The 57,671-nt window shown below is 37.1% G+C and carries 58 protein-coding genes, 1 tRNA gene and 1 other RNA gene (1 of these 60 running past the window's edge); 36 read left to right on the top strand and 24 right to left on the bottom strand.

Annotated elements, in window-relative coordinates; translation table 11 throughout:
* A protein-coding gene (locus ABIL69_04925) for a PH domain-containing protein (protein MEO0123329.1) crosses the window boundary here: on the top strand, window positions 1-201 show its final stretch. Its footprint begins 768 nt before the window's first position; only the last 201 of its 969 coding nucleotides appear in the window; its start codon lies beyond the left edge, outside the window; its stop codon occupies window positions 199-201.
* A 6-nt stretch (window positions 202-207) separates the two neighbouring features.
* Here the strand turns inward: ABIL69_04925 and ABIL69_04920 are convergent, their stop codons facing one another.
* The 5 genes from ABIL69_04920 to fabG are packed head-to-tail and all read right to left on the bottom strand — an operon-like array spanning window position 208 to window position 3,679.
* Window positions 208-864, bottom strand: a complete 657-nt coding sequence (locus ABIL69_04920; GenBank protein ID MEO0123328.1) for a zinc-ribbon domain-containing protein — start codon at window positions 862-864, stop codon at window positions 208-210.
* Entirely contained in the window at window positions 854-1,444 is a 591-nt protein-coding gene (gene coaE, locus ABIL69_04915) for a dephospho-CoA kinase (GenBank protein MEO0123327.1), read from the bottom strand. Before coaE ends, ABIL69_04920 begins: the two co-directional genes overlap by 11 nt.
* A 9-nt stretch (window positions 1,445-1,453) precedes the next feature.
* Window positions 1,454-2,695, bottom strand: coding sequence for a beta-ketoacyl-ACP synthase II (gene fabF / locus ABIL69_04910; GenBank protein MEO0123326.1), 1,242 nt, complete (start codon window positions 2,693-2,695; stop codon window positions 1,454-1,456).
* Entirely contained in the window at window positions 2,692-2,931 is a 240-nt protein-coding gene (acpP, locus tag ABIL69_04905; GenBank protein MEO0123325.1) for an acyl carrier protein, read from the bottom strand. The genes fabF and acpP overlap by 4 nt, the downstream gene beginning before the upstream one ends.
* Window positions 2,932-2,947: 16 nt before the next feature.
* Window positions 2,948-3,679, bottom strand: coding sequence for a 3-oxoacyl-[acyl-carrier-protein] reductase (gene fabG / locus ABIL69_04900; protein MEO0123324.1), 732 nt, complete (start codon window positions 3,677-3,679; stop codon window positions 2,948-2,950).
* A 207-nt stretch (window positions 3,680-3,886) separates the two neighbouring features.
* On the opposite strand from fabG, the gene ABIL69_04895 reads away from it, so the two are divergent.
* From ABIL69_04895 to ABIL69_04870, 6 genes are read left to right on the top strand one after another with little or no spacing between them, the layout of a single operon-like run.
* Window positions 3,887-4,273, top strand: coding sequence for a hypothetical protein (locus ABIL69_04895; protein MEO0123323.1), 387 nt, complete (start codon window positions 3,887-3,889; stop codon window positions 4,271-4,273).
* A gap of 30 nt (window positions 4,274-4,303) precedes the next feature.
* Window positions 4,304-5,713: an acetyl ornithine aminotransferase family protein gene (locus ABIL69_04890; GenBank protein ID MEO0123322.1), complete on the top strand. Its 1,410-nt coding sequence runs from the start codon at window positions 4,304-4,306 to the stop codon at window positions 5,711-5,713.
* Window positions 5,710-7,059: a phosphomannomutase/phosphoglucomutase gene (locus ABIL69_04885; protein ID MEO0123321.1), complete on the top strand. Its 1,350-nt coding sequence runs from the start codon at window positions 5,710-5,712 to the stop codon at window positions 7,057-7,059. The genes ABIL69_04890 and ABIL69_04885 overlap by 4 nt, the downstream gene beginning before the upstream one ends.
* Window positions 7,060-7,068: 9 nt before the next feature.
* Window positions 7,069-8,745, top strand: a complete 1,677-nt coding sequence (locus ABIL69_04880; protein ID MEO0123320.1) for an agmatine deiminase family protein — start codon at window positions 7,069-7,071, stop codon at window positions 8,743-8,745.
* Window positions 8,746-8,758: 13 nt separating this feature from the next.
* Window positions 8,759-9,598 (top strand): pantoate--beta-alanine ligase, encoded by an 840-nt coding sequence (gene panC / locus ABIL69_04875; protein MEO0123319.1) that lies wholly within the window; start codon window positions 8,759-8,761, stop codon window positions 9,596-9,598.
* Between the two features lie 45 nt (window positions 9,599-9,643).
* Complete coding sequence (locus ABIL69_04870; GenBank protein MEO0123318.1) at window positions 9,644-10,123, top strand: hypothetical protein; 480 nt, start codon at window positions 9,644-9,646, stop codon at window positions 10,121-10,123.
* 174 nt (window positions 10,124-10,297) lie between these two features.
* Here ABIL69_04870 and ABIL69_04865 read toward each other — a convergent pair whose 3' ends face one another.
* The 8 genes from ABIL69_04865 to ABIL69_04830 form a co-directional block, all read right to left on the bottom strand.
* Entirely contained in the window at window positions 10,298-11,938 is a 1,641-nt protein-coding gene (locus tag ABIL69_04865) for an NAD+ synthase (GenBank protein MEO0123317.1), read from the bottom strand.
* A 90-nt stretch (window positions 11,939-12,028) separates the two neighbouring features.
* Window positions 12,029-12,808: a hypothetical protein gene (locus tag ABIL69_04860; GenBank protein MEO0123316.1), complete on the bottom strand. Its 780-nt coding sequence runs from the start codon at window positions 12,806-12,808 to the stop codon at window positions 12,029-12,031.
* A 10-nt stretch (window positions 12,809-12,818) separates the two neighbouring features.
* Window positions 12,819-13,103 carry a hypothetical protein gene (locus ABIL69_04855; protein MEO0123315.1) on the bottom strand — a complete coding sequence of 95 codons (285 nt, stop codon included), beginning with the start codon at window positions 13,101-13,103 and terminating at the stop codon, window positions 12,819-12,821.
* Window positions 13,104-13,129: 26 nt separating this feature from the next.
* Window positions 13,130-13,203: transfer RNA gene (locus ABIL69_04850), tRNA-Ile, on the bottom strand.
* Window positions 13,204-13,292: 89 nt separating this feature from the next.
* Window positions 13,293-13,499 (bottom strand): YfhL family 4Fe-4S dicluster ferredoxin, encoded by a 207-nt coding sequence (locus tag ABIL69_04845; protein ID MEO0123314.1) that lies wholly within the window; start codon window positions 13,497-13,499, stop codon window positions 13,293-13,295.
* A gap of 63 nt (window positions 13,500-13,562) precedes the next feature.
* Window positions 13,563-14,270 carry a tetratricopeptide repeat protein gene (locus ABIL69_04840; protein MEO0123313.1) on the bottom strand — a complete coding sequence of 236 codons (708 nt, stop codon included), beginning with the start codon at window positions 14,268-14,270 and terminating at the stop codon, window positions 13,563-13,565.
* A complete protein-coding gene (locus ABIL69_04835; protein MEO0123312.1) occupies window positions 14,267-17,308 on the bottom strand; it encodes a hypothetical protein in 3,042 nt (1,013 codons plus the stop codon). Before ABIL69_04835 ends, ABIL69_04840 begins: the two co-directional genes overlap by 4 nt.
* Complete coding sequence (locus ABIL69_04830) at window positions 17,305-17,940, bottom strand: DUF4159 domain-containing protein (GenBank protein ID MEO0123311.1); 636 nt, start codon at window positions 17,938-17,940, stop codon at window positions 17,305-17,307. Before ABIL69_04830 ends, ABIL69_04835 begins: the two co-directional genes overlap by 4 nt.
* 142 nt (window positions 17,941-18,082) lie before the next feature.
* Here ABIL69_04830 and yidD point away from each other — a divergent pair, with 142 nt between their 5' ends.
* The 14 genes from yidD to ABIL69_04760 all read left to right on the top strand — a co-directional run bounded on the left by yidD (window position 18,083) and on the right by ABIL69_04760 (window position 31,232).
* Window positions 18,083-18,445 (top strand): membrane protein insertion efficiency factor YidD, encoded by a 363-nt coding sequence (gene yidD / locus ABIL69_04825; protein ID MEO0123310.1) that lies wholly within the window; start codon window positions 18,083-18,085, stop codon window positions 18,443-18,445.
* Window positions 18,442-19,146, top strand: coding sequence for a hypothetical protein (locus ABIL69_04820; protein MEO0123309.1), 705 nt, complete (start codon window positions 18,442-18,444; stop codon window positions 19,144-19,146). The genes yidD and ABIL69_04820 overlap by 4 nt, the downstream gene beginning before the upstream one ends.
* Window positions 19,143-19,898: a hypothetical protein gene (locus ABIL69_04815; GenBank protein ID MEO0123308.1), complete on the top strand. Its 756-nt coding sequence runs from the start codon at window positions 19,143-19,145 to the stop codon at window positions 19,896-19,898. The genes ABIL69_04820 and ABIL69_04815 overlap by 4 nt, the downstream gene beginning before the upstream one ends.
* A gap of 170 nt (window positions 19,899-20,068) precedes the next feature.
* Window positions 20,069-21,730 carry a M6 family metalloprotease domain-containing protein gene (locus ABIL69_04810; GenBank protein MEO0123307.1) on the top strand — a complete coding sequence of 554 codons (1,662 nt, stop codon included), beginning with the start codon at window positions 20,069-20,071 and terminating at the stop codon, window positions 21,728-21,730.
* Window positions 21,731-21,736: 6 nt separating this feature from the next.
* Window positions 21,737-23,002 (top strand): ATP-binding protein, encoded by a 1,266-nt coding sequence (locus ABIL69_04805; GenBank protein ID MEO0123306.1) that lies wholly within the window; start codon window positions 21,737-21,739, stop codon window positions 23,000-23,002.
* A gap of 147 nt (window positions 23,003-23,149) precedes the next feature.
* Window positions 23,150-24,577 (top strand): TldD/PmbA family protein, encoded by a 1,428-nt coding sequence (locus ABIL69_04800; GenBank protein ID MEO0123305.1) that lies wholly within the window; start codon window positions 23,150-23,152, stop codon window positions 24,575-24,577.
* Window positions 24,578-24,600: 23 nt separating this feature from the next.
* Entirely contained in the window at window positions 24,601-25,884 is a 1,284-nt protein-coding gene (locus tag ABIL69_04795; protein MEO0123304.1) for a tetratricopeptide repeat protein, read from the top strand.
* Window positions 25,881-26,627, top strand: coding sequence for a hypothetical protein (locus tag ABIL69_04790; GenBank protein MEO0123303.1), 747 nt, complete (start codon window positions 25,881-25,883; stop codon window positions 26,625-26,627). The genes ABIL69_04795 and ABIL69_04790 overlap by 4 nt, the downstream gene beginning before the upstream one ends.
* Window positions 26,620-27,462, top strand: a complete 843-nt coding sequence (locus tag ABIL69_04785) for a dihydroorotate dehydrogenase (protein ID MEO0123302.1) — start codon at window positions 26,620-26,622, stop codon at window positions 27,460-27,462. Before ABIL69_04790 ends, ABIL69_04785 begins: the two co-directional genes overlap by 8 nt.
* On the top strand, window positions 27,455-28,174 hold the full coding sequence (gene pyrF, locus ABIL69_04780; GenBank protein MEO0123301.1) for an orotidine-5'-phosphate decarboxylase: 720 nt from the start codon (window positions 27,455-27,457) through the stop codon (window positions 28,172-28,174). The genes ABIL69_04785 and pyrF overlap by 8 nt, the downstream gene beginning before the upstream one ends.
* Window positions 28,164-28,712 carry an orotate phosphoribosyltransferase gene (pyrE, locus tag ABIL69_04775; protein MEO0123300.1) on the top strand — a complete coding sequence of 183 codons (549 nt, stop codon included), beginning with the start codon at window positions 28,164-28,166 and terminating at the stop codon, window positions 28,710-28,712. Before pyrF ends, pyrE begins: the two co-directional genes overlap by 11 nt.
* Window positions 28,713-28,714: 2 nt before the next feature.
* Complete coding sequence (locus ABIL69_04770; GenBank protein MEO0123299.1) at window positions 28,715-29,785, top strand: MFS transporter; 1,071 nt, start codon at window positions 28,715-28,717, stop codon at window positions 29,783-29,785.
* 57 nt (window positions 29,786-29,842) lie between these two features.
* Window positions 29,843-30,275: RNase P RNA component class A (gene rnpB / locus ABIL69_04765), an RNA gene on the top strand.
* A 39-nt stretch (window positions 30,276-30,314) separates the two neighbouring features.
* The gene (locus ABIL69_04760) at window positions 30,315-31,232 is read left to right on the top strand and encodes a DMT family transporter (protein ID MEO0123298.1); all 918 of its coding nucleotides are present in this window, start codon (window positions 30,315-30,317) and stop codon (window positions 31,230-31,232) included.
* Here ABIL69_04760 and ABIL69_04755 read toward each other — a convergent pair.
* From ABIL69_04755 to ABIL69_04745, 3 genes are all read right to left on the bottom strand, one after another.
* Window positions 31,190-32,350 (bottom strand): MFS transporter, encoded by a 1,161-nt coding sequence (locus ABIL69_04755; protein MEO0123297.1) that lies wholly within the window; start codon window positions 32,348-32,350, stop codon window positions 31,190-31,192. The two genes, ABIL69_04760 and ABIL69_04755, sit on opposite strands and share 43 nt — an antisense overlap.
* Window positions 32,351-32,439: 89 nt before the next feature.
* Window positions 32,440-33,213 carry a sulfide-dependent adenosine diphosphate thiazole synthase gene (locus ABIL69_04750; protein ID MEO0123296.1) on the bottom strand — a complete coding sequence of 258 codons (774 nt, stop codon included), beginning with the start codon at window positions 33,211-33,213 and terminating at the stop codon, window positions 32,440-32,442.
* A gap of 2 nt (window positions 33,214-33,215) precedes the next feature.
* A complete protein-coding gene (locus ABIL69_04745) occupies window positions 33,216-33,731 on the bottom strand; it encodes an outer membrane beta-barrel protein (GenBank protein ID MEO0123295.1) in 516 nt (171 codons plus the stop codon).
* Window positions 33,732-33,933: 202 nt separating this feature from the next.
* On the opposite strand from ABIL69_04745, the gene ABIL69_04740 reads away from it, so the two are divergent.
* From ABIL69_04740 to ABIL69_04710, 7 genes are all read left to right on the top strand, one after another.
* Window positions 33,934-34,515 (top strand): 2-oxoacid:acceptor oxidoreductase family protein, encoded by a 582-nt coding sequence (locus tag ABIL69_04740; GenBank protein MEO0123294.1) that lies wholly within the window; start codon window positions 33,934-33,936, stop codon window positions 34,513-34,515.
* Window positions 34,516-34,580: 65 nt separating this feature from the next.
* Complete coding sequence (locus ABIL69_04735; GenBank protein MEO0123293.1) at window positions 34,581-34,871, top strand: 4Fe-4S binding protein; 291 nt, start codon at window positions 34,581-34,583, stop codon at window positions 34,869-34,871.
* On the top strand, window positions 34,868-36,040 hold the full coding sequence (gene porA / locus ABIL69_04730) for a pyruvate ferredoxin oxidoreductase (GenBank protein ID MEO0123292.1): 1,173 nt from the start codon (window positions 34,868-34,870) through the stop codon (window positions 36,038-36,040). Before ABIL69_04735 ends, porA begins: the two co-directional genes overlap by 4 nt.
* Entirely contained in the window at window positions 36,037-36,960 is a 924-nt protein-coding gene (locus ABIL69_04725; GenBank protein MEO0123291.1) for a thiamine pyrophosphate-dependent enzyme, read from the top strand. The genes porA and ABIL69_04725 overlap by 4 nt, the downstream gene beginning before the upstream one ends.
* An 81-nt stretch (window positions 36,961-37,041) precedes the next feature.
* The gene (locus tag ABIL69_04720) at window positions 37,042-37,656 is read left to right on the top strand and encodes an HAD family hydrolase (protein ID MEO0123290.1); all 615 of its coding nucleotides are present in this window, start codon (window positions 37,042-37,044) and stop codon (window positions 37,654-37,656) included.
* Between the two features lie 159 nt (window positions 37,657-37,815).
* The gene (locus ABIL69_04715; protein ID MEO0123289.1) at window positions 37,816-39,486 is read left to right on the top strand and encodes a metallopeptidase TldD-related protein; all 1,671 of its coding nucleotides are present in this window, start codon (window positions 37,816-37,818) and stop codon (window positions 39,484-39,486) included.
* Between the two features lie 9 nt (window positions 39,487-39,495).
* Window positions 39,496-41,301: a metallopeptidase TldD-related protein gene (locus ABIL69_04710; protein MEO0123288.1), complete on the top strand. Its 1,806-nt coding sequence runs from the start codon at window positions 39,496-39,498 to the stop codon at window positions 41,299-41,301.
* 47 nt (window positions 41,302-41,348) lie between these two features.
* On the opposite strand, the gene ABIL69_04705 is transcribed toward ABIL69_04710, so the two are convergent.
* Together ABIL69_04705 and ABIL69_04700 are read right to left on the bottom strand one after the other, a co-directional pair.
* Entirely contained in the window at window positions 41,349-42,557 is a 1,209-nt protein-coding gene (locus ABIL69_04705) for an aspartate kinase (protein ID MEO0123287.1), read from the bottom strand.
* 37 nt (window positions 42,558-42,594) lie between these two features.
* On the bottom strand, window positions 42,595-44,466 hold the full coding sequence (locus ABIL69_04700; protein MEO0123286.1) for a diguanylate cyclase: 1,872 nt from the start codon (window positions 44,464-44,466) through the stop codon (window positions 42,595-42,597).
* Window positions 44,467-44,879: 413 nt separating this feature from the next.
* On the opposite strand from ABIL69_04700, the gene ABIL69_04695 reads away from it, so the two are divergent.
* Genes ABIL69_04695 through ABIL69_04685 form a run of 3 tightly spaced genes read left to right on the top strand, consistent with a single transcriptional unit; the run spans window position 44,880 to window position 47,913 of the window.
* Window positions 44,880-46,130: an MFS transporter gene (locus ABIL69_04695; protein ID MEO0123285.1), complete on the top strand. Its 1,251-nt coding sequence runs from the start codon at window positions 44,880-44,882 to the stop codon at window positions 46,128-46,130.
* 44 nt (window positions 46,131-46,174) lie between these two features.
* Window positions 46,175-47,584: an aldehyde dehydrogenase family protein gene (locus ABIL69_04690; protein ID MEO0123284.1), complete on the top strand. Its 1,410-nt coding sequence runs from the start codon at window positions 46,175-46,177 to the stop codon at window positions 47,582-47,584.
* 2 nt (window positions 47,585-47,586) lie between these two features.
* Window positions 47,587-47,913, top strand: coding sequence for a hypothetical protein (locus ABIL69_04685; GenBank protein ID MEO0123283.1), 327 nt, complete (start codon window positions 47,587-47,589; stop codon window positions 47,911-47,913).
* A gap of 3 nt (window positions 47,914-47,916) precedes the next feature.
* Here ABIL69_04685 and ABIL69_04680 read toward each other — a convergent pair whose 3' ends face one another.
* Both ABIL69_04680 and lpxD read right to left on the bottom strand, forming a co-directional pair.
* Window positions 47,917-48,684: a UDP-3-O-acyl-N-acetylglucosamine deacetylase gene (locus ABIL69_04680; GenBank protein ID MEO0123282.1), complete on the bottom strand. Its 768-nt coding sequence runs from the start codon at window positions 48,682-48,684 to the stop codon at window positions 47,917-47,919.
* Window positions 48,684-49,613: a UDP-3-O-(3-hydroxymyristoyl)glucosamine N-acyltransferase gene (lpxD, locus tag ABIL69_04675; GenBank protein MEO0123281.1), complete on the bottom strand. Its 930-nt coding sequence runs from the start codon at window positions 49,611-49,613 to the stop codon at window positions 48,684-48,686. The genes ABIL69_04680 and lpxD overlap by 1 nt, the downstream gene beginning before the upstream one ends.
* Window positions 49,614-49,697: 84 nt before the next feature.
* Here lpxD and larC point away from each other — a divergent pair, with 84 nt between their 5' ends.
* Genes larC through ABIL69_04660 form a run of 3 tightly spaced genes read left to right on the top strand, consistent with a single transcriptional unit; the run spans window position 49,698 to window position 51,875 of the window.
* Window positions 49,698-50,846, top strand: a complete 1,149-nt coding sequence (gene larC / locus ABIL69_04670; protein MEO0123280.1) for a nickel pincer cofactor biosynthesis protein LarC — start codon at window positions 49,698-49,700, stop codon at window positions 50,844-50,846.
* Window positions 50,818-51,417: a sigma-70 family RNA polymerase sigma factor gene (locus ABIL69_04665; protein ID MEO0123279.1), complete on the top strand. Its 600-nt coding sequence runs from the start codon at window positions 50,818-50,820 to the stop codon at window positions 51,415-51,417. Before larC ends, ABIL69_04665 begins: the two co-directional genes overlap by 29 nt.
* Window positions 51,414-51,875, top strand: coding sequence for a hypothetical protein (locus ABIL69_04660; GenBank protein ID MEO0123278.1), 462 nt, complete (start codon window positions 51,414-51,416; stop codon window positions 51,873-51,875). Before ABIL69_04665 ends, ABIL69_04660 begins: the two co-directional genes overlap by 4 nt.
* A gap of 1 nt (window position 51,876) precedes the next feature.
* On the opposite strand, the gene ABIL69_04655 is transcribed toward ABIL69_04660, so the two are convergent.
* The 4 genes from ABIL69_04655 to ABIL69_04640 all read right to left on the bottom strand — a co-directional run bounded on the left by ABIL69_04655 (window position 51,877) and on the right by ABIL69_04640 (window position 56,266).
* Window positions 51,877-52,359 carry an adenosine-specific kinase gene (locus ABIL69_04655; protein MEO0123277.1) on the bottom strand — a complete coding sequence of 161 codons (483 nt, stop codon included), beginning with the start codon at window positions 52,357-52,359 and terminating at the stop codon, window positions 51,877-51,879.
* Window positions 52,360-52,387: 28 nt separating this feature from the next.
* A complete protein-coding gene (gene era, locus ABIL69_04650; protein MEO0123276.1) occupies window positions 52,388-53,254 on the bottom strand; it encodes a GTPase Era in 867 nt (288 codons plus the stop codon).
* Between the two features lie 72 nt (window positions 53,255-53,326).
* Window positions 53,327-54,559: a hypothetical protein gene (locus ABIL69_04645; GenBank protein ID MEO0123275.1), complete on the bottom strand. Its 1,233-nt coding sequence runs from the start codon at window positions 54,557-54,559 to the stop codon at window positions 53,327-53,329.
* 63 nt (window positions 54,560-54,622) lie between these two features.
* The gene (locus tag ABIL69_04640) at window positions 54,623-56,266 is read right to left on the bottom strand and encodes a right-handed parallel beta-helix repeat-containing protein (GenBank protein ID MEO0123274.1); all 1,644 of its coding nucleotides are present in this window, start codon (window positions 56,264-56,266) and stop codon (window positions 54,623-54,625) included.
* Between the two features lie 124 nt (window positions 56,267-56,390).
* Here ABIL69_04640 and ABIL69_04635 point away from each other — a divergent pair, with 124 nt between their 5' ends.
* Together ABIL69_04635 and ABIL69_04630 are read left to right on the top strand one after the other, a co-directional pair.
* On the top strand, window positions 56,391-56,927 hold the full coding sequence (locus tag ABIL69_04635; GenBank protein MEO0123273.1) for a hypothetical protein: 537 nt from the start codon (window positions 56,391-56,393) through the stop codon (window positions 56,925-56,927).
* 197 nt (window positions 56,928-57,124) lie between these two features.
* On the top strand, window positions 57,125-57,671 hold a 547-nt coding region (locus ABIL69_04630), incomplete at its 3' end, for an HAD family hydrolase (protein ID MEO0123272.1).

Here is a 57,671-nt window from a genome sequence, read left to right as displayed (position 1 = left end):
ATGGCTATTTATCTTTTGATAATCATGGTTTCAGTTGTTCAATTGATTGTTGCTTATGCTGCGCTTGATATATATTGGTTTAATGTATATGATTCACATTTATTGCCTATGGGTTTAATGTTTATCTTTTTTACTGGAATATTTTTGGTTTTTTTATTTATTTATTATCGGGTTCTGACAAAAAGAGAGAAAACAAAATAAATATCTCTATTTGAAGATTTCTTTTCCCTTCCCAACAATTTTATTCAACTGTTCTCTGAAGTAGTCCGTGCTTTCTACAATATGCTTTGGTATTTGCTGGCAGTAATACTCCCAGGAGCGTTTTATCTCAGCACCAAGAAGTTGCACAAGTGTTCCATCCCGTAAACCCTGTTCCACTTTTTCCTGATTATACAGAACAAGGTCTGAAGCGAGTGCCTTGGCAAGCCTCCTTGCCCTTTCATGCCATTTTTTGTCCTCTTCACTCATTTCAGGCTGTGGCGATGGTGTGGGTTTTGAAATAACTTCAACCTGTGAAGTGGTTGGACTTTCAACGGTAGGTGGTTCGGGGATTTTTGTTTCTGGTGGAGATGTAACAGGGGGTTCTGGAACAGAAACCTGCGTTGGTGCTTCAACCTTTGGAGTCGGTGGAGGCTCGACTTTGGGCGAAGGAGGTGGTTCTACTTTTGGTGGTGGGGGTGGTTCTACTTTTGGTGGTGGGGGTGGAACTTCTATTTTTGGGGGTTCAGGTACTGGTTGTGGAATTTCTTTTTTTATTAAAATCACATTCTGACACTTTGGACATTTAACCTTCACACCACTGGCAGGAATTTTATGCTCATCAACATTATACTTTGAATGACAATGTGTGCATTCAACAATCATTTTTTAACTCCTTTACAATCTTCTGGCACTGCCTTTTGAGTTGCCAAAGCGTGCCGTTGTTTTCTATAACATATTTTGCAGCCTTCGTCATTTCGGATTCTTTTTTCTGGCTCTTAAGTATGGAGAAGAATATTTTCTTTGGAATTCCTCTTTTTTGCGCCCTTTTTTGCTTAATTTCAATCGCCGCCTTAACGAGAATTGGAAAATCAACTTTTTTCAACAATGCGGGCCAGTCAAAAAGCAGTGCAGCATCAACAACTACCATTCCCTTATCTATACCATCAATCTCTTTATTTATTTTTTCTATCAATCTTGGATGCGAGAGGTTATTAAGAATTTTCAGATATTTTTTATTAGAAAAGACGACACTACGCAGTTTTCGCCGGTCTATTTTTTTACCCGAGAATATGTCTTTACCAAAATATAACCTTAATTGATCAGCAATTTCTGGCAATATACTTTTCCCAATACGGTCGGCAGAAATGTATTTCATTCCATAAGATTGGAATATCTTTGCAACTGTTGTCTTGCCTGAACCAATATTTCCACCCACCCCGATCACCACCTTATTTTTTTTCATCAAAAAACTTCATTCAGTAAATCTCTTAAAACAAAGTGTTGCGTTGTGTCCACCAAATCCCAGTGAATTTGAGAGTGCATAATCAATTTTTGCCTTTTTTGATTCTTTTAATACAAAATTCAATCCTTCACACTCGGGATCAGGATTCTCAAGATTTACTGAAGGGTGGAGAATTTGTTCATAGATTGATAAGACAGTTACAACAGCCTCAATCGCACCTGCTGCACCAAGGGTATGGCCAATCATTGATTTGGTTGAATTTAGATAAATCTTTGGAGCATGTGGTCCAAAAAGGTCTTTTATCGCCCTTGCCTCAAATTTATCATTCAGATCCGTTGAAGTGCCATGGGTATTGATATAATCTATCTGCTCTTTCTGGCAGCCTGCTTCTTTTATTGCTCTTTCCATTGACCTACGCGCGCCCTCACCCTCAGGTGAAGGTGCAGTTATATGATAACCATCACCAGTTGCACCAAATCCTACAATTTCAGCATATATCTTTGCCCCGCGCTTCCTTGCAAATTCTAATTCTTCCAATATCAATACTGCTGCGCCTTCTGCCATTACAAAACCATCCCTTGCCTGGTCAAATGGTCTTGAAGCCTTCTCCGGTTCATCATTCCTTCGTGAGAGTGCACGCATATTACTGAATCCTGCTAATGCAAATGGTGTTACTGGTGCTTCAGCACCACCCGTAATAACAACAGAGGCATTTCCTAATTTTATCTCCCTGAATGCTGTCCCGATAGCATGGGCGCCGGAGGCACAGGCAGAAACGGTAGTATAATTTGGACCTTTTAAACCATAATGTATCGCGACATAACCAGAAGTCATATCCGGAATCATCATTGGAATCAGGAATGGTGATACCCTTCCTGGTCCCTGATTCATATATTTGATATGTTCATCTTCCCAGGTTAATAAACCGCCAATCCCGGAGCCAATAATGACACCAATATCAGTCTTGTCATATTTTTCAAAATCAATCTGGGCGTCTGCAACTGCTTCCAGGGCTGCCCACAGACATAATTGAACGCATCGGTCAAGTCTTTTAATTGCCTTGGGATCAAGCTTTGTTTCTGGGTTAAAGTCTTTTACTTCACCGGCGATCTTCACTGTATGTTTTGATGTATCAAAGGATTTTATTAAACCAATACCGCTTTTCCCCTGGAGCATATTATTCCAGGTAGATCTAAGATCATTACCCAGCGGTGTTATTACGCCAAGCCCAGTAATTACAACCCTCTTCATTGCGATTTTAATTTGTCTTCAAGGTAGGCAATCGCCTTACCTACAGTATCAAGTTTTTGTGCATCTTCTTCAGGAATTTGAATATTGAATTTTTCTTCAAATGCCATTATCAATTCAACTGTATCAAGAGAATCTGCACCAAGGTCTTCAATAAATTTTGCGTCTGAATTTACCTTCTCCGGTGGAACATGCAATTGTTCCACTATGATATTTCGGACTTCATCAAATATTGCCATTTTCTCTCCTTTCTTTTTACATAACCATTCCGCCATCAATGGCGATCACCTGACCAGTAATATAATCTGCCTGGTCCGAGGCTAAAAATAGTGCCAGGTTTGCCACATCTTCTGGTTTACCAAACCTGCCCAAGGGAATTAATTTGAAATAAACTTGTTTTATTTCATCTGGTAATTTTTCGGTCATTCTTGTTTCAATGAACCCCGGGGCGATTGCATTCACTGTAATATTTCTTGAGGCAAATTCCTTGGCACAGGATTTTGTGAATCCAATTATACCTGCCTTGCTTGCCGCATAATTTGACTGTCCGGCATTACCGATCAAACCTATTACGGATGCAATATTAATTATTTTACCGAAGCGCTGTTTCATCATATATTTGACAACTGCCTTTGTCACCAGAAATGTCCCTGTAAGGTTGATATTTATTACCTTGTCCCAATCATCTTTTGTCATACGTATCAACAATTTGTCATTTGTGATACCAGCATTGTTCACCAGTATATCAATCTTTGCAAAATCATTCGCTATTTTATCAATAGTGTCATTCACAGACTTTTCGTCCGCAATATTCAGATGATAAAAATGAGCCCGGTTTCCCATACTTAATGCAGTTGCCTTGCCCAAATCTTCATCCACATCAACAATAATAACTATTGCTTCGCTTTCAGTAAATTTTTTTGCAATCGCTGCCCCAATTCCACTGGCACCACCAGTGACAAGGGCTATCTTTTCTTTAAGCATCATACTCAATTCTATTTAAAATAAAACAATTGTCAAGGTATCTGTTTAGTGCACATTCTCAATTTTTTCCTAACGGTCTTTAATTACTTAAAGCAATCTAATCGGAGAAAAGTACATTAATTTGTACCCAGTCCATCTAACTTTGTAAGTATAAAGTTATCATTGACAATAGTGCTAAATTTAATATAATACTCTACGAAGGAGAAGTATATGCCAGGCAAGGTAATCTTTGAATATGATGAGAAATTAAACATTGTCTTTACCGAAGACCACTGGGAGATAAAGACCAAGCAGGATGTTGATGAATTTTTTGCTGAATATCAGAAATATTTCCAAAAATTGGGAAAAAAGGTGTATATGATATCAAATATTGATAATCTTTTGGTCCACGCCGAAGTCGCTGATTATTATGGTGAAGTGGCAAAGAATACAGTGGTAATATACTTGCTTGGTTTTGCCCGTTATGGAACAAAAGATTGGGCGAGGATGACCGTGCGCACCACTTCTTTAAAGGCGAGGTTTTCGCCCAACATTTATAGTACACGCGAAGAAGCAATCCAGGCGATTGAAAAACAAAAACAATCAAAATCAGAATGAATCTTTATAAAAAATTAAACAAGGAGTTCTATGGAATACATAAATTATAAATCTCCAGATATTGGTAAAAGAGGCAAGAGACTAATTAATCGTGATAAGAAGGTAATGTTTGGTGCCCATACAAGAACAAGGGAAATACCACTTGTTGTGGATAAGGCAAAAGGTGCTTGGATAACGGACATTGATGGCAAAAAGTATCTTGATTTTGGTGCAGGATTTGCCGTTGTTGGCACTGGACACTGCCATCCTGAGGTAATTAAGGCGGTAAATAAACAGATAAGAAAGTTAATTCACATTTCGGGCAGCGATTTTTATTATGAACCTCAAGTTGAACTTGCCGAGAAACTGGTAAAAATTACTCCTGGTGACTTTGATAAACGAGTATATTTTGGTTCTTCTGGTGCCGAGGCAATAGAGGCATCTTTAAAGATTGCACGCTATTATACACGAAGAACGAAAATGATTTCTTTTTTAGGCGGATTCCACGGCAGGACATTTGCAGGGATGACAATGTCGGGAAGCAAAAAGGTCCAGCGTGCACACTTTTCAGCATTGATCCCAGAGGTATATCATATCCCATATCCTTATTGTTATCATTGCATTTTCAACCAGACCTATCCCGAGTGTATAAGAAAAGAATTTGGGGGAGTTCCGCTAATTTATTGTCTTTCATACTTAACCGATGTCATATTTGAAAGGTTGATTGACCCCGAAGATATTGCATTGATAATGGTTGAACCAATTCAGGGTGAAGGTGGATATATCGTTCCACCACCAGAATTTTTACCTGCCTTGCGCGCAATTGCTGATAAATACGGAATTGTTTTAATATTTGATGAGATTCAAAGTGGCTTGGGTAGAACCGGTAAATGGTTTGCCTGTAACCATGTAGATGTAGTACCGGATATAATTTTAATTGCCAAGGCAATCGCCTCGGGATTACCAATGAGTGCTACAGTTGGTAGGGCAGAACTGATGGATCCCGAAGTTGATCCTCGTGCCTGGGTGCCCGGCTCTCACGGTTCTACATTTGGTGGGAATCCTGTGATTGCTGCGGCAGGAATCGTTTCTCTGGAATTGATTGAGAATGGGTTGATTGAAAATGCACGAGTAATCGGGGAGTATCTGAAAAACGGTTTGACTGAAATAATGAACCGACATAAAATTATTGGTGAGGTACGGGGATTGGGTTTGATGATCGGCCTTGAAATTGTTCGGCACAAAGAAACTAAAGAACATTTTCCAAAAGTTGTTACTAAGAATGGGAAGAATATCAAAGAAGTTATAACTGGTGAGTGTTTTAAAAGAGGATTGATCCTCTATGGGGCTGGATTTAATTCAATCAGAATCTCTCCGCCATTAATTATTACCAAAAATGAAGCCGATATCGCCTTAAAAATAATTGAAGAAGTTATAGAAAATATAGAATCACAATTATGATAAATCCATCAATATTCAGGGAATACGATATAAGGGGCATTGCCGATAATGATTTGAATGACGAAAATGCCGAATTACTCGGACGCGGTCTCGGTACATATTACCGTATAAATAAGCATGATACCGTGGTCATTGGTGGAGATGTTCGCATTTCCACCCCACGCATAATGGCGATTTTTATAAAAAGCCTGCGTGAATCTGGAATTAATGTAATTGACATTGGTACTGTTCCTACGCCGGTCCTTTATTTTTCGTTATTCCACTGCAATATTTCTAATGGCATAATGGTTACTGCAAGCCATAATCCCAAGGAATTTAATGGCTGTAAAGTTTGTGTGAATAAGACAGCAATCTACGGTGAAGAGATTCAAAAGATTAGAGAAATAATTGAAAAGGAAGATTTTAAAAAAGGACAAGGAGATTATGATAAAAAAGATATTGTACCGGCTTATATTGATTATTTATTAAGCGGAGTGAAAATAAAAAAAGGATTGAAGGTCATCATTGATACAGGAAATGGCACCTGTGGACCAATCATGGAAAGAATACTACAAAAACTTAATGCTGATTTTAAAATATTGTTTAAAGAGCCAGATGGCAATTTCCCCAATCATCTTCCAGACCCAACAGTTGAGAAATATATAAAAGAATTGATTGAAAAAGTCCAATCCGAAAAGTTTGATGTGGGCATAGGGCTTGATGGAGATGGTGATAGAATCGGTGTAATAGATGAAAGTGGGAATATCATATGGGGTGATATGCTACTCGCAATCTTTGCTGAAAAGATAATAAAGAATCAACCCGGCGCGAAGATTATATTTGAAGTTAAATGCTCAAAGGGTTTGATTGAAAGGATTGAAGAACTCGGTGGCAAGCCGATTATGTATCGCACCGGACATTCGTTAATAAAGGCAAAGATGAAGCAAGAGAATGCACCCCTCGCAGGTGAAATGTCGGGACATATATTCTTTGCCGATAGATATTTTGGTTATGATGATGCCGTATATGCGTCCTTGCGGCTGTTTGAGATACTCAGCGAAGGGAGAAAACTTTCTGAACTTGCTAAAAAAATACCAAAATATTTTTCCACGCCTGAGATCCGAGTTGATACTACTGACGATAAGAAATTTTTGATTGTAGAAAAATTAAAGTCCGAGTTCAAAAACAAATATAAAATTATTGACATTGATGGTGTCCGTGTTGATTTCGGTGATGGATGGGGATTGGTCAGGGCATCAAATACCCAGCCCGTTCTCGTATTGCGGTTTGAGGCAAAAACCGAAAAAAGGCTTGAAGAAATAAAAAATTTGTTTTTAGATAGTTTAGAAAAAATAGGCTTAAAATAAGGGGGTTTTATGGGTTTAATCTTTTTTGTTTTATTCTCTTTTGAAGAACCTTCAGAAATTCTGCCAAAATGGATGACCGCAGAAGAAAGTTTGAGGGTTGATGAGATTGGTAAAGGGCATATAATAACTGCCCCGCCTGGTGGATTTGTTGTGACACCTGCTGAATACGAACCGTTGCGTGGTGTATTTATAACCTGGACAAGTTATGCCTCTATTTTGCGCGAGATTGTACGCTATACTGTTCCGACCTGCAAGGCATATATCATCTGCTCGGATAGTAATAGTGTAAAGAGTTATCTGACAAGCGGTGGTGTGCCTTTAGATAGTGTAAGATTCCATATTTTTCCCTACAACTCGGTCTGGATTAGAGATTATGGTCCATGGTTTATAAGAAAACAGGATAATACTGAAGGAATTGTGGACTTTCAATACAATCGTCCCAGACCGTATGATGATACAATACCTTGGAGAATTGGACAGGCATGGGGAATACAGGTTTATGGCTCACCCCTTGAACACCCGGGTGGTAATTTCATGGTCGATGGACATGGTACCGGATTTTTCAGTAGTCTAATCTATGAAGAAAACCCAAGTTATACCCCGGCACAGATCAATCAGTTGATGCTCGAATATAGCGGTCTTGAACAGACGATACCGGTGAAGAGGATTCTCACTGAATATACCGGTCATATTGATTTGTGGACAAAAATATTGAATGATACACTTGTAATGGTCGGTGACTATGCCGCAGGGCATCCTAATGATACAGTGCTTGATAATCGCGCCGACTCAATCAGCCGGTGTAAAAACCGCGAAGGATTTCCTTATCGGGTTGTCAGAATTGTAATGCCCTGGTCAACATCAGATGCCCCGCCAACATATTTGAATTCGCTCTTTGTAAATAATAGAATCCTTGTGCCGACCTGGGGTTTATCAACTGACCAGGAGGCGTTGAATACATACCAGCAATATCTGCCTGGATATCAGGTTATTGGAATAAACTGTTCATCTATGGCGAATTCTGGTGGTGCGATACATTGTATCACAATGCAGGTGCCGAAATCAGAATTTATTCATATTGCCCATAGCCGACTTACTGATACATATAATACTTCTACACCTTACAGGGTCCGTGCAAGGATAATAACATCAGGCAGTCTCAGACCTGAGTCAAGTCTTGTATTTTATAAGAAAAACAGCCAGACGAGTTTTACGGCAGTCCCATTGAGCGCAGTTCCAGATACCGCTGGTGTTTATGCTGGATATATACCTCCACAATCGTCAGGGGATACAATCTATTACTATATACTTACAAAGAATACCCATAATATCAGGAGAACTTCTCCATCCTATGTGCCGCCCCAGTTATACTCTTTCAGAATCCTTCCTGTTGCAGTACTTGAAAATATTGCCCAGACGGTAAATGGTTTTGCAATATATCCCAATCCAACAAAGGGAATTCTCAACTTCTCAGTAAACTTGCCATATCCTGCAAATGTAAAGATAGAAATATACAATGCCATCGGCCAGAGGCTAAATGTTTTTGAAGGAACATACGATAAAGGAAGGCATATTATTACATATGACATAACGACTGGGAATAGAAATCTTGCTAATGGAGCATATTTCTATAGGGCAAAGATTGGCGAAGACATAATAAATGGGAAATTCCTGTTGGTAAAGTAAAATAAATAATACAATGAAAATCGTAAAGAAAATTGCCGAACTTAAAAGATTAATAAAACAAATTAAGTATAAAAAGAAAACCGTTGGTTTTGTGCCGACAATGGGTTATCTCCATGAAGGGCATCTTTCTCTGATCCGAATTGCCCATAAGCATAGCGATTATGTTGTTTGTTCAATCTTTGTCAATCCCACCCAATTCGGACCGAATGAAGATTTTAATCGTTATCCCAGGGATTTAAAAAGGGATGAAGGATTGCTAAAAAAAGAAAAGGTAGATATGCTTTTTTATCCTTCAGTAAAAGAAATGTATCCTGATGGCTACAAGACTTATGTTGAGGTAGAAGAACTAAGTTCTATTCTGTGTGGAAAATCAAGGCCTGGCCACTTTCGTGGTGTGGCAACAGTAGTTTTAAAATTATTCAATATTGTACAACCAGATATTGCAGTTTTTGGCGAAAAAGATTATCAGCAGGCAATGATCATTAAACGAATGGTAAGGGATTTAGACCTTGATGTAAATATCATTATCGGACCGATAGTGCGCGAGCAGGACGGACTTGCAATGAGCTCAAGGAATACATATTTGAGTGCTGAAGAAAGGACTAATGCTACAATCCTTTATAAGGCCTTGACCTGGGCAAGGAATTCATTCTACAAAGAGAATATCAAAAGTCCAGAATATTTGATAACACAGATGAGGCAGATGATTGAAGAAAAAGGTGGCCAGGTTGATTATATTGCGATTGTAGATAAGAATGATTTGACCCCGGTAAGGTTTATTAAAAAGGGTGATCGGATATTGCTTGCCGTCTTTTTTGGAAGGACAAGGCTAATAGATAATATAGCAATATAAAATTGAGAAGGAATTAAAAATGCAGAATAAATAAAAGGGGGAATAATGAAAAAACTACTTGCAGTAGCAGTTGCTGCAGTAATGCTTAATGGTCTTTATGGTTTATCACTGAGTTTAAGTGGTGCGTATCAGGATATCACTGACCAAAAAGGGGGCGGTGCATACTTGGGTTTAAAGGCAGATTTAATTATAAATTTATTACCTATTTTAAAAGCAAGGGGATATCTCGTTGAAGTAGATTTCAGTGCTGGTATTCCTATGAAAATTGGTGTTTTCACTGGTTCTGATCTGCTTTTAGTACTGCCTCTACCTACTATGATGCAACCATATATTGTCACTGGGTTCTCTTATGAGAAAGACAGTGCTATAGTTTTCAAGGGTGGTCTCGGTGCAGAATTTGGGTTTAGTGGACTGATAGGCTATCTTGAAGGTAATTTGAATTATATAAAACCTGCTCAGGGGAATAGTAAAATACCTATTAATATTATGGGTGGAATTAGATACCCGTTACAGATTGGGTTTTAACTTGTTTGCTAAAATTACAACGGCGGGCTTTTGCCCGCCTTTTTTTGACTATTTTTAAAATTTCTTGTAGGGCAAACCTTTAGGTTTGCATTTATTTTTATGCAAGGCTGAGCGCTGTTTCTGAAAGAACCATCGGTTCTTGAAGAAAACCTTGCCTTACCTTCTCAGGTCTCATTAAAACTTTGCTGCGACTGGCATTCTTCTTCCCAATCCGAATGCCTTTGAGGTGACTTTTAAGACCGGTGGTGCCTGACGCCTTTTGTATTCATTCTTATTAACTGCCTTTATCACCCAATCCACAGTTTCTTCTTGATAACCTTTTGCTACAATCTCTTCTTTTGATAGGCCTTCTTCAATATAAAGTTGTAAAATTGGATCAAGAATGTCATAAGGTGGTAATGTGTCCTGGTCGGTCTGATTAGGTTTTAATTCAGCAGAAGGAGGTTTTTTTATAATTGGAAATGGAATTATCTCTTTTTTACGATTGATAAAACCAGCAATTTTATAAACCATCGTTTTTGGCACATCACCAATTACCGCCAGCCCACCACTCATATCGCCATAGAGTGTGCAATAACCAACTGCAAGTTCGCTTTTATTTCCTGTAGTTAGAACAAGATAACCAAATTTATTTGAAAGTGCCATTAAAATATTACCCCGTATCCTTGCCTGAATATTCTCTTCGGTTGTATCAAATGCTTTATCTTTAAATACATCTTTAAGAGATTTAAGATATGATTCATAAATGTGGTTTATTGGAATTATTTTTAATTCAATCCCTAAATTTTCAGCAAGTTTCTTGGAATCTTCAACACTACCTGCGGAGGAAAATGGACTGGGCATTGTTATACCTATGACATTTTCTTTGCCGATTGCTTCCACCGCAATACAGGCAACAACCGCTGAATCGATGCCACCAGATAGTCCCAGAATCGTTCTTTTAAAACCACATTTCTTCACATAATCACGCACACCAAGAATAAGTGCATTATATACACTTTCAATATGGTCAAGTGGTGTATAGTTTCTTGAATCTCCTCTTGAACCTGTTTCAATGGTCTTGATACACTCATCAAATGCAGGCAGGACATCAACAGGTTCACCATTTTTATCAATCACCATACTCCTACCATCAAATATCAATTCATCATTCGCACCAACCTGATTTACAATGACAAATGGAATGTGATATTTTTTTGCATGGCTCCGCAGAATTTTATAACGGATTTCTTCTTTCCCCATTGTGAAAGGAGAAGCCGAAATGTTTATTAAAATATTTGCACCTTTTTGCACAAGTATTTCGATCGGATCGCGGTCATAAACCTTTCTCTGCCACAATTCTGGGATATTCCAGGCATCTTCACATATAGAAATGCCAAGTATTTCTTCTTTAAATTTTATTGGTTTTATCTCATCCGCAGGGTCAAAATACCTCGCTTCATCAAACACATCGTAGGTTGGTAAAAGTGATTTGTGCTGAATATGATTTATCAAACCGCGGTGAACGAAGATTGCTGAATTATACAATCCCCTTCCGGTATTTTTATTAGAAAACATTGGTGCCCCAAAAATAATACCAATATCGGGATAAAATGAAGATAAATTAATAATTTTTTCTATAGCCTTTTCAATCTTTTTAATAAACCATTTTCGTTCAAGCAAGTCCTGGGGTGGATAACCGGATAAAAATAATTCCGGAAAAACCACAAGGTCGGTATTCTCCTCTTTTCCCTGTTTTATTGTTTGAGTTATTTTATCTAAATTGCCATCTATGTCGCCGACCGTTGGATTTAATTGGGCAATGGTAATTTTCATTTTACAATTATAATAAATATATATTTGAAGTCAAGATTATAAAATAAAAAGGGCGGGCAAGAAGCCCGCCCTTTTTTAAAGTCCGTTATCCTATTCTACAACACACCAACGTAATCCCGCGATTGGCTGATAAGCAATTTTGAGTGTAACTTGAACACCGTTAATTCCTACTACCTGAATTTTACCAAAATGATCAGTTGAAGCATCCCAATTGTTATTAGTTGGATCAATAAAGAAATAATAGACTGCACCACTTTGAATATCAGTTTGAGTTGAATATCCACCCGGGGCGTCAGCTATAGTTACATTATCATAGTTGGTTTGACCACTATTCTTCGTAGCGTTTACTTCATTATTCAGTGGTGGAGTACGATCGCTGGGTGAAACAAATTTAATGGTTCCTCCACCTGCTGTGCTGTAAATCCAGTAATCAATCAATGGATGATTATTGGCATTAGAAAGTGAGTATGCTACTGCATTGCCCTGTGCATTGAAACCAAATGCACTTGGATGTGTTGTATCGGGATCTGAGCTACCCCAAACAATTAATGAAGCAGTTTCAACTGCGCCGCAATCAACTGCATCTTTACCACTCTCTTGGTCACCTGCATAGGCAGAAATTTCATATTTTGCAGCTGGAACAGTTGCATCATAAGAAGTGGTTGTCACCGTATCAATAACCACCCCGTCTGCATAGATTAAATATCCATCGGCATCAGTGATCTCATCCCATGTTAATGAAAGTGTCGCACCTTGGTCGCTTGTTTTTACTGTGTAGTCAACATTGGGTGTTTCAAGAGAAACTTCCTTTTCACACCCAACGAAAATAAACAAGACAGTAAGTAATGTTAAGGTTAATAGCTTTTTCATGTTTTCCTCCCTATTTTTGTGTCGGTGGTTTTAATCCACCGCCCGTCCCACCACCTGTTCCACCGGTTGGTGGTTTAGGCATACCTTTATGATATTTATCAAGATGTGCATTATAGTTAGCGGTTAATGAATCCAGTGCAGTCTGAAGGCTCTGAACCTGTGTCTTCAGGGCACTGATCTCGGCCTTTGCTGCGTCCAGTTGTTCGGTCGTCACCACATTTACCTGCTGTGGTGCCTGACATCCGATTATCGCAATTGCCACTGCGATAACCAGAAGTGTTGCGAGTTTTTTCATATCTTACCTCCTTGTTTCTCGCTTACTGGGCCTAAGTGGAATTGAACCACTCACCTCACGCTTATCAGGCGTGCGCTCTAACCAACTGAGCTATAGGCCCATTTTAACACATCAAAGCAATAAAATTATATGCCAAATTTATCTTTTGTCAATAGGAGATTACCAGTTTTCCAACCCACTTACTGCTGACTATTTTTTAGGATGAGCGGGGTCGGGAACACATGCACCCACCGGGCAGACAGCAGCACACTGGGGTTCATCAAAATGTCCAACACACTCCACGCACTTATTGAAATCAATAACATATATCGGGTCACCTTCACTTATTGCCTGAACCGGACACTCCGGTGCGCAAAGCCCACAGGCTGTGCAGTCTTCTGTAATCTTATAAGCCATGTTGCCTCCTTGTAAAGTGAGAGATTATATATAATTTTTTGCAAATGTCAAGTAATCCATAAGTTAATGTGAATTCTGGGCATAATTTTTTAGAATTTCTTTTGCCCTTATGCCTACTGGAGAATTTGGATATTTTACAACCAATTCTTCCAGCAGGTTCAAACCTTCCTGTACTTTTCCCATTTTTATATATATCTCAGGGACGAGAATCTTTGCCCTATGGATACGATTCGCGGGAAATTCTTTTTTCAATTCTTCAAGTGCAGACAACGCATGATTAAGTTCATTTCTTTTGATATATACAAGTGATAGATAGAATAGAGCAAAATCACCGATATTGGTTTTTACAAACTTTTTTAAACTATCCTCAGCCGGTTTCAGTTCGTTAATTTCGTACAGGTAAATAGATTTTGCAAGCCTTTTCAGTTGAGTTGTGTCTTTACGGGCAGACTCAAATATGTGGAGTCTTTCCAGGGCTTCGTTGGCATACCTTGCATTGGAAAATCTTGCCACCGTTTTTAAGTATTGTTCCCTTGCAGATAATAATTCACCTTTGAAAAATAGATTTTCACCGATCAGGTAATTTATTTCTGCTTGTTCCTCAAATCCAAATCTATTTTCATATTTTTTTAAACAATAATTTGCGCTATCAAATAATCCCAATCTACGGTATGCATCGTTTAATTCAATAATATATGGATATTCCGGTTTGACTTCAATCAAATTTTTTAAGGAATCTATTGGACTTAAGAAAAGAATTAAAATAATCATTCCTGCTCCAGCAATGCCCGGAAATATTCCCGTATATAAATTTCATATTCCACTGGATGGGGTTGCTTCAAAGCCTTTTGGATTATTTCCATTAATTCATCTTGTCCCAATTCCTGTGGTAAAGGAGCAGGTGATAGACGTTTTATATCTTCACCGGGTTTGCTTTTTCGTTCTTTTGTCCAGTCTTCCTGCCTTATTGATCTTTCTGCATCAAGTAATCTTGATATGATTAATTGCTGACGCTCAATGAGTTTCCTATCTATTTTATACTGATACAATGCCTCTTCGGTTTCTTTCATTTCTTCCGCAAGGTTATCCAATAGCTCCTGAAATTTTCCTGCCTCAGGTAAGCCTTTGAGTGATTCAAGTGCCTGTCTCAGTTCACGCTGTTTCCCAGCAAGTCGTTGAATCTGTGCCATTTGCTCCGGAGTCAAACCACTCGCCGGAATAGGGAAAAGACTGAATATTGATTGCCCAATACCCATCTGGTTTTGTGCCAATGATGACAAACTTTTCAAGAACTCATCCATACCAGTTGATGACCCACTACCTTCTCCAGCCTTTTTCATACTTTGAAGGATTGACAAAGATGCAAGATTCAATTGCTTCATTGCCTCCTGGGCATGGAATTTACCTGTATTTGCAGTATTTAAAGACGCCAGTTCCATTTCTTTCAATGCCTTGCCCAATCTCTTACCAATCTCGGGCCCAACATAAATACTTTTTACCTGCTGTGCATAAAGGCTCTCTGCCACTTCTTTTGTTGCACTTGCAATCTCTGATTGCCTATCCGGATCAATCTTTTCTAATTTCAGCAATTCTTCTTCAAGTTTAGACAATTCAATAAGTTGATTCAATGTTTCCAGAAGATTTCTTCTCAAATTTGCAATCCTGCCTTTTGTTAATTCTTCATATAATCTCTGTAAATCCGTTGATAATTTATTCAATCCTTTTTTAAGATCTTCAGGATTGCCCCCTTGAGACATTGATTTTGCCTGTTTTGATGCCTGTTTTAACTGATCAGAGATTTCCTGTTCAAGACCTTCAGATTCAGATAGTCTATCAATTTCCTTTGCAAGGCTATCAATTGCATGGTAGAGACTATCAAGGGATTCTTTTAATCCTTCCATGCCTTTGAGTTCTTCAAGCCTTTTTAAATCTTCTGCCTGTTCAGAAAGTTCTCTTGCCTTCTCTGCAAGTTCTTTTAATCTTTCTTCTTGTTGGTACCTCTTTAATAATTCCAATGTTCGCTCAAGTGCCTTTGCGAGTTCTTCCTGGGTTTCTCTCAGTTGCTCCATCGCCTTTTTTAATTCTTCAGGATTTTTATTGATTGCCTGTTTTAAATTTTCAAGCGCCCTTTTCAGCTCTTCAGGTGCAATTTCCTGAAGTATTTTCGTAATCTCCTGGAGTCTTTCAATTGATTTCTGGTCAAGGAGTATTCCACTCTTTAATTTCTCAATCGTATTCTTCAATTCATTCTGCCATTCTTCAATTTTTTTTAGAACATTTTCTTCTTTATTTATTACTTCTTTAATTTTTTCATTATCAAGCCAGGACAAATCCCGTTCCCGTTTTAACTTCTCTTCCAACCTTTTTATTTCTTTCATTCCTTCCTGATGGATATTTTCAAGGTCTCTTAATTCTGATACAACCATTTCTTCTCTGCCTTTTACTTCTTCATATATCTGTTCCATTGTGGGGAAATAGATAAAATATGTTTTGCTCTTCGCTTTTTGACCGCCATTGTCATAGGCTTCAGCAAAATAAGAAACTCTGTCCCCGGGCAGCATTTTTAAATCATTCAAATCCCATTCATAAAAGATAGTATCTTCAGCGCTATCTTTCTTAAATTTCAAATTTATTACTTTTGATTCTTTGAATTGATAATTTAAATTCACTTTATTTAAACCGTAATCATCACTGCATTTTATTCCCAGTGTAATTTTCATATCTGGCGGCATATTTATGTTGTAACCGGGATAGAAAATTTCTACCAGTGGTGCAAGGTCGGGTATTGCATAGATTGATATTTCTTCAGTATGAGAGGTTTCTCCAACGATCATAAGATTTGCCTTTCCACTCGCAGTGATTTTAAACCTTCCAGAAAATGATTCTCCATCACAATTAAGAATTGTTGTATCATTGTATAATAATTTCGCCTGTTTTAAAACCTGAGATGCCTTTCCCTTTATTTCTACTTGTGTTCCTACGGGAACAATCAATTGTCGATCACTCTTTATTTCATCACCCAACTTTGTATATTTAGGATATTGAATATAGAAAGTCAACTCTTTCATATATATTGGTTTGGTTACCGTAATTCTATAATCAAGGGTCTTCATACCGGCAAATTCAAAATGATAATTGAATGGTTCAAGTATTTCAATTCTTTTGTTCACCTTACCGTCAATAACTGGTAATTCAAATCTTTTTATATCATTTTCGGTTTTATAAACAAGTACTACTTTGTTCGGGATATAAGGTCCAAAAAGATTGAGTTTTAATTCAACATTATCATTACGATTAAATTTTCCTGATGGTGGCATAACAGTAAATTCAATCTTATGATTCAACGCAAACCAGAATCTGCCCGGCAAGAATGCCGGGAACAAGAGCATAAAGAGCAATGAGATTAGAAAAAAGCAGAATGACCAGTTTAGAAATTTCTTTTCCAGAATTTTTTTGATTTCAATATTCCCAAATTTCTTCTCGGTGGACTCAATGAAAGCATTTATCAATTCTTTTGAATACCCTTCACGATTATTGTCCGGAATAAGGGATAACTGTATGCTGCTTACAATCTCGCCGTTTGCACCAATCCTTTTGTCAAAATCCTTCGCCCAATCTTCAAAATTCTTTTTACGGAAAAATACTAAGGGTATCAGTCCGATGAACCCATATAAGGGTGATTTTAATAAAAATAGGGAAATTGTTATACAAATTAAAAATGTAGTTAGCGTGAACAGGATTAAAGAAAAGAGATTAATAAAACCCTGTTTCTGTGCAAATTCATTGACTTTTTTTTCAATTACCTTCATCGCTGTGTTAATGCATATACAACAATATTTATTCCCATTTTTAGTGCCTGCTCTCTTTTCTCCGGTGGGTCATTATGGACATCCGGGTCTTCCCAGCCATCTCCAAGGTCGGTTTCATAAGAGTAAAATACCACAAGGCGATTGTTATAAAATATGCCGAAACCCTGGGGTGGTTTATTGTCATGCTCATGGATTTTGGGAAGTCCATTTGGAAAATCATAAAAAGAATGGTATATGGGATGGTCAAAGGGTAATTCTATTAACGGAGAATCAGGGAATACCCTTGCCATTTCTTTCCGGAAAGATGAATCCATTCCATAGCAGTCATCCGCATGAAGAAAACCGCCGTTTATCAAATAATTCCTTAAAATTTTTATCTCTTCATCGGTAAATTTAACATTCCCATGACCCGTTATGTAAAGATACGGATATTTGTATAAATCGGGATTGGTCAATTCTATGACGACCTCCTTGGGTGCTGCACGAATATTTGTTCTTTCAGTTATTGCCTTTAGTAGATTGGGCAAGGAACTTGGGTCACAATACCAATCCCCACCGCCACCATACTTCAGACGTGCAATAGTAAAATCATACTGATTTAATAACAGGAGTCCCCAAAACACAAATGCCATATTTCTATTATAAACTGAAACAAATAGTTGTCAAGAATGAAGAAAGTCAAACCGAAGGTTATTCACACAATCTAAAAAACTAATTCAAGTAAAACCATCCCTCTGTCTTGCAAATTTAAATTTTTTTTATATAATACTTAAGATGATTATATTGATTTTGTTGCTTTTTAGCCAGCCACCCCAAGAGACAAATCCTGTAAAGATAGTATTTAAAACCACAATCAAGTTATATCAGAAAATTATTTCACCTGCCCAGGGTGATGTTTGTAATTTCTCTCCTTCGTGTTCACATTTTGCAGCAGATGCAATTGAGAAGTATGGGCTATTCTGGGGCACATTAATCTCTGCAGACCGCTTGATGCGTTGCAATCCTTCCGCAATAAATTATTATGACACATTTTATTCAGGAATAAAGGATAATAAAGTATGTGACCCCGTGGAAAATAATTATATTTTAGAACCGATTAAAAAGCCATTTGAGATATTTATTGAGCCGATAGAATGATTATCTTTTTTATCTTCTTCCAATCAGAATTATACAACCCTGAAAAGATTTTAAAGTTTGCTGATTATCTATACCTTGAAGGCGATTATAATTCAGCATTGAATGAATACCGCAGATATTTATTCTTAAGTGACAGCAATAAGCAAGAAGTTAGTGAAAAATTGATTGACTGCCTGGTGCGTTTGAAGAGATATGATGAAGCACACTCTGCCTTAAAGTATTTTGATGATACCAGCAAAGTATTATATACAAAATCCTGGATATATCTATTACAAGGAAATTATCCTGAGGTCAGAGATTTGCTTAAAGATAAAGTTAATGAACAAAAGGCAAGGCATTATATCGGCTTGAGTTATGCGGGTGAATTTAATTTTACAAAGGCAGGTGAGTTTATTGATTTGCCAAAACCCCTGCCCCGACATAAAAATCCGATACTCGGCGGGTTATTATCTTTATTCCCTGGTGGTGGAAATTTTTATTGCGGAAGGGTAGGTGATGGGATTTATTCAATGCTTGTAATCGGGACTGGTGCGGCAGTTTCTTACTATTATCATTCCCGAAATCAAGATACAAAATTTTATATTGCACTCGGCATCACCTCTATTTTTTATGCCGGCAATATATACGGCGGAATAAATGCTGTGCGGAACTACAATTATTACGAAGATGTAAGATATCGGGATTTGATTTTTAATAGATGATACTTTTTATCTTCAGCCAATTTTTCCTTGCTGAATCTTTATTCTTTAATAAGCAATATGACCTCGCATTGATTGAGTATAAGAGATTATTTTTCTTTGATTCAACTTCATATAAAAATCTGCAATTGCGTTTGCATTATACAATTACACTCCTTTATAAAGATTTTTTCTCAGGCTATGAAGAAACGCAAAAATTATTAAATGATTTTTCAAATATTGATTCAGAATCGCGAATGTTGCTCGCTAAAGAACTTATTAATACAGAAAATTATAGTCTTGCTATTGATATTTTGAAACCAATCAGCGAAGATAATCTTTTGAAGAAAAGATTGACCGGTTATGGTTATTTATTTAATCACCAATATTATAATGCCCTGCGCGAATTTAAAAATACAGATAAAAATCTTACAACTGAGATAGAAAGGTATATAAAAATGCCAAGAAAATCACTCACCAGGGCAATGTTATTGTCAGTAATTTTTCCAGGAATGGGTGAAGTGTATGCGGGTGATATTAAAAGTGGAGTTCAGGATTTCATTCTCACTTTTTTGAGCGGATTTTTAATGTATAATTCAATCAAAAATAAAGAATATGTTGATGCAGGCATTATTTTCAGTTTTGCATTTAATCGTTTTTATTTTGGTTCAATATCTAATGCAGGAAGGATTGCTTATAAAAGGAATGAGCAATCGGAAAAGAAATTTTTAGAAAAAATAAAAGTGGAATATTACCAGAAAGATTTGGATTATTAGACAATATACTCTACGCCTGCTATTTTTTAGGAGTGCATTGGCTTGCCAATGCTATATGAAATATTTTCTTTATCCATAGATTATCTTGATAATAGTGAACTTCATCGTGCGTAAAATATCAAGATATTCAATTATTGACATTCAGAAGTATGTGAATATAATTTGATATTATGATTCCACTAATTTTTATTTTATTATCAATGCCACCGAGCCCATATACCAGGGCACCGATTAAACCACCAAAATTCCCTGCCTTGATGAATAGGGGCCCAGGATTTATTCAACCTGTGCTTGGTGAAAAAAAGGCAATTGTGATTCTTGTGGATTTTTCAGATAATGTGGCACAATATCCCAAATCAGGATTTGATTCTTTGATCTATGGTGAGAATGAAAATTCAATGCGCAAATACTACAGTGAAGTATCATATGGAAAATTTACGATAAGCAAGCAAAGTAATATTGTCGGATGGGTGCGTGCACCACAGAATTATGCTTATTATGTCGGCGATTCATTTGGATTTTACAGTGACTATCCCCGTAATGTCCAGAAACTGGTGGAGGATGCCTGTGCACTCGCTGACCCTTATGTTGATTTTTCTCAGTATGATGGCGATGGTGATGGAATAGTGGATGGTATATTTATCGTCCATGCTGGACCGGGTGCAGAAGAAACCGGTAGTCCAAATGACATCTGGTCACATCAGTGGCAGTTATCCAATACCGGAACGAGTTGTCCGGGACCATATCAAACCCAGGATGGTGTCAAGGTTGATTACTATTCAATGGAACCCGAAAGGCTTGTTAATCCGCCTTCAAGAATTACCGTGGGGGTTTTTGTCCATGAATTCGGTCATGTCCTTGGGTTACCAGATTTGTATGATATAGACTATTCTACAAATGGAATTGGCTTGTTTTGTCTGATGGCAGCAGGTTCCTGGGGCAGGATCAATTCTTCAGACCTTCCAGGAAATACACCAGCCCATCTATCTTCCTGGTGCAAATATCAACTGGGCTGGCTCACACCGACTGCAGTAGAGAGATCGGGTATCAGCAAATTAGAAAGCCAGCAGGTTCCCTGCTCAGCGAAAAGTCCATTTGTAATAAGGATGCTTGAAGACCCGGGTGGTCCGGATTGGAATGATCGTACCGGTGGCACTGGAGAATACTTTTTGATTGAGAATAGATACCGCACTGGATTTGACCGTTCACTTCCGGGTGATGGATTACTTATTCTCCATGTTGATGATTCAAGAACTACAAACCAAAATGAAAACCATCCGCTGGTAGGTATTATGCAGGCGGATGGTGATAAAGGATTCTTGCTGCCAAGGTCAACCTGGGGTAGAGCGGAAGACCTCTGGAAAAATGACACAATCGGATTTTATGATGGTTCAATCCCTTCAAGCAGATTTTATGGTGATTCCGCAAGCGGTGTAACGGTTTATAATATCGGACCTGCTGATTCCATAATGACCGCATCCTTCTGGATAAGCCCTGTATTCTTGGGAAGGGTTGCCTCATATCCCAATCCCTTCAGGGTTGACCGCTTACCATCCTGGGGAAAGGGTGTGGTGATTTCATATACACCTTCAGATACTACAGAGTTAGGTGGTCAATTTCCACCATTCAAAGTTACTATATATAATATTGCGGGAGAAAGGGTAAGAGTTCTTGATACCGCGGATGAGATTGATATCTATAGAAGGTGTGCATTCTGGGACTTAAAGAATGAAAAAGGTAATGATGTTGTAAGTGGTATGTATATATATGTGATTGAATTACAGACAGAAAGGATAGAGAGAAGTAAAGGCAGACTCACCATAATCAAATAAAAATAGATGGCAAAAAAAAACTCTTATCCCCGGGACATTGCAATAGTCTCGGCAATATTTATATTTTTGATAATCTTTCTGGCTATAATAAATTTATACATCAGCACCCAACTAAGAAAAACATTTCTCAATTATCATCAGGAAAAAATCTACTCTATAGCACGCCTTTGTGGATATTATTTAAATAATCCAGATAGTGCAAAGGCATTAAAATTAATCTCTGAATCTTTTAATATCGGCAGACTCATCATCAGTGATTCTCTGAATAGAAAGATCTATGATTCTGCTATGTCGGTAATAATCCCCGGGATTATCTTTGATGAAACAAAAAAATTTTCTAAATTGCCTGCACCAGGGGATATTATGCAAGTATCTAATGATATCGTCTATCATAATCCACAGCCTGATTTTTATTTGTATCTCTTTAACCTTACAAATTATGCTACTATTGATAATGTCTTCCGCTGGCATTTGATATATATTACCCTCTCTTTGATTTGTATATCATTCCTCGGTGTTTTTTTGCTAAGAAATCTTTTCCTGCCAATGCAGTATGTTGCAGGTGTCGCCCGGAAGTATGGCATAGAGATGAAAAAAGAAGATTTTGTTTCTACAACCTTTGGTGAAATATTCAACAAAATAAAAGAGAAAGAAAGAGAAATCCTTGAACTTTCAGCATACATTGCCCATGAATTCAGAAATTCACTTGCTACAATCACCGGTCTTGCACATTTAATCGAAAAAGGGAAAAAAGAACCCTCAGAGATTATCAAAGAATGTAATATAATGAATAATCTAATTACCAGTCTAATTGAATATGCCCGGCCTATGAGATTTATCAAGACAGAATTTAAACTACCGGATCTGATTGAAGAAGGGATAAAGAAATCAAATATACCTTCTGAAATAAGAGTTGAAAAAAATTATAAATATCAGGGAAAAATATCTGCTGATTATGAGTTGATGCTCAATGCAATAATCAATATTTTGAAAAACAGTGTTGAGGCAATGGGCTCAAGCGGCGGGATAAGGATAACCACTGATATAGAAGAAGATTTAATCTTAATATCTATTGCTGACACCGGGAAGGGAATTCCACAAGATATGATAAAAAATATTTTCAGTCCGTTTTATTCTAACAAAAAAGAAGGGACCGGACTGGGACTGGCATTTGTAAAAAAAGTCATAGATATTCATGATGGGAAGATAACCGTCGATTCTAAGGTTGGCAAAGGAACGGAGTTTTTAATAAGAATTCCGCTCAATCCTTAATCGTATTTTTATAGCGCTGGCATTTTTAAACTCAGGCGCAACACCAATTTTTAATTCCAGCAGATATTTATCTCTTTTTTATACTATTTTATCCAAACCCTTGACGACTATAAAAAAATGATTATAGTTAAATCACAGGAGTAGAAAATGGAAAAGATATTAAAGAATATAATTGATAATTTAAACTTAAAGAAAGTAACTTACGGAGATGTTCGCCTTGTTCAGGAGGAAACCGAAAGCATAATGGTAAAAAATGGAATCGTTGAGGCCCTCACCCACACCTTTGATATGGGATTTGGAGTACGGGTGCTAAAAAATAACGCCTGGGGATTTGCTTCTTCAAACATGGTGAATAATATTGAAGGTAACCGTGTGGCAAAGAATGCCCTATTGATTGCCGAGGCATCGGCAAAGATAAAAGGAAGTCCGGTAATCTTGAGCCCAATTGAGCCACAGAAAGGTTCGTACCGAACTGAAATAAAGATCGACCCATTCAAACTTCCGATAAGCAATAAGATTGATTTACTACTTAAATGTGATAAAGAAATCTCTGGCGATCAAAGAATAAAAACAAGATTTTCCTTTATGTCATTTCGCCGGGTAAAGGTCTATTTTTATTCCACGGAAGGTTCTAAAATAATTCAGGAGTTTACCTATGTTGGTGGTGGGATAAAGGCATTTGCAATGGACAAAGGCGAGTTGCAGATTCGTTCGTATGATGATTATGGACAGGCAGGATATGAATTTATAGAAGGGTTGGATTTGATTAAAAATGCAGAACGGGTGAGGGAAGAGGCTATAATGCTTTTGAGTGCAAAGCCCTGTCCTTCAATGAAGACCACCGTGATACTTGATTCCAACCAGATGGTTCTCCAGGTCCACGAATCCTGTGGACATCCCACTGAACTTGACCGTGTTTTAGGAACTGAGGCATCCTATGCCGGCACCTCTTTTATGACACCAGAAAAATTGAACAACCTAAAATATGGCTCTGATATTGTGAACATTGTAGCAGATGCTACAATCCCTGGTGGTCTTGGAACATTTGGCTGGGATGATGAGGGCATACCGGCGCAGAAGGTGTATTTAATAAAAAATGGGTTATTCGTTGGTTATCAGAGTTCAAGGGAAACAGCCCCTGTGGTTAATGCCAGATCAAGCGGGAATATGAGGGCTGATGGTTGGAATCGAATACCACTGATAAGAATGACAAATATAAATCTTTTACCTGGTGAATGGAAACTCGAAGATATGATTGCCGATACCAAAGAGGGTATATTTATGACTACGAATAAATCCTGGTCCATTGACGATAAAAGACTAAATTTCCAGTTTGGCTGTGAACTTGCACGTAAGATTGAGAATGGTAAATTAACAGAAGTTTATAAAAATCCCACCTATGCCGATATCACACCCCAATTCTGGAATAAATGTGATGCCATAGGCAACAAGGAGAATTGGCATCTTTATGGTGTTCCCAATTGTGGCAAGGGTGAACCCGGACAGACAATGTTCGTTGGGCATGCAACAGCACCAGCACGTTTCAGAAATGTTCAGGTAGGAATTGCAAAATGATGCAAAACACCTAAAAATTTAAAATGCCTAAAAGTTTAAATTTAATATTGGAATTTATTGCCTTATCTATGCTAACACAGTGTGCTTATTTCAATACCTTCTACAATGCCCAAAATTATTTCAATCAGGGAATGAAACTTGTTAAAGATGACACCCTTAAATACGATAATGAATATTTTGATAAGACAATTGAAAAATGTGCATCAGTAATTGTTAAATATCCTGAGTCAAGATATGTTGATGATGCCCTATTTATGATGGGAGTTGCATATTATTTTAAAGGCGACTACACTCGTGCAATTGATAAACTTGAATTTCTTACTATGAACTTCCCTGGTTCAAAACTATATGATGATGCGATGTATTACATAGGACTTGCCTACTACAAAAATGATAAATTGAGTAAGGCAATAATTTCTTTGAAAGAGGCAGGGAAGTCCAAAGGTTTTAGAAAAAAAGCAAATGTAATGCTTTGCTATGCATATTTTCGTGATGGAAATTATCGGGAATTAATGAATACCGCGCATTCACTCCTGCAACAAAAATTGAAACGTCGCGAAAAATTAATGATATTAAATATTCTCGGCGAAGCAGAATATCAAATGAATGAATATGATTCTGCACTCAAGACCTATACAGAAATTAAAATTTTGCAAGATTCTCCTGAGGAGAAAAAAAAGATAAAGTTGAAGATTGCCAATATTTATCTTAAAATGGGAAATTATGAAGATTGTAAGAACTTTCTTCAAAATGAATCAGACCCTGAATTTAAATTATTACTCGCTGATTTAAATGTTAAAATGGATAGTATAATGACCGCCAAGGAGATTTATATAGAGATAAAAGAGACCCAGGCCCCGGAGGTTGCTGCAAAGGCGTTATATGAACTTGCCTTAATTGCAGAGAGAGAAGATAGTCTTGAACTGGCTATTTCATATTATGATTCCCTCATTCCCAAGGCAAGCGGAGATATTTTAAACAAAGCAAAATCACGGGTTGAAATATTAAAAAAAATTGTAGAGTTAACAAACAAAACTGAAGGTCTTGATAAGGCACAATTTTCTTTAGGTGAATTGTATTTTGTTGAAGTCAAGGATATAGCAAAGGCTATGGAGTATTATGAGAATGTGTATACAAATTATCCCAAGAGTGATCTGTCACCAAAGGCATTGTATGCAAATTTCTGGATAAGTAAAATGGTTCTAAAACAAGATAGTCTCGCCCGGGTTCTTTTAGAACAACTGATTACAAAATATCCTGATACTGAATACGCACAGAGTGCAAAGAACTTAATAAATAAGGAATGATAAAACATAAAGTTTATATCTTAAATAAAAAATGGCTTAATTCCGATGTCTTTAGTATTGAATGTGGTCCATTAAAAATCAATCCTGCCCCTGGACAGTTTCTCCAAATCCAGGTGAACAATTCGTTTGACCCTTTATTAAATAGACCCATAAGCATCGCTGATTATTCAAAAAACAAAGTTTTGATGATAATCAAAGTCGTAGGGAGGGGTACAAAAATTCTTAGCGCGAAAAACAAAGGCGAGGAATTGATTGTCTTTGGACCCTTCGGTAGAAGACTGAAATTAAGGAGAAAGAAGAGCATTATAATCGCCGGTGGCATCGGCGTTGCCCCACTCTATTTCCTTGCCAGAAATCTTAAAAAATTGAGAACCGATTTTACATTTGTATATGGTGCTAAAAGACCTGAAGACCTTATACTGAAACAAGAGATTAAAAAAATCTCTTCAGATACTGTATTTATAACCGAATCCGGAAGCAAAAAAACAGGAACTGCCCTTTCGGTATTGAATGGAATGGACCTTAATGATTATGAAATTGGATACGCCTGTGGTCCAAAGGCGATGTTAAAAGAATTAAAAGCAATGAATTTAAAATTGCCTATTTATGCTTTTTGCGAAGATTTTCTCGGTTGTGGGTGTGGGCTATGCCTTGGTTGTGCAATCAATTATTATGGCACATATAAAAGGATATGTGAAGATGGTCCAGTGTTTGAACTCAAGGGGATAGAGTTTAATGATTGAATTGTTTGATTTAAAATTCAAGAACCCTGTTTTTCTTGCATCGGGGGTATTCGGTTTCGGATTGAAATATAAATTGGTGACCAGGGCAGTTGGTGGGATATTCACAAAAGGTATTACCCTACTCCCCCGAATGGGAAATCCCCCACCAAGAATTTATGAAACATGCGCCGGTGTAATCAATTCTGTAGGGCTTGAGAATCCAGGAGTTAAAGAATTCAAAAAACATATTTTACCAAAGATAAGAAAAATAAATAACCGCATTTTTGTAAATGTGGCAGGATTTAGTGTGGAAGAGTATGCACAAATTATAGAGGAAATTGGTGATACTGTAACCGGCTTTGAACTTAATGTATCCTGTCCGAATGTAAAAGAAGGCGGTGCATTATTTGGACAGAATCCGAAAATGGTTGCAAAAATTGTAAAGATTGTGCGCAAGAAGACAAAACTTCCTTTGATTGTGAAATTGACGGCAAATTTCTGCGACCCGATGATTGTAGCAAAAGCAAGTCTTGAGTCAGGTGCTGATGGCATTTCATTGATCAATACAATTTATGGAATGGCATTTGATATACATACTAAAAAGCCAATAATCCGGGGTGGATTATCTGGTCCAGCGATAAAACCATTCGCACTTTATTGTGTTCATAGATTAAAGGATTTGAAGGTACCCATAATTGGTATGGGTGGGATTATGAGTGGAAGCGATGCATATGAATTTATCCTTGCCGGTGCTTCTGCAGTAGCAATAGGAACTGCGGTTCTGCGCGACCCCTATGCACCGCTAAGGATTATCAAAGAACTTAATTTCCTATTAGAAAGGGGGAAAAATGTCTGAAAAACTGATTGTTGCGCTTGATTCAAACGATATCAATAAGATAAAAATGCTGGTAGATAAATTGCAAGGTGTAGTAAAATATTTCAAGATAGGTGCAATTCCCTTCACCTGTTTTGGTCCAGAGGTTGTCAGATTTTTAAAAGAACGCGGACTTAAGGTAATGCTGGATTTGAAATATCATGATATTCCCAATACTGTTGCCCGAGCCTGCGAAGGTGCAATGGAACTTGGTGTTGATATGCTCACAATGCATACCAGCGGCGGATTTATGATGATGGAAGAGGCAGTAAAAGCAGTATCAATTGTATCTGATGTCAAAAAGATTCCTAAACCCAAACTTTTAGGTATCACGGTTCTCACGAGTATAGATGAGGCATATTTTAAAGATTTATTTGGTGATGTAAAAAGAACAATTGAAGAACAGGTCGTATTCCTCGCCCGTCTTGCCCAGAGTGCCGGTTTGGATGGTGTTGTTGCTTCTCCGCAGGAAATAGAAAGTATTAGAAATAATTGTGGAAAAGATTTTTTGATTGTCACACCGGGGATAAGAACCGAAGGTGAAATGGTTGATGACCAGGCAAGGACGATGACTCCTGCCCGGGCGATAAGGGCAGGGGCTGATTTTATTGTGGTGGGCAGGCCGATTGTTGCAGCAAAAGACCCTTTAAATGCAGCAAAAAATATAATTAAGGAGATTGAAAATGCAGGCTGAAGATATTTTGAAAAAATACAGGGTATTGATGGAAGGGCACTTTGTATTAAATTCAGGACTGCATAGCAAATACTACTTTGAAAAATTCAGAGTCCTGGAAAATCCAGAAGCAACAAGCATACTCTGTGCAATGATTGCGGAAAAATTTAGAGATAAAGATATTAAATGGGTTATTGGTCCTACAACTGGTGGCATAATCATTGCATTTGAAACTGCCCGACAATTAAAATGTAATGCAGGTTTCGCTGAAGAACGAGAAGGGAAAAGGGTCGTCGCAAGAGGCTTTAATATCACGGGAAAGAATGTTTTAATTGTTGATGATGTGCTGACCACGGGTAAATCGCTGAATGAGACGATTGAAGCAGTTAAAGAAAAGAATGCAAAGATAATCGGTATTGTTGTATTAATTGACCGCAGTTCATCAAAAATGCCATTTGAATATCAATCACTTTATAAAAAAGAAGTTCAGAATTTTAAACCTGAAGAATGTCCGTTATGTAAAGATAATATTCCAATAACAAAACCTGGAGGTGTTTAGACCTGAATATTATAAACCTTCTTAATTTTTGCTACTCTTCTGCATGGATAACCGCCTCGGTATTTATACCTTTAATAGCCAAGGAATATACTGATAGTCTTTTTTTTATCTCGCTCATACTTGTGTTATACAATGGAATGCTCTTTTTCTCTTCATTTTTATTCGGCAGGCTGGGCGATATGTACGGCAGAAAAAAGATCATTATGTGGGGATTTTTGATTTCTTCAATAATATTATTCGGTCATACTCAAATAAAAAATCTACAGGGCATTTTTATACTCCGCGGGTTAGCAGGCTTAAGCATTGGAATGATTCCAGGTTCGGTTGTTGCGCTTGCCTGGGGAAACTCCTTAGGTTGGTTTTCAGGTTTTGGTTCTCTCGGTTATACATTGGGTAATTTTCTGCCAGGTATTCTAAAAAACAATTTTATGATTTTCACAACCGCCTCATTATTCTGTATAGTCGGATTTATTTTCAGCCTTTTTATAAATGAAAAAGAAAAGAAAATTTCGGTGCCGTTATTCCCCTATCAGATAATCAAAAAAAATCTTGGTGTTTATCTGCCATTTTTTATAAGGCATAGTGCTGCACAGGCAATATGGGCAATATTTCCCATATACCTTAAAGAACTTGGTGCTAATAAATTTCACATAGGCATATTATATGCAATAAATCCATTTGCCCAGTTTATATTTATGATTCTTATGGAGAAGGAAAATTGTGAGAGATTGATTCTCATGGGAATTATCTTCTCTTTCCTCACATTTTTGGGCTATGGATTTGCTCCAAATTGGCAGATAATTATATTTTTACAGGTTTTACTCGGATTTTCCTGGGCAACATTATATCTTGGTTCAATAAAGTATTTACTAAAAAACAACCTTGAACAAGCAACCGCATCAGGGTTTTTGAACTCAGTCGTTGGTCTATCGGGTATTGTGGGACCATTGCTTGGGGGTGTGATAGCCATTTTTGGTATCAGGGTTTTATTGTTTAGTTCAGCGATTTTATCTCTGCTTGCGTTTTTCATAAAAAGAAGGATGTTGGAGAATTCGAAGCCTGCGTCTGTTTGACTATTATAAATCATTTGCGAGATATTGACAAATAATAACAGGGATTTATAATATTATTGGGGTGGTCGGATGGCCGCCTTGCATCATCTGGTGCAAGGAGGAAAGTCCGGGCTTCACAGGGCAGGATGCTTCCTAACAGGAAGGGGCTGTCTATAAATGTCGGTGCGCCTGTTAGGTGCACAACATTCTTAGGCAGCTACGGAAAGTGCCACAGAAAATATACCGCCTACCACTCTTCGTGGTGTGGTAAGGGTGAAAAGGCGGGGTAAGAGCCCACCGCTCCAGTGGCGACACTGGAGGCATGGCAAACCCCATCCGAAGCAAGACCAAACAGTCCTGTATCGAGTTGCCCGCTCGGTCTTAAAAAGACGCAGGACAGGTAGGTCGCTTGAGTCCGATGGTGACATCGGTCCCAGATAAATGGCTATCTATGCCCGCCATTAAATATGGCGGGCTAAAACAGAACCCGGCTTACGAACCACCCCGTTTTACTCCTTGATATATTTTTTTAATTCAGTAAAATTAAAGGATGGATAAACAGAAAAAGGCATATATTTTTGCCCTGATTGTAGTTCTATTCTGGGCAACCGTTGCATCTGCATTTAAAATAACACTTAGATATCTAAATTTCATTCAACTTGTATTCTGGTCATCTTTAACTTCAACGATCGTGTTATTTTTAATATCTTTAATTGAAGGACGGATAAAGACATTTGTCACAACATTCAAAAAAAACTGGCTAAATTCTTTACTCCTCGGATTTCTTAATCCATTTCTATATTATCTCGTTCTTTTTAAGGCTTATTCATTATTGCCAGCCCAGCAGGCACAGCCATTAAACCAGACCTGGGCAATAATCCTTGCTTTTCTTTCGGCAATTATCCTTAAACAGAAGGTTGGATTGAAAAGTATCATTGCCCTTTTTATAAGTTTTTCTGGTGTACTTTTAATATCTACCCGTGGCGAATTGACTACTTTGAAATTTTGTAGCATTACGGGTGTTTTGCTTGCATTAGGCAGTGCCTTTATCTGGGCATTTTACTGGATATTTAATGTAAAAGATCCACGAGACCCTATTGTAAAACTCTGCACAAATTTTGTTTTTGGTACATTTTATATCTTGGTTTTAGTGTTGGTGACAAAAGAAAAAATTTTTCCAAATTTATATGGTATTATTGGTGGAATCTATATCGGTATTTTTGAAATGGGCATAGCTTTCTACTTCTGGTTAAAAGCATTGAGTCTTTCAAAAACCACCGCCAAGATCGGTAATATGGTTTATCTCGTTCCATTCCTTTCGCTCATTGTAATTAGATTGACTGTGGGAGAAAAGATTTTGCCTTCAACAATCTTTGGACTGATTCTTATTATCGCGGGAATATTTATCCAGCAGTATAATTTTAATCAGCGGAAGAAAGTAAATAATAGGATACTTGATATTAAATAAAGAAAGCTCGTTGTGAAAAACGGTGGGCCATAAGACTCGAGATGTTCGATCAAAAGGCCCCCAATACTTGCGCTCAGCCCTCTTCCTGCGGTCCAGGCGATTACGAGCAAGGCATTGGTAAGAGGTTGTTCATCTTTATGTACTTTTTCCATGGCAAAATTTGTAAATAACGGTTGAGCCATATTCATAAGTGCTGCCCTTATCAAAAAAGAAGTAACCGCAAGTGTAATATTTTTTGTAATACCCATTATTATCAAAAAAGGAATAGAAAAAATTTGAGAAAAGAAGACGGTTTTTATTTTACCTATTTTTTCTGAAATAAGTGGTGCGATGAGTAGCCCCGTGATCATTAAAAATTGGGAAATACTGAAATATATGCCTATGTGATTTGTCTGGATATTGAGCCAGTTTTTGAAATAGAGATTTATAAAAGGAATACTTAATCCTGCACCGAGTCCGGTGATCAAATTAGGCAAAAAAAGTTTCACAATGATTGAAGTTTTCGTTTTAAATTGGAAAAAATTTTCAGTCTGTTCAGATATTTTTTCAATTTTTTCATTAATCATTAAATAGGGAATAAAGGCAACCATAACAAGCCCACCAAATATGTATAATGTATAGCGATAGGTAAGATGTGCAGAAAGGCCGTAATGTTCAATAATCCCCGGCAGTATTCCACCAAGAATACTACCGATTATACCAGCAACAAGGGAAGAGGCAAAGTTAAGGCTGAATAGATAAGGTCTCTCTTTTGATGTAGAGTTGCGCATAAAAAACGGTGCTGCGGTGACCTGAAAAAAGACCGAAGCAACTCCGGAAATAAGACTTGCCCAGATTATTGTTTGATAACTGTTTGTTGAAACCTGTATAAAATAACAGATAATGGCAATCGGTGTTGAAAATAATAGAATTTTTTTAATGGATAATTGTTTGATTACAAATGATGATGGAATTGCCATCACAAGTATGCCAATGGTGCTGGCAGTGATTATGTTGCCAATTTTTCCTTCTCCAAGATTTATCGCCTTAAGATAAAGATTGAATAATAACATAAATCCCGAAAATCCCATGCCCATAAAGAATGTTCCGGTGAGAAATAGCCAGCAGTTCCGGGATATGAGTTTTAAATTCTGGCGGTATATCTCTTTCGCCTTATGTATTTTACTGAGGAAATTTTGAATAATTATGGCTATGGTAACTCTTCTTTCTACTTCAATTTCTTTATCAATAATTCCGCCAACTTCTTACCGGATAATAACATGCCACCAAATATCGGACCCATCCTTGGTCCCCCAAATACAGCATTTGCAGCCATACCACAAACATATAAACCAGGATAAACTTCGCGTGTATTTTTTATCGTCATATTTTCAGCAACTTCAGCCCACATTGATTTTTCACCTTCAATTTTGCCCGAAACCGTCAAAAGCCTACCCCCACTTTTTCTTTCCACGATATGCACAATTTCGCATGGATGCCCTGTGGCATCAATCACCGCTTTTGATTTAAATGTAATCGGGTCAATATGAAGTTTTGCCATATCAACACTTGTCCAGTTAATCACCACACCACAGACTTTATCTTCCCTAATCATTACATCTTCAATTTTAATAAGATTAAAGATTTTTAAACCCTGTTTTAATGCCTTGTCAGTGAGACAGGCGGTGGCCTCAAGTGAATCAGCAACATAATAACCTTTTTCGTATTCTTTATATCTTATTCCAAATTCTTCAAGAATCTCCAGCCCCTGCTTTTGTACGACAATTTTATTAAACATAATCCCACCACCGGGCATGCCACCGCCGAGTTTTAAAGCACTTTCAAAAAGGACAGTCTTTATTCCATTTTTCGCAAGATAATAACCCGCACATAACCCAGAAGGACCTGCTCCACCAATTATTACATCTGATTCAACATAATTTAAGAGGTCTTTTAAATAGGTCTCTATGATTGCCCGTGAAATAATCGTTTCATCAATCATATTTATAAAACCCCGAATCTTGCACCAAATGAGAGTCTGAACATAGTTTCGGTATCACCTGCATCATAGATAATAATGCCTGGTTCAACAAATATCTTTGTTTTTGGATTTAATGAGTAATTAAGCCCCATGCCAAATCGGAATGAAAAAGATGTGTGAGTATCTGCCTGGCCAGGGGGGTCATAAATTGAAAATCCCAAACCACCGTGGACATAGGGTTCAATTTCGGTCATCGGGATATAAAATAAACCATCAAGAGAAAGTCCACTCGGCTCCCAACCTTCGGAATTGAAATAAAATCGGGTTCCATTGCCAAAAACGACCTCGGCAAAAGTCATTCTTATGCCGACCTGTCTAATGGGATTAATAACACATTCACCGCCGATTCCAAAATAGGCATCATTGCTAATATAAAGACTGGCCTTAGGAGCAAGTTCAAGAACAGAAAATTGTCTTTTAATACCCTTTGCCTGGGCGAAAATTATAACAAGAAGAATAAAGACAATAAATTTTTTCATTTTTTCTCCTTTTTCATAGATTATATCCGATTTCCCCATATTTTCAAGGGGGTACAATTTAATAACATAAATTTATTGACTTAAACTAAAAATTGAGTATAATAAATCACAAAGGCATATACTGAAAGAAGAACGATCATTTATGACCCTGATTTAATAATTAGCAGGGTAACTTTTTATAATTAACTTTAAAAAGGAGTGAATAATGGCAATGCTTGAAATAAGATGGCATGGACGGGGTGGTCAGGGTGCTAAGACTGCTGCCCTGCTCTTTGCTGATGCAGCGGTAGAGACCGGAAAATATATTCAGGCTTTTCCTGAATATGGTCCGGAAAGAATGGGGGCACCGGTATTTGCATTTAACCGTTTGTCAGATGAACCCATTCTTCAACATTGTGGTATTAAAAATCCGAATATCGTCGTGGTTTTGGATCCAACTTTAATGGAAACAATTGATGTTACTGAAGGAATATCGGCAGAAGGAATTATTCTGGTTAATACCCAGAAGACAGCGAAGGAAATAAGGGAGCAATTGAAGATAAAGAGTGATAAGATTAAGGTTTATGTTGTTGATGCAAGTAAGATTGCAAAGGAGATCTTAAAAAGGGATATTCCCAATACACCAATGTTGGGAGCATTAATCAAAGTCTCAAAACTTCTTGAATTTGAACCTATGCTTGAATCAGTAAAGAAGAGGCTTGAACACAAATTTCCGAATCGTCCAGATGTTGTGGAAGGTAATATTAAGGCAATAGTTCGTGCCTATGAGGAGGTAAAAGAATGAACCACCCTCATCCTTCCCTATCCCTTAAAGGGAGAGGACTAAGGAGAGGGTAGGAGGTTAAAATAATGAAGAAAGAAAAGAAAGGCTGGAAAGATTTGCCAATAGGGCTTGCCTGGAAATCAGGCTCAAGCAAGGAATTTGAAACAGGTGATTGGCGGAGCGATAAGCCAATCTGGGATGAGAAAAAATGCACGCACTGTCTTATCTGCTGGATATACTGTCCGGATTCAGCAATTATTATTAAAGATGGAAAGGTCCAGGGAATTGATTACAAATATTGCAAGGGTTGCGGAATATGTGCCGAGGAATGTCCACCCAAAATTAAGGCGATTACAATGGTAAGGGAGGAAAAATGATTGTTGCAAGGACTGGCAATGAGGCAATGGCAGAGGCAATGCGACAGATAAATCCGGATGTTGTCGCTGCGTATCCAATCACACCCGCAACCGAGGTTGTTCAATTATTTGCTTCATTTGTTGCTGATGGTCAGGTCACAACCGAGTTCGTTCCAGCAGAAAGCGAACACTCGGCACTGAGCGCCTGTGTAGGTGCCTCGGCTGCGGGTGCACGGGTGATGACCTCAACTTCTTCCCAGGGACTTGCCTTGATGCATGAGATTTTGTTCATTGCAGCAGGCTTGAGATTACCCATAGTAATCTGTCTTGTTAATCGTGCTTTATCAAGTCCAATAAATATCCATTGTGATCATTCCGATTCACTCGCCTCACGGGATTCTGGATGGCTCCAGATATTTACCGAAAATACACAGGAGGCGTATGATACTACAATAATGGCAGTAAAAATGGCAGAAGAGATTATGCTTCCAGCAATGGTTACAACCGATGGTTTTATCATCAGCCATGGTATGGAAAGGATAGAATTGATTGATGATGAAAAGGTACCAAAATGGCTTGGTGAAAGGAAGGTTGTAAACAATCTTTTAGATGTAGACAATCCTATAACCCTGGGTATGCTCGACCTTCAGGATTACTATTTTGAACATAAACGTCAGGAAATAGAGGCAATGAATAATTGCCTGCCAATAATTGAAAAAGTCCAGAAAGAATTTGGTGATACATTCGGTAGATATTATCCGATCGTTGATGAATATAAAATGGAAGATGCGGAGGTTGCAATTCTTGCGATGGGCTCTACTGGTGGAACAGGTAAGGTTGCGGTGGATAGAATGCGCGAGAAGGGTAAGAAGGTTGGTTTGATTCGTTGTCGGATTTACAGGCCATTCCCCAAAGAAGCAATGTTGAATGCTATTATGAAGGTCAAAGTGCTTGGCGTAATGGACCGTGCTGATACACTTTCTACATTGGGTGGTCATCTATATAATGATTGCCGGTCAATCCTTTATGAATCAGCTAAAAAACCGTTGATGAAAAATTATATCTATGGACTTGGTGGTAGAGATATCAGCATTGAAGAGATTGAGGAAGTTTTTGAACAATTGTTGAAGATTAAAGATACCGGCAGAATTGATAAAGATATTGTGTATTACGGAGTAAGGGGGGAATAATGGCGACATTAAAAGAACTTGTTCAACAGGGAGAGAAATTTCTCGGTGGCCACCGCGCCTGTGCGGGTTGTGGGGCAACGATTGTTGCAAGACAGGTATTGCTTGCGGCTCAATATCCGGTAGTCGTTGGTGCCGCGACCGGCTGTCTTGAGGTTATTTCTACAATCTTTCCTTATTCTGCCTGGAATGTGCCGTATATTCATAATGCCTTTGAAAATGTAGCAGCAACAATGTCCGGTGTTGAAGCGGCATATAAGGCATTAAAAAAGAAAGGCAAAATAGATAAGGATTTAAGATTCATTGCCTTTGGGGGTGATGGTGGAACTTACGACATCGGGCTACAATCGCTATCCGGGATGATTGAGAGAAGACACAAGGTTTTATATGTATGCTACAACAATGAAGCCTATATGAATACCGGAATCCAGCGTTCATCGGCAACCCCTTATGGTGCACATACTACAACATCCCCTGCAGGAACGGTAATCCCTGGTAAATTACAACCGCGTAAGAATCTGACCGAAATTATTATTGCCCATGAACCAGCCTATGCTGCCCAGGCAACGATTGGTTACTGGAATGACCTGGCGACAAAAGTTCGAAAGGCACTCGATGTGGATGGTCCTTCGTTTATCAATGTATTTTCACCCTGCAGGCTAGGTTGGGCTTATCCCCCGGAAAAGACAGTAGCAATCACGAGACTTGCTGTAGAGACCTGTGTCTGGCCTTTGTATGAATACGAAAATGGAAAATATAGAATCACAGTAAAACCGAAAGAGAAAAAACCGGTTGAAGAATTCTTAAAAATTCAGGGTAGATTCACCCATCTATTCAAACTAAAAGACCAAACACCAATAAAAGAATTTCAGGCAGAAGTAGATAGAATCTGGGAAAGACTACAAAAGCGAACAGCGGAATAAAGAGTAAGGGGATATTTAGGGTGTTTAACATTTTTTCCCTGGTATCCCCTTATTTCCCTTAATATCTCCTGCCTGTAAAATATGTTAAAAGTAATTATTTTTGACCTTGATGGAACCCTCTATACCAGTAATGAGGTCTATCAAAAATTTGCCGAGGCAGCATACTATACATACGCAAAATTAAAGAAATCCACTATTGAACAGGCAAAAGAGATTCTTGAAAAACGCAGGGAGGAGATGAAAAAGGAAAAGGGTTATGCAGTGCCTTACACCCTTGCCCTTCTGTCATTTGGAATTCCGATTGAAGAGTGGCATAAGGAGAATATAAAATTTTTCAATGCGGGTGATTTTTTAAAGAAAGATGAAGTATTAAAAAACATTTTATTAAAACTGAAAGAAAAATATAAACTTGCGGTATTTACCAACAACAACAGAATTCAAACTGAGAGGATTTTAAAGGCGCTGGGAATTGAGGATCTATTTGATTATATTTTCACCTACGAAAATTTTAGACTTATAAAACCTGACCCCCAAATCTTCAAACTTGTGATTAAAGAATTAAATGTGAGACCGGAAGAATGCTTGATGGTTGGCGACCGATATTATGTGGATCTTTTGCCTGCAAAGGAGCAGGGGATGGAGATACACGAGGTAGAAGGTCCGGAAGATATTGTTGAATTATTGGAAATTCCCTGAAAATCATAAGTTGAAAAATTTCAGTTGCAATGTAATTTTTTAATAAAAGGCTTACGCCTTAATTCCAATCATAAAACAAACTAAGGAAGTTAATCACTTTTTTGGATTCTTGACTTTAACCAGATTTGGTCTATAATCTAATGCATTAAGGGGGTTTTGATGAAGAAAATAATCGTTTCTTTAATTCTGATATTTTTGGTTGTGGGCTTTGCCGATAATGTAGTTCTTAATACAATGTTAAATGAATTAAATCGTTCTTACCGAATTCTTAACAAGCAAAAGCCCTATCCACTTTATTTTTTACAATATGAGATCATGGATGAGCACCAGATACTTATTTCAGCAGCACTGGGTGCAATAACCGAAGAGTATGAACAGAAGCATCGCTATCTTGATGTGGATGTTCGAATCGGTTCATATAAACTTGACAATACCCATGAAATCAGGGGTGCTGAAGAATATGATTGGTGGTCTTCACCGGTTGAAGTTCCGATTGATGATAACCCTGAGGCATTGCGATTGTTCTTCTGGACAGAGACCGATAAAAAATTTAAGTCTGCACAGGAAAGATATATAAAAATTCTCAATGAAAGACAGGTAAAGGTCTTGGAATCGGATACATCACCTGATTTCAGTGTTGCACCGAAATCAGTATATAATGGTAAGATTGATACAATCGGTTTTGATAAAGAATTATGGAAAGGAAAACTTCGTAAACTATCAAACATTTTTAAAGACTATCCATGGATATACAACTCTCGTGTTGCGCTTCGCACAAACTCTTTGACCAAGTATCTCGTGAATACAGATGGAACAAAATTGCTCCACAATAAATCTGGCTATTATCTAAATATCTATGCTGAGACAATGGCTGATGATGGAATGGAACTCTATCTTAGTTATCCAGTTTATGTCAGAGATATAAAGGATATGCCTGATGAACAGACTTTAAGAATTTATGCTGATTCTTTGATTCAAAATCTGTATGCATTAAAGAATGCACCAATGGTTGAACCATATTCAGGCCCTGCGATACTGATGAATCGTGCCTGTGGTGTATTTTTTCATGAAATCTTTGGGCATCGGATTGAGGGGCACAGGCAAAAGAGCGAATTTGAGGGGCAGACATTCACAAAGAAATTGAATGAAAGAATAATGCCTGAGTTTATATCAGTATATGATGACCCAACGATGGAACGATTTAATAATAGGGATTTGAATGGTCATTATCTATTTGATGATGAAGGGGTAAAGGCACAGAAGGCAGTGATTGTTGAGAATGGTATATTAAAAGGTTTTCTAATGAGCCGTTCACCAATCGCAAATTTTCCTTCTTCAAATGGGCATGGTAGAAGACAGTATGGAAGGAAGGTTGTATCACGACAGGGTATTCTGTATGTAAAATCAAGTAATGAAATTTCTTTTGAAAAATTGCGTAATGCATTGATTGATGAATGTAAAAGACAGAATAAACCGTATGGTCTTATCTTTTATGATATTTCCGGTGGTTTTACTACAACGGGCAGGGAAGGACCACAAACCTTTAAGGTAATTCCATTATTGGTGAAAAGGGTCTATGTAGATGGCAGACCGGATGAAGTTGTGAGGGGTGTTGATATTGTCGGGACTCCACTCCTTTCGCTTTCAAAGATTATTCTAACCGGTAATGATTACGATATTTTTAATGGAACCTGTGGCGCAGAGTCAGGATGGGTACCGGTCTCAGCAATCGCACCATCAATTTTAGTCTCAGAGATTGAGGTAGAAAAAAAGGCAAAAGGTCAGGACAAGCCACCGATCTTGCCCGCACCTACTGGACCATCAAGATAGGAGGAAAAAGTGAGAAATATAAATTTCAAATTTCAAATGACAAATGTCAAAAAAAAGATTGGTCAGGTGGTTGGGATTGGGATGCTGGTATTTGTGCTTATTACACCATTCGTTTCTTTTTCATCGGGGATAACCGAAAATAAAATTTTATTTCAGGCATTGCAGGATGAAATGAAGAGAAATATTACAGAATTACAGTTAGAGAATCAGGCAAAGCCATATTATATTGCATACCGGGTAAAGGATTGGAAAGAGATTGAAATAAAGGCATCATTTGGGGGATTGTTATCAAGTGGTGAATCAAGAAAACGAGAGATATTTGTAGACTTGAGGGTTGGAAATTATCAACTGGATAATAGCAATTTTATCTGTCAGACAGGTAGTTCAAGAGTAATTGAGGCGGAGAGAACTGATTTACCCATTGAAGATGAATACTTTGCCTTGCGCCATGCGATATGGCTTGTCACAGATGGGACATACAAGAAGGCACTCGAAAAACTTGCTCGTAAAAAAGCTTACTATCAAAATAAACAGACCACGGATACAATCCCTGATTTTTCAAAGGTCATACCCTGTTCGCTTATTGAGCCTGTTCCAATTGTTAAATATGATATAAACAAACTGAATGAAAAAGTTGTTAAACTTTCAGAAATCTTAAAAAATTATAAATCAATTTTTGAATCAAATGTTAGGTTGATACTAAAATACGGTAATCAATATTTCTTAGATAGCGATGGGGCAAAGAATGTAAGGCAGGAGATGATTGCGGGTATTGAAGTAAAGGCTAAGGCACAGGCTAAGACTGGCGAAATTATTGAAGACTTCAATGGATTCTATAGTAAGGGTCTTGAAGATTTTGATTTTGTTGCAATTGAAAAATCAATTGATGCCTGGGCAGAGACATTAATGATGGCGGTTAACACGAAGGGTGAAGAAGAAAGTTATTCGGGTCCTGTTTTACTTCTCGGGCAGGCATCATGTGAATTGTTGTTTCAAGTTCTTGGTAAGGGTTTAAGTGGTGTGAGACAGCCAGTTATTGAAAGTGAAATGCTTGAGAGAAATATTCCTAAAGCGAATTTTGGTGTTTTTGCAAATCGCCTTAATAAGCGTATATTACCGGAATTCATTTCAGTATATGATGACCCAGAATTAAAAGAATATAATGGTATACCATTGATAGGTGGTTTTTCAATAGATGAGCAGGGTGTAAAATCAGAAAAGGTTGAACTCGTCAGAAATGGTAAACTGATAAATTTCTTAATGAGCAGAACGCCGGTAAATAAAATAAGAGAAACTAATGGCCATGCAAGGTATTATGATGAAGTCTATGGTCCAAGATATATAGGATTTGTCAGTAATCTGGTGATAAATTCTGAGCGTAAATTAAATGAGAAAGAACTCATAGAAAAATTAAAAACACTGGCACGAGACTATGGGAATGATTATGCGATTATCATTACAAGATTACAGACTACAACTCCACAGAATGCGATGGAGAGATACATAAGATTTTATCAGGCAAGGACAAAACAAACACCATTGATTTCTCCTCCGGAAAATATCTATAAACTTGATATTAAGACTGGTTCTATACAGTTAATTACAGGTCTGGACTTTTCCCAGATAACGCCAGGGATTTTGAAAGATATAGTTGCGACTGGGGATAAGGAATATATATACAATTCTGTATATCGGGATGATTATGGTGATGAATATCCTGTTTCTATTGTTGCGCCTTCAGTTCTTATTGAAGAAATGGAACTGGTGCAGAGAAAAGTAGAAAAAGCAAAACCGCCGATTGTTTCTCGTCCTTAACTATAATCTTTTGTTATCTAACATCTTCACAATTGGCCCAATGTTACTTATTTCTTTAATTGAAATTTTTTCAATAATGAATTGATTGATTTCTCAAGGAATTTTTTCTTTAAGAATATATTGATTGATAATTCGGATGTTGTGACTGCCTCAATATGGGTTTTTGCTTTTGAAAGTTCTTTGAATATTTCAGCGAGAATTTTGTGGTCAGAACCGATACCCGCACCAATGATACTCATTGAACAGATATCAAGAGATTCTTTTATTTCTTTTATCTTTAAACCCTTTGCAAGCCTTTTGATTATCTTTTGTACCAGTTCCCGTTCTTCAAGGGGCGTAATGAAAGAAAGGTCAAAATGTGGTGCATCAGAAATTCCGTGGAAGAAGAATTTCAAATGGACACCGGCATTTGTTAATTCAGTCGTAATCTGAGATAGATATTTAGGATTTTTTGGTACCTGGACAAGGGTTATTAAGTACAATCCTTCACTATGAGTTATTGCCTTGGGCTTTGGATGTTCCATCCCGTTTATATGGGTAATTAGTGTGCCCGGTTTTTTATTAAAACTATTCTTTACTTCAATTGGAATGCCGAATCTTGCACCGATCCCGGTTGCCCTTGGATGTAAAACCTTTGCCCCACGGCTTGCAAGTTCCAGCATTTCTTCGTAAGAAATCTTATCTATCTTTTTCACGCCGGGAAATCTATTTGGGTCTTCGGTGAATACTCCATCCACATCCGTATAAATGATACATTTCTGCGCATTCAAAGCAGCAGCAATGGCAACCGCGGTCGTATCAGAACCACCCCTGCCTAAAGTGGTTATCTCCTTCTCAAAACTCACACCCTGAAACCCGCAGACCACAGGAACAAACCCCTGATTTAGGGCATTTTTTATTCTTTCACCACGAATCTCTATTATTCGCGCATCGGTATGGCGATTGTCAGTAATGATACCAACCTGTGAACCGGTGAAAGAAATTGCCTTCAATCCCCATTTTTGTAGTGCCATTGTGAATAATGCAACTGAAATCCTTTCTCCCGCAGTTAGGAGCATATCCATTTCCCTTGCCCGCGGATTTTTTGTTATCTGACTTGATAGTTTTATCAATTCATCGGTCGTATGCCCCATTGCCGAGACAACGACAATAACATCGCTGCTTTTCTTCTGCTCAAACACACGGCGTGCAGCCTTTAATATTAAATTTGCACTGCCAACCGATGTTCCACCGAATTTGACAACAGTAAGTGCCATCTTTTGATTATACAAATTTTTTGATAAAGGTCAATATCTAATTTTTTTGCCTGAATTTTAATTTTTCTTCATACATCATCTTATCCGCAATATTAATGATATCATCAAGGGTTTTTGAATTATTTGGGTTAAAATATGCATAGCCAATACTCAAAGAAACATCCGGATATTGTTTTGTTTCATTAAATTTTTCAATATTAGTTTTTAAACGATTTAACATTACATTAATACTCTCTGGTTGTGCTTCATTTGCCAAAACAACAAATTCATCCCCGCCTACTCGAGAAATGATATCGGATTTTCTAAAACTATTTTTTAATATATTTGCTACCTGTTTTAGCATAATATCTCCAGTGCTATGTCCAAACCTATCATTTAATTGCTTCATATTATTCAAATCACAATAAAAAATATAAAACCCTTTACCGGTTCTTTTTGATAGATTAACCTGCTGTTCGGCAAACGAAAAGAATCCGCGACGGTTGAATAGTCCAGTTAATTCATCAGTAATTGATTCTATACTCAATTTTTCCTCAATTCTTTTGCGCTCGGTTATGTCCACGATGTAATTTCTTGTTCCGATAATCCGATCTTCTTTTTTAAGAACAAGCGTATTAACTTCAAGATTAATTATATAACCCTTTTTGTGAATACCCTTTATCTCATACATTTTAGGACTAGCTTCTCCTTTGACTCTCTGCCGGTGATAGATTCTCACAAGTTTAAGACTTTCGGGGTGAATATAATCTTCAACACTTAATTTTTTGAATTCTTCAGGTGTATAACCGAAAAGATGGGCAAGTTTATCGTTGAAATATACTACATTGCCGTCTATATCATCAATAAGTATTCCGACTTCGGCATTTTCCACAAGGTCACGGTATCTATTTTCACTTTCAATGATTTCTTTTTTCTGCTGGTCAATCTTTGTGAGCATGCAATTTACTTCTTCAGCAAGAAGACTGAATTCTTTGCTGTAATTGGAAACTTCAATCTTTTTTGTGGTTTTATTTAAATCAATTTCGCCTAATTGTTTAGAAATTCGGACGATCGGTTTTAAAATTGATGTGTTGACCACGATCAGTAGTGCATGGAAAATCAAAAAACCAAAAACAATGATTGCTATTATTATGTATATTTCCGTATTTTTCCCCTGCAGCATTAATTCATTGATTTCAGATATTTTTACAGCAATCATTTTTTGAGATATGACATCGTAAAATTTATGGCTGGCACAGATTCTATCTTTTTCAGTCCATTTTGAAGTTATGTGTTGCTCTTTTGCATTACTTAAGGCACAAAGAGTCGCTGAGTCATCATATCTGATATCAATACTAATACCGGTTAAATGCATAATCGGATTCAGGTCTAATCTTCTCGCCATTAAAAGCCAGCCAACCAAAGGCCCTTTATGCTGACTGGTGAGGATAGATTCCGCAGATATTAGATAAGGCTCGTTATTGATGATTGTACAAACACCCGTAATTAAATAATTTCTTAATTGCTCATTGCGGATTATTTGAGCAAATTTATTGAGTAATTCGTTATCGGGTTCTCTTATTGAATCAGGTTCAGGTTCATATTCACCAGCGTATATTATACTTATATTAAGGTCGTAATAGATTATAAATCTAATATCCAGTGTGACGAAAGAAGAAGGAATAAGATTTTTTTCCTTGTAAACCGGATTTCTTCCTTGGACATATAAATATGTTTCATCCCAGGCGCCCCAATCCTTATTAATTTGAACAAGCCTTTGTATTTCAGCCTCTATAAGTTTGTGAACCATTTCAGCTTTGTCATCTATCTGTTCATAGGCTATATTCTGAAATTGTTTTTGCAAGATTATCCGCGAGAAGACAATGACAGCAATCAATAAAATGAGAACACTTATGAAGAGGTAGCCCAACACCTTTCTCCTTATAGGTAACCTTGAGAGATCTATAATCTTCATCAATTACTATAAATGCAAATTCTGTGCCTGAAAACCCTATGAAAATTCATTAAATTTTTAATGCCGTCTGCTGTTAAATATAACAATTGTTATCTTTAGAAACTCTAATAGGCATCAATTGCTTTGAGAGTCATCCCTTTCATACTTATAAAAAAACAAAAAAGCCCACCATTCGTTGGGTCCTTTGTGCCTGAAAAATTCTACCAAGGCAACATAGAGCCTAGCCTCCTTAAAAGAATTACTATCACCAATATGAGAATCAGGGAAATGATATTTAGAGTAAATCGGACCATTCATAATTTATATATTCAAAAAAGTTTTCTATCAGGGTACAATTGACTTTTCCCAAATAATCAATAAACTTCCATATGCTCAATCTTTTTAAGAAAAAGGGAATTCTATTTCTTACTCTATCTAATGGAACATCCCAGTTAGGAGACAGATTGACCCATATGGTCATAATTACGCTCATCGGTGCAAAATATCCGGGCAAGGTCTCGGCATTCAGTGAATTTGCCGTAACATTCTCACTCCCGGTAATAATACTTGCACCATTTGTCGGTGTAATTGTCGATCACTGGAATCGGCAGACCATAATGTTTCGCTGCCATTTGATCCAATCCATTTTGATATTTTTGACACCGAGTTTTGTAATTCTATTTGATAGTTTAGTTCCAATATGGATACTCGTTTTTATATTTTTCGCGCTTGATGTCTTTAATAATACTGCAAAGAATGCGGTAATTCCAGATTTAGTTGAATATAATGAACTCGTCTCAGCAAATTCTTTTATTATAACGATTGCCCGCATTGCCACATTCTTAGGAATGGTCGGTGGCGGTTATTTAATAAAATGGGTAGGCTGGAGATTAGGATTTTACATTGATGCGAGCACCCATCTTATCGCTGGTTTACTTGCGCTTGGTATGGGTGCAAAAATATTATTTGAACCATCAGCAAAAAGTGAAATATCTTTAAGAAAAAAATTGAAAGAATCGCTTAGATTATTCTTGCTTGATTTAAAAGAATTGGTAAATTTACTATTTCACGACCGGGTTGTTATGTTTGTAATGATTTCGGTCTTTGTTTTACCTTTTTCCGCAGCAATTGCCTACACGGTATTGATATATTTAATCCAGCAAACATTCAATATGGGAACAGCGGGTGTGGGCTGGCTCGGTGGTATAATCGGCGCGGGAATGTTTTTGGGTGGCATACTTATGGGATTTTTTGGCAGAAAATTCAATCGCCCATTGATAATCATATGTAGTATGACGATTTTATCTTTATTCTTTATCGTTGGACCATTTTTCATTACACCCATATTTTTATATTCTATTGCATTTGTTTCTGGAATGGTATTTTCTTTTGTGGGTATTGCCCAGGATACAATCTTGCAGGAGGATGTTCTAAAATCAATCAGGGGCAGAACTTTTGCAACAAAGGAATTTGTCATAAATCTTGCCTTTCTTATCTGTGCAGCAGGGATTGGGTTGATTTCAAATATTTTAAAACCATTCACTATTCTCAGGCTCACCGGTTTAATAATTGGTTCTTTAACAATCCTTGCCGTCTTTATCTTACATTCAATACCCGCTCAGGAGAGAAAAAGGCTATAAATATTTTCTCCTTTACAAACTTAGAAATATTGATATAATTCATTATGTTTATCAGAGGAAAAAGAGTAATCAGAGACAAAAAGGTTGGTGTGATAAATCCTTATAATAATCAATTGATAGAAGAAATTGGATTGAGCACAGAAAAAGATGTTGCTGAAGCAATCCAGATTGCTCAAGAGGGTTATAGAATATTAAAAAACATGCCGGCAGGAGAAAGGGCAAAAATACTTGAGCGGACCGCAAAGATAATTTCTGAAAAAAAAGAAGATTTTGCCCGCACAATCTGCCTGGAGGTTGGTAAAACGATAAATGAAGCAAGGACAGAAGTTGAACGTGCAATAAACACGATAAAACTATCAAGTATTGCAGCAATGACATTAAAAGGCGAAACCGTCAGAATGGACCTCGCCGGTTCAACCAAAAAAATTGGATTTTATATGCGCGTTCCCGTGGGTATCGTTCTAACGATATCGCCATTTAATTTTCCTTTAAATTTGAGTTGCCATAAGATTGGACCGGCGATAGCAGCAGGAAATGCGGTCATTTTCAAACCGGCAACGAAGACTCCGCTTTCAGGAATAATGCTTGCTGAGGCATTGATTGAAGCAGGGTTACCGGAACAAGGAATTTCAGTTCTCGTTGGTCCGGGTTCAACCGTTGGAATGGCACTGGTGAGGGCGCCGGAAATTAGGAAGGTGAGTTTCACCGGCTCATTAGAAGTTGGAGAGACGATTATGGCTAACTGTGGTATGAAAAAAGTGACAATGGAACTGGGTTCAAATTCAGCGGTAATTGTATTTAAGGATGCGCCATTAAAACTTGTAGCAAAAAAGATTCGCAAAGGTGGTTATACACTTGCGGGACAGGTATGCATTTCAGTCCAGAGGGTCTATGTAGAAGAAGAGATAGCAGATGAATTCTTGAGGGAATTATCACTTGAGGTTGGTCAGATAAAATATGGTGACCCGATTCTTGAAGATACAGAAATGGGACCGATGATTGATGAGCCATCATTAAAAAAGGCAGAAGAGTTTGTTGAGGATGCAAAGAAACATAAAGGTATATTGATTCTTGGTGGTTCAAGAGTGGGGAGTATCTTTTTACCCACAATCATCTTTGATGTTGATGAAAATGCGAAGATAATCCAGGAAGAGGCATTTGCACCGATGGTTGGAGTGAATAAATTTAAAACCATTGATGAAGTTATTATGAAGGTTAATAATACAAAGTATGGACTCCAGACTGGCATCTTCACAAAAGATATAAATCTTGCTTTGAAATGTGCTAAAGAGATTGAATCCGGGGGCGTGTTAATAAATGAAATACCAACATTCCGTGTTGATAATATGCCTTACGGTGGTATGAAGGGTAGTGGACTGGGCAGGGAAGGACCGGAGTTTGCAATAAAAGAGATGACCGAAGAAAAGTTGATTATCTTTGATGAGATAGAATAGCATTGAACTTGATTGAGTATTTAAAAAACTGGTTATTCAAAATTCAGACTGATTATGGTGTTAATCCCGTAGTCTTTGCTGTTATTTATTTTGGTGGTGCACCTTTTTTCTGGTTTTCTATATATAAAATTATCAGAGGATTGAAGGATAAAAATTTTGATCAGGTAAGGATATTTGGTATCGTTCTTGGCATCACAACTATTGCCCCTTTTGTTTATGTTGCAATATTCGGCCATAATGTTCCATTCTGGTTCTGGCTATTCGGGGGTGTGATTATCGCCTATACATTTTACAGTGCAATCATCAGGATTAGAAAGAGTCGGGTTTAAATCTTATCCAACGATAGATAAAATCTCTTTGACAAATTTTAAATTAAGTTTGTGCGATGTATTCCTTGCGATAATTTTCCCTGTCAGTTTCTTTCGCAAGATATATAAATCTCCGAGCAAATCAAGGATTTTATGGCGCACAGGTTCATCAGGGAATCGCAGGGGCTCAGTGCTATAAATTTTTGTAGCGGTTATGCCTATCCCATATGGAGGTAAGTTTTTCAATCTCGGGTCAGATTCATCAGTAAATACGAATGTGCGGGCAGGGGCAATTTCTTTAATATAATTTTCTTTGGTGACGAAAATAGAAATTTTTTGTTCTCCTATATAGGGATGGTTTAATTCCATATCAATAAAAAGTTCATTTCCATTTGGTTCAAAAAGAATAAATGAATTTCTCTCCCTGATAAAGAGATTTCTATTTATCTTCAGATATTCGTTATTCTCTTTAACGGGAAAATCCTTTAATATTTTTACAAAATCCATACTTGAGCCATCAAAGAATGGCAATTCTTCCCCATAAATCTCAATTCCAATATTGAAGATATTCAACCCATAAAAGGCAGAAAAAAGATGTTCAACTACTTTTACTTTTTCTCCGATTGAAATCGTATGATTTTCAACAGATATGTTTTTAAAAGTCGGCAGTATTTTTGAGGATTCTCCATCCTTATGGATATTGATAAAAAAATCAGTTGAGGAGTAAAAATCTACACGGCAACTGCCACCAGATAAACAATTTCCTTGAATCGTCCATTTTTTTCCCATCATTAAAGATCCTTATAAAGCCTTGCGAGTGCCTTAAGCACTAAGTAATGCTCACGGGCTGGAATCCCTGAATATTTTTTGTTTGGGGCAAGATTGGAAAAAACCGCACTCTTTGCATAAATCACAGCATTTTCACCGATCTTTAAATGGTCGCTGACACCGCTCTGGCCACATATTATTACATTATCACCAATCTTTGTAGAACCAGCAATACCTGCTTGTCCCATAATAAGACAATTTTCCCCGATATGAACATTATGTGCGATATGGACGAGATTGTCTATTTTTGTACCCGAACCAATTATCGTCTTTCCAATCGTTGCACGGTCAATACAAACACAGGAACCGATTTCAACATAGTCTTCAATTATGACATTACCAATATGCGGTATGCGTTTATATCTTTTAATTTTTACATAACCGAATCCTTCTTTACCAATGACACTATTTGCCCCAATGTAAACATAATTGCCGATGATTGTATTCTTATATATTGCTACATTATGTTCAATTGTGCAATAGTCTCCTAATGTTACATCCTCATCAATGTAAACGCCGCATCCAATATAGCAACCCTTTCCAATCTTTACACCACTTTTTATGACTGCATAATCTTCAATAGTGCTGGAATTTGAAATTTTTGTGTCATTTGCAATCACTGCTGTTGAGGCAATGCGGGGTTCCCTTTTCAAATTTGAAATTCTTTTGAGTAGATAATACATTGCTTTCTTGCAATTATTTACAACAATACAATTTTTACCACTGATTCTTACTTCAGAAATCACTGCCCCCGCCTCGGTTTGGAGACTTGTATTAAATAAAAAAGTAATGCTATTTCTATCAGCCTCTTCAGGTGGTAGAATGGTCTTTATTTCAATATCTCTACCATATAACTTGCCTTTGATAATTTTTGCAATATCTTTTAATTGCATACTCTATGCTATCCAATACAAAGGCAAATGTCAAGGGCAATGACCAAACTATTGAAATCTTTTATATTTTGGATAAAATTTAATATGAGGGTAATATATTTTGATCCAATACTCGGGGCAAGTGGTGATATGATTCTGTCAAGTTTAATTGACCTCGGCGTTGAGACAGAATATTTGAAACAGTCTTTAAAATTCATTCCTGATTTAAAAATCAGGGTTGAATCGGTCTCTCGTCAGGGTATAATGGCAAAACAGATTGAATTTATTACAAAAAAGATTGTAAAAGAAAAAGACTTTATCCCTCTGATTAAAAAAAGTAATTTAAAAGATTCTATAAAAACTAATGCAATAAAGATTATCAACCGTATATTTGATGTTGAGAAGAAGGTTCACGGTTCACGGCACCTCCATCTCCATGAACTTGCAGATGTTGATACAATAATTGATATAACCGGTGCACTTATAGCCCTTGATTTTTTAGATATTGATAAAGTATATTCACGACCTTTAAAGGCAGGGACCGGATTGATTGATACAGTTGAAGGGAAAATGCCTGCATTTAATCTTGCCACCGCACAGTTATTAAAGAATGCACCGGTTGAGTTTTTACCTGTACAATTTGAATTTACTACACCTACTGCTGCGGCGATATTGAGCACGATCGCTGAATTTAAGGATTCTTTGACGATAAATAATATTGAACGAGTCGGACTCGGTGCCGGTGCAAAAAAATTAGATGGTTATCCCAATCTTTTGAGGGCTTTTCTTGGCGAAATTGACTTGAGCCTCAGTGACGAGTGCCTTGTTATTGAAACAAATATTGATGACCAGAATCCCCAGGATTTTGAATTAATATTAGAAAAGTTATATGAGGCAGGTGCACTTGAGGTATTTTATACACCCGTCATAATGAAACATTCAAGACCCGGAATCCTGCTTAGTGTGATTGCTGATGGTTTTAATCAGAAAATAATAAATACGATATTCAATGAGACAACAACCCTCGGTATAAGAATGGATTATAAAAAACGGATAAAACTAAAAAGGGAGATAAAAAAAGTAAAAACACCATGGGGTAATTTGCGGATAAAAGTTGCTGATTTTAACCGAAGAAATAGCTTTACAATAGAGTATCAGGATTTGAAATCAATAGCAAAAAATTTGAATAAACCCATAAGGTCATTAAGAATAGAAATTGAAAGATATGTTAGAGAAGAAGGGCTCATTGATTGAAAAGGTAAACGAACTAAAGACCCGTTTGTCTAAATATCAGGAGCTAAGCGATGAAGAACTTGTCCATCTGGTTAAAATGGGTGAGGTTGAGCCGTTTGATGAACTCGTCCGAAGACATGAGGTTAAGGTTCATAGTCTTTGCTATAAGATGCTGAAGAATTATGATGATGCAAAGGATATGGCACAGGAGACTTTTTTAAAGGCATACAGAAATATAAAAAATTTTGATGGTCGTTCTAAGTTTACGACCTGGTTATATCGGATTGCGGTAAATAATTGCATAAACTTTATGAAAAAAGAGCATCCATCAGAAGAGATAAAGGATGAGATACTGGAAATTCCAAAGGACGACCCGGTTGAGCAATATAAAAAGAAAAAAATGAAAGAGGTTATTTATAATGCGATATCAAAATTGCCTGAGGTTCAGAAGAGTGTTTTTACTTTAAGGGCGCTTGAGGAATTGCCATATCAGGAGATAAGTGCGATACTCAACAAGCCAGTGAATACAGTAAAAGTAAATTATCATCTTGCCGTTAAAAATTTGAAAAATTATTTGAAGGGTAAGATATGAATTGTTTTGAAATTCAAGAAAGAATTATTGATTTAATTATCGGCGATATTGAACCAGAAGAAAAAGAATTGATGCTGGAGCATATCAACCGCTGTCCGAGTTGTGCTGAAGATTTCTACTTCATCCGTCAGTGTATTGATGTATGTTGTTCCTGCCCTGATTTTGAAGAGGATGATAAATACTGGGAAGAATTTCTTGTATCGGTCCATGAACGGGTATCTCTGACAAAGCCAAAAAATCCATTTCCGTTCAAAATTGTAATACCGGTGGCAGCAGGGGCCTTAGGGGTTTTTGGTTTGATATATTTGCTCTTTTTCCGTCCTGCAACAAAAGAGATTGCTCAACCTCAAACTCCAGAGCTCAATAATAAAGATCCAATCTATGAAGTTTATGAATTATCCCCTGAAGAGCAAAAAGAATTTATAAAAATGGTAAATCAAAAGTATTTTGGTGAATAATCTATAATTTATATCCAATCTTTCTCAAAAATTTATACCTTTCTTCTCTTGCTTTTTCGTCTTCTATACCTTTTGAAGCATAACCATCAATCACACCAATAATTCCCTTACCCTGTTCATCTTCTACATATAGAATCTCTACAGGATTGGCAGTTGCACAGAAGATATTTAAGACTTCATAACAATTTTTTATCTTATCCAGAACATTTATGGGAAATGCATTCTTGATAAAGATAATAAAGAAATGCCCGGCACCAATTTTATAGGCATAATCTTTGGCGAGTTCTGTTAATTCTGAATCATTGCCATCATATCGGACAAGACAGGGTCCTGATGCTTCACAAAAGCCGATACCAAATTTAATGCCCGGAACTGAATTTACCAATGCTTCATATAAATCTTCTACGGTTTTAATAAAATGTGTCTGACCACATATCACATTTGTTCCTTCAGGTGGTTTTATTCCGACTTTCTTTATTTCCATAATACCTCCTTTCAACCATCTAACATCATCAATATCCGAGTTCTTTTAAAAAGATAGGATCTTTGCGCCATTTTTCCCTGACCTTCACCCACAGATCAAGATAAACTTCTCTCCCCAATAAATTTTCTATTTCCTTCCTTGCTTCAGTCCCTATTCTTTTCAATAAATTCCCTCTACTCCCAATCAAAATTCTCTTTTGTGTATCCCTTTCTACATATATTGTTGCCCTTATTAAAATTTTTCTTCCTTCCTGTTCTTTGAATTCTTCAATCATCACACAGGTTGCATAGGGTATTTCTTTTTTTAAATGGATAAATAATTTTTCACGAATTATTTCACTTACAAAAAATCTCTCGGGTTGATCAGAAATCTGGTCAGGTTCATATAGAAAAGGACTTTCAGGAAGCTTTTGGAAAACCGCCTGTTTTAATTCTTCAACACCATCACCCTTCAATGCCGATATTAAAAATATTTCATCAGGGTTGTATGCTTTTAATTTATCGATAAGTGGCAAAATGTCATTTTTTTTGACAAGGTCAATTTTATTGACCACGATGATCAATTTCTTGCCATCAAAAAATTTTAAGAATTTAAGGGGGAATTTTTCCGGCCTGAAAAAAGGGTCAACAAGCCACAACAATAAATCTGCATCATTTATTGCCTCTTTTGCTGCATTCACCATTCTTTCCTGAAGTTCATAGGTTGGTTCAAAGATGCCCGGTGTATCAATAAATATACACTGACATTCACTTTCTGTCAGAATACCCAAGATTTTATTCCTCGTTGTTTGGGGTTTATTACTGACAATAGAAAGTTTTGTATTTATTAAACGATTGAGCAATGTGGATTTACCCACATTTGGCTCACCAATTATTGCTACATATCCACTCTTCATATTTCTTTAAGCAAACTAAAGGGTAATGGAATGTTATTTCCACTACCCTTATCATTTAATAATTACTTATTTTTATTCTTTCTTTTCTTCAGGTGGTTTTTCTTCGGTTGTCTCTTCTTCCTTTTTACGCTGTTTTTTTGCCTTTTTCTCTTCTTCCTTTTCTTTTTCTTCAGTTTTTTCTTCCACCTTTTCCTCAAAAGTTTCTTCTTTTATCTCAAGCAGATTTTTATCGTCTTTTTTCTTCACAAGCACAGTAAATATCAGTGTGTTTCCGGCATAATAGATTGAGCAACCGAGAGACATTACGCCGAGAATTATTAAATAATAAATTATTCCAAGAATAAAAGAGGCAATTGCACCAGCCCATGTTTCATAAGCAGGAACATATTCGGGTGGAAATAGAAGATTTGGCATGCCTATCCATTCCACATATCCGGTTATAAGATTTCTTACCGATTCAGGGTAGAAATCCGGTATGACAAGTTTAACATAATATGCTGCATTGCTGAATATATTGCCAAGTTTCTCCGCCGGAACAATGATGCCAATCACTGTGTAGCATAAAAATATTGCCTTTGCCGCAAAGAATCCGAGGATCGCAACGCCGATAATCATAACAAGTTTTAATAGAAATCCATAGGTAATAAAACGCCAGGGTTGGTCATTTATAACTGAAAATGATTCAAAGAGAGTATCAAAGGTATCGTTTCCAGTGATGCCGACAATTGAAGGTCCGATTATCAAAGAGACAATCGTTACAATAATTAGATAAAGAATGAAGATGCATACAAAGAAGGCAGGTATAGCCATAATTGAGAAGAACAATTGTCCGAAATAGGGGACCCAGGTTATTAGAGCGAGAATGATTCCCATTACAATGAGTGAGGCAATAAAGACTATGAGAACAAACGGGGCGAGTATTGCTGATTTACCATTTTTCAATGCAAATTTAAATGCCTCTTTTATTTCATAAAATTCATCACCTTTCAGTTGTTCATAGGTGACCTTTGAAACAGCCACACCAGTGATCAAAGTTACACAGAGCCACCAGATAATTCCTGCTATCCATATTATCCATGAGTACCAGGGAAATCCCATTTCCTGAATTAAAATAGGCATAAGACGATAACTTGACCAAACTTCACTTATCTCAAATCCTGCGGCAATAAACGCAATATAAGAGAGGATTGTATATCCGATGCCGCCGATCAGCAGACCAATAAAACTGATCCACATCTTCTTGGCACTGAAACCAATTCGTCCAGCACGAAAAACATCTTTGAAGTTAAAATGTAAATTTGTCACCATACCTCCTTTTTTAAGATATATCGTATTATATCCATAAAATTTAAATTGTCAATAGAACAACTATTTTACTATGACAATCTTTCCCATTTTATTATCCCCCTGTGCAGTGTTAAATCTATATAAATAAACACCCATAGGTAGAAAATTCCCATTCCAGACATACTTGTTTGAGTTTATCTGCCCCGCATTATAGACAATCCTACCACTTGAATCATAAAATTTTAAAACACCGGGCATATTAAGAAAAAATTGAAAAGTATTTTTCTTAAGCAAAACTACTGCGACAGATCCTCTAATTTTGTTACAAATCTTATCTTCAATTCCACCTGAAGCGTATTCAAACGCACCAATATCAAAAATTCCATCATAGGGTCGATTTTCGCAGTAAAGGTGTTTAACATATTGATATACCACATTATGCTGGGGCAAAACCTGCGGTGCCAGAAATGTGCCTGCATCGCGACACTGTGCATTCCACAAAAGATGGAAATCTTCATTGTTGAAATCAACAAATCCTGGGTCAGTCCCAGTGATAATCCCTCCTGAATCAATGAATGTTCCCTGGAATGTGCTGTGAGAAATTACCCAGTTTGGCTTTAGCCAGTTGTGCCTGCTTATCAATAACCCATACTCTGCGAGTATTGCCAAACGGTTACCTGATGCAGTTACATAAAAAATATTATTTCGCGCATCGCAGGATTCAAGATTGGTTGATAAACGGAAGAGTGTGGTGTTGCCTGAGCGTTTAGAAATTACTGTATTATTATAAAAATACAATCTCCCATGACGATAATGGGTGGTATCACCGCTATCACCACCATAATGAACAATCTGGCTATTTCCTTCATCCGTCTGTTCAATCAAAATATTGCCATAAACAAATGTCTTGCGGTATGTTGTATCATTGTATATTTCGGGATAATCCGAATCAACCAGATCCAACTGGCGATTTCCGCATTCAATCCAGTTATACCTTATTACACAACCTGATGAACGGTCTTTGAGATTATTGCCAAGGCACCCAGTTCGCAAATGACTAAAATAATTATATTGAAAGATTATTCCTTGGGCTTCGGTGTAATTATTGTGCTCGTATATACTATTCTCAATTCCATTATCAAATATATAACAACCTTCAACAGTGATGTTCTTGCCCTGATAGGCAACAAAAAATCCATTGCCGCAGTCGTGCAATATGCAATTTCGGATTATAATATTACTACCTGATACCACATAGATCGTTGAGGCATTGCTGGCATAACTTTGAAGTTGTCCCTGGTCATCATAAAATGTATAAGGTGGTCGGGCACTCCTTATATCAAGATACTCAATAATGATGTAATTAGGAGTTTGATTGGGGATACTTGAGCCGCCAAGATTTATTATTCCGCGGTTCTCAGACCAGTAATCAAGTTGAAGTCGGGTGACTGCATTTCTTCCGTCAATCACAGGTAATTCGCCGTAGGCTGAAGGAACCCCGTGGAAGACAATCGGCGCATTTGCATTGCCGGTGCGGGCAATCACCCATTTTTCACAATAAGGCGTTGGGCGATAATAGATTTTTACGGTATCTCCAGGGTTCAGTGATTCTAAAGGTACTGCACCGATGCTATCATAAGGCATACCAGGTCCAACATTGTAAGTATATGACCAGATAAGAAGTGGAGAAAGAATAAAAAATATGAAATCCTTCTTAAACATCATATTTCCCCCTTTTTACATTAATTAATTATATAATTATTCTTTTATAAATCAAGATTTTCATGGATATTACATATTGACTTTTTTTGAGTTTTGATTAAAATTGCGTATAAGAACAGGAGGTATTATGAAAAAATATCTTGGTTTTGGATTATTGGTATTATTGTTTGTGCTTATAAACTGTGTAAAGGAACCGGTTGCCTGGTATGAAGATGTAGGGGTAGTAGAAATCACAACCGATACTTTACTTGTAACCTTCCATGTTCCAGATACTGATACCGGTCCGGGCAATCCCGGTTGGAACCCTTGGGGTAGTGGTTCAGCATCTCAGGATTTATCAATTACCTTAAAAGAAAAGGCAAAAAAGGATGTTGCAATAACATCGCTTCGCTGGCAATTCTTTGACATAGATGGTTCACAGGTGGCAAGCCGTTCTGAGACTTATGTACCACCGATTGAGATTGCGGGTGGAAAAGACTACAGTTATACAGTTTCCATTATAGTTGATGAGGGAATTGCTGATGACCTTGATGATGCAGATGGTGCAAATAACGACTACTATGGAAGAGGAACGATTAAATTCATTGTTGAGGGTTATGATTTGATAAGAGGTGAAAACATAAATTGTATTTATTCCTATACCCCGATCGAAGTAAGAAAGTAAATCAGGCTTAGAGTGCTTATTCACTGGTCTTTAGGAATAGATTAAGTCTGATAATGTGAATAAATCCCCCTTTATTCCCCCTTTTACAAAGTGGGATTTAGGGGGATTTTAATACGTAATCAATAGTTTTCTACTGAATTGTGTTTCGTACTTGCTGTTCCTTCTTATCTACATGTAGTAAATGACTTCTTGATTTTATGGTATTCAGAGCAGTCATATTTGATTTAGACGGGACACTCCTTGATACGATTAAAGATATTGCCGATTCAATGAATGAAGTTTTAAAAAAATTGGGGTTTCCAGTTTATAAAACCCAAGATTATTATTATTTTGTAGGGGAAGGGATGAAGGTATTATGTGAAAGAGTGATCCCTAAAGAAAAGCATAAACCTGAAATAATTAATGATTGTGTGAAATTAATGAAATATGAATATCAGAAAAACTGGTACAAAAATACAAAACCTTACCCAGGTATATTCAACTTGCTCAAAGATTTACAAACAAAAAACATAAAAATGGCGGTCCATTCTAATAAACCGGATGAATTTACTAAACTTTTTATTAAAAGATTCTTTCCTGATATTACATTTACCGCAGTTATCGGTGAGAGCCCGAATTTTCCTAAGAAACCTGCACCTGATGGGGCTCTTCACGTTGCCCGAATTATGGCACTTAGACCCGCCCAGGTCATTTATCTTGGTGATTCAGGTATTGATATGAAGACTGCAATTGCGGCCGGAATGT

Source organism: candidate division WOR-3 bacterium (assembly GCA_039802005.1).
Taxonomy (GTDB): domain Bacteria; phylum Hydrothermota; class Tepidihabitantia; order SM23-42; family JAOAFX01; genus JAOAFX01.
This window is presented reverse-complemented; position numbering and strand designations above follow the sequence as displayed.

Excerpts from the sequence above, each read along its gene's own strand:
- ABIL69_04665 (MEO0123279.1), top strand. The coding sequence starts at position 50,818 with ATGTTAGAGAAGAAGGGCTCATTGATTGAAAAGGTAAACGAACTAAAG.
- ABIL69_04810 (MEO0123307.1), top strand. The coding sequence starts at position 20,069 with ATGATTCCACTAATTTTTATTTTATTATCAATGCCACCGAGCCCATAT.
- yidD (MEO0123310.1), top strand. The coding sequence starts at position 18,083 with ATGATTATATTGATTTTGTTGCTTTTTAGCCAGCCACCCCAAGAGACA.
- panC (MEO0123319.1), top strand. The coding sequence starts at position 8,759 with ATGAAAATCGTAAAGAAAATTGCCGAACTTAAAAGATTAATAAAACAA.
- ABIL69_04855 (MEO0123315.1), bottom strand. The coding sequence starts at position 13,103 with ATGAAAAAACTCGCAACACTTCTGGTTATCGCAGTGGCAATTGCGATA.
- ABIL69_04635 (MEO0123273.1), top strand. The coding sequence starts at position 56,391 with ATGAAAAAATATCTTGGTTTTGGATTATTGGTATTATTGTTTGTGCTT.
- fabF (MEO0123326.1), bottom strand. The coding sequence starts at position 2,695 with ATGAAGAGGGTTGTAATTACTGGGCTTGGCGTAATAACACCGCTGGGT.
- ABIL69_04790 (MEO0123303.1), top strand. The coding sequence starts at position 25,881 with ATGATAAAACATAAAGTTTATATCTTAAATAAAAAATGGCTTAATTCC.
- era (MEO0123276.1), bottom strand. The coding sequence starts at position 53,254 with ATGAAGAGTGGATATGTAGCAATAATTGGTGAGCCAAATGTGGGTAAA.
- porA (MEO0123292.1), top strand. The coding sequence starts at position 34,868 with ATGATTGTTGCAAGGACTGGCAATGAGGCAATGGCAGAGGCAATGCGA.
- ABIL69_04785 (MEO0123302.1), top strand. The coding sequence starts at position 26,620 with ATGATTGAATTGTTTGATTTAAAATTCAAGAACCCTGTTTTTCTTGCA.
- ABIL69_04715 (MEO0123289.1), top strand. The coding sequence starts at position 37,816 with ATGAAGAAAATAATCGTTTCTTTAATTCTGATATTTTTGGTTGTGGGC.
- larC (MEO0123280.1), top strand. The coding sequence starts at position 49,698 with ATGAGGGTAATATATTTTGATCCAATACTCGGGGCAAGTGGTGATATG.
- acpP (MEO0123325.1), bottom strand. The coding sequence starts at position 2,931 with ATGGCAATATTTGATGAAGTCCGAAATATCATAGTGGAACAATTGCAT.
- ABIL69_04760 (MEO0123298.1), top strand. The coding sequence starts at position 30,315 with ATGGATAAACAGAAAAAGGCATATATTTTTGCCCTGATTGTAGTTCTA.
- ABIL69_04895 (MEO0123323.1), top strand. The coding sequence starts at position 3,887 with ATGCCAGGCAAGGTAATCTTTGAATATGATGAGAAATTAAACATTGTC.
- lpxD (MEO0123281.1), bottom strand. The coding sequence starts at position 49,613 with ATGCAATTAAAAGATATTGCAAAAATTATCAAAGGCAAGTTATATGGT.
- ABIL69_04720 (MEO0123290.1), top strand. The coding sequence starts at position 37,042 with ATGTTAAAAGTAATTATTTTTGACCTTGATGGAACCCTCTATACCAGT.
- ABIL69_04920 (MEO0123328.1), bottom strand. The coding sequence starts at position 864 with ATGATTGTTGAATGCACACATTGTCATTCAAAGTATAATGTTGATGAG.
- ABIL69_04795 (MEO0123304.1), top strand. The coding sequence starts at position 24,601 with ATGCCTAAAAGTTTAAATTTAATATTGGAATTTATTGCCTTATCTATG.
- ABIL69_04815 (MEO0123308.1), top strand. The coding sequence starts at position 19,143 with ATGATACTTTTTATCTTCAGCCAATTTTTCCTTGCTGAATCTTTATTC.
- ABIL69_04870 (MEO0123318.1), top strand. The coding sequence starts at position 9,644 with ATGAAAAAACTACTTGCAGTAGCAGTTGCTGCAGTAATGCTTAATGGT.
- ABIL69_04800 (MEO0123305.1), top strand. The coding sequence starts at position 23,150 with ATGGAAAAGATATTAAAGAATATAATTGATAATTTAAACTTAAAGAAA.
- ABIL69_04705 (MEO0123287.1), bottom strand. The coding sequence starts at position 42,557 with ATGGCACTTACTGTTGTCAAATTCGGTGGAACATCGGTTGGCAGTGCA.
- ABIL69_04860 (MEO0123316.1), bottom strand. The coding sequence starts at position 12,808 with ATGAAAAAGCTATTAACCTTAACATTACTTACTGTCTTGTTTATTTTC.
- ABIL69_04865 (MEO0123317.1), bottom strand. The coding sequence starts at position 11,938 with ATGAAAATTACCATTGCCCAATTAAATCCAACGGTCGGCGACATAGAT.
- coaE (MEO0123327.1), bottom strand. The coding sequence starts at position 1,444 with ATGAAAAAAAATAAGGTGGTGATCGGGGTGGGTGGAAATATTGGTTCA.
- pyrF (MEO0123301.1), top strand. The coding sequence starts at position 27,455 with ATGTCTGAAAAACTGATTGTTGCGCTTGATTCAAACGATATCAATAAG.
- ABIL69_04835 (MEO0123312.1), bottom strand. The coding sequence starts at position 17,308 with ATGAAGGTAATTGAAAAAAAAGTCAATGAATTTGCACAGAAACAGGGT.
- ABIL69_04840 (MEO0123313.1), bottom strand. The coding sequence starts at position 14,270 with ATGATTATTTTAATTCTTTTCTTAAGTCCAATAGATTCCTTAAAAAAT.
- ABIL69_04820 (MEO0123309.1), top strand. The coding sequence starts at position 18,442 with ATGATTATCTTTTTTATCTTCTTCCAATCAGAATTATACAACCCTGAA.
- ABIL69_04890 (MEO0123322.1), top strand. The coding sequence starts at position 4,304 with ATGGAATACATAAATTATAAATCTCCAGATATTGGTAAAAGAGGCAAG.
- ABIL69_04885 (MEO0123321.1), top strand. The coding sequence starts at position 5,710 with ATGATAAATCCATCAATATTCAGGGAATACGATATAAGGGGCATTGCC.
- pyrE (MEO0123300.1), top strand. The coding sequence starts at position 28,164 with ATGCAGGCTGAAGATATTTTGAAAAAATACAGGGTATTGATGGAAGGG.
- ABIL69_04690 (MEO0123284.1), top strand. The coding sequence starts at position 46,175 with ATGTTTATCAGAGGAAAAAGAGTAATCAGAGACAAAAAGGTTGGTGTG.
- ABIL69_04680 (MEO0123282.1), bottom strand. The coding sequence starts at position 48,684 with ATGATGGGAAAAAAATGGACGATTCAAGGAAATTGTTTATCTGGTGGC.
- fabG (MEO0123324.1), bottom strand. The coding sequence starts at position 3,679 with ATGATGCTTAAAGAAAAGATAGCCCTTGTCACTGGTGGTGCCAGTGGA.
- ABIL69_04735 (MEO0123293.1), top strand. The coding sequence starts at position 34,581 with ATGAAGAAAGAAAAGAAAGGCTGGAAAGATTTGCCAATAGGGCTTGCC.
- ABIL69_04745 (MEO0123295.1), bottom strand. The coding sequence starts at position 33,731 with ATGAAAAAATTTATTGTCTTTATTCTTCTTGTTATAATTTTCGCCCAG.
- ABIL69_04830 (MEO0123311.1), bottom strand. The coding sequence starts at position 17,940 with ATGGCATTTGTGTTTTGGGGACTCCTGTTATTAAATCAGTATGATTTT.
- ABIL69_04655 (MEO0123277.1), bottom strand. The coding sequence starts at position 52,359 with ATGGAAATAAAGAAAGTCGGAATAAAACCACCTGAAGGAACAAATGTG.
- ABIL69_04640 (MEO0123274.1), bottom strand. The coding sequence starts at position 56,266 with ATGATGTTTAAGAAGGATTTCATATTTTTTATTCTTTCTCCACTTCTT.
- ABIL69_04845 (MEO0123314.1), bottom strand. The coding sequence starts at position 13,499 with ATGGCTTATAAGATTACAGAAGACTGCACAGCCTGTGGGCTTTGCGCA.
- ABIL69_04660 (MEO0123278.1), top strand. The coding sequence starts at position 51,414 with ATGAATTGTTTTGAAATTCAAGAAAGAATTATTGATTTAATTATCGGC.
- ABIL69_04880 (MEO0123320.1), top strand. The coding sequence starts at position 7,069 with ATGGGTTTAATCTTTTTTGTTTTATTCTCTTTTGAAGAACCTTCAGAA.
- ABIL69_04695 (MEO0123285.1), top strand. The coding sequence starts at position 44,880 with ATGCTCAATCTTTTTAAGAAAAAGGGAATTCTATTTCTTACTCTATCT.
- ABIL69_04750 (MEO0123296.1), bottom strand. The coding sequence starts at position 33,213 with ATGATTGATGAAACGATTATTTCACGGGCAATCATAGAGACCTATTTA.
- ABIL69_04805 (MEO0123306.1), top strand. The coding sequence starts at position 21,737 with ATGGCAAAAAAAAACTCTTATCCCCGGGACATTGCAATAGTCTCGGCA.